The sequence below is a fragment of the Acinetobacter sp. AB03 genome (assembly GCF_058107045.1).
Genome location: NZ_JBUEBA010000002.1, coordinates 2835455 through 2893125 on the forward strand (window position 1 = coordinate 2835455; position 57671 = coordinate 2893125).

A 57671-nucleotide genomic window follows, 5' to 3' on the forward strand; every position below is an offset into this window, starting at 1 on the left:
CTTGAATTCTGTTCAAATGAGCAGAGTGTTATCTTTTAAATCTTTGTGCAACAAAGCCATGTAAACAACAAAATGCTCCGAGCAACTGCGGAGCATTTTTATGGAAAATAGGATTTAACCCTTTTTAACTAAATAATGAAATTCTTTATTGCCGTTTTCGTCTAAGCGCTCTTCTTGCAGCAAAAGTTCATGCCCAAGATGCATACAAAATTTCGGAATATCCCATGAAGTTGAATTATCCGTTGCAAACACCTCCACTACATCTCCCGATTTAGACTTGCGAATGGCTTGATGCAACATCATCACAGGCTCTGGACAGCGTAAACCACGGGTGTTTAATTGGATGCTTGGGCTCACTTCCAAATCAGACATATACAAACTCAAAAATTTAAAAACTTGCCCAATTTTAACACAACTGCCCATTTCGCATATCTGTTTGCATAGTTTGATGGTAGATGAACCTCATATTTAAAAGTATTGATCTAATCATTCATGCAATCCTTGCTTAATTACAATAGACAACTGTGTTTTCTACGGTATGATAAAATTAAGTTTTTTAGATATTAAGAGTCTTTAGGAAAGATCATGCACGAGGAATCAGGCCCGTCGTGGGGAATGCGTGGCTTACGCAAATGGTTAGGTACCGCGCCAGAAACTCGCGATGAACTGTTAAAGTTAGTTCAAGATTCACGTCGTTTTTTAGAACCCGACACTGTTGCGATGTTAGAAGGCGTATTAGATCTTCCAGCAACCAAAGTCCGCGAGGTCATGACACCGCGTACATCGATGATCAGCCTACAAGAAGATGATGAGTTACTCGACATTTTGCATACTCTGGTTGAGTCAGCACATTCACGTTTCCCTGTCTTTTCATCAGATCAACCAGACAATGTCGTTGGCATTTTATTGGCCAAAGACTTATTGCCTTTTTTGACTGAACCAAACAATAAAGTGGATATACGTGCGCTGATGCGTCAACCTTTATATGTACCTGAAAGCGCACGCTCAGACCAAGTGCTTCGCATGTTGAAAAATACCCAAACGCACATTGCGGTGGTGATTGATGAATATGGCACGACCTCAGGTTTAGTGACGTTAGAAGATATTTTGGAAGAAATTGTCGGTGAAATTGAAGATGAACACGACAAGATCGATGAGGAAGCTGAATATATTATTCCCGACAATGACCCAACGACCGCAAATACGTGGCTGGTTCAAGCACTTACACCAATCGAACACTTTAACAATCTTTTAGATGCAGACTTTTCTGATGATGAGGTTGAAACTGTGGGCGGTTTATTGCTTCAAGAAATTGGTTTAGTGAGTGATTTACAAGGTCAGGTGATTGATCTTGAAAATTGGGAATTTACCATTGTAGAAGCAGATGCACGTTCTATTCATCTGATTCGAGCCGTTCGTAAATGAGAGCTTACTTTGACAAACTGTTAACCCCCAATCCACAACAAAAACAGTTACCTTTAATTTATCCGCTTTTAATTGCCTTATTTTCAGGGGCGGTCTTTAGTTTTGCACTCGCCCCTTATCATTATTGGTGGTTGGCAATCTTATCCCCTGCACTGCTCTATGCCACTTTACGCAGTCGCAGTGCAAAACAAGCCTTTGGTATTGGTTGGGCCTATGGTTTTGGCCTCTGGTTCGTGGGGGCTTTTTGGCTCTACACTTCCATCCATGTCTATGGCGATACCAATAGTGCCTTAAGTGTGGGCATGATCGGCATTATGGCCTTGGTCATGGGCTTATTCACGGCTGTCCAAAGCTTTATTTACCGCCGCTTTTTCCCTGAAACACCCCTAACCTTCGCCCCGCTTTGGGTGCTTTTTGAATGGGCGAAAACTTGGGTTTTCACAGGCTTCCCATGGCTGTTTGCAGGCTATGCCTTTACCGAACGCTTACTGGATGGGTATGCACCATTATTTGGTATCTTCGGGGTATCATTTGTGGTCTTGGTCTTAGCCTGCGCACTGGTCGAAGTTTTAAACCGCCGCGTCTTTTGGGTCATTCCTTCTGCCTTATTGGTACTTGGTGCATGGGGCGCATCAAAAATTGAATTCGTCTCCGCAAAAAATACGCCGCCATTATCGGTTTCTTTAATTCAAGGCAATATCCCACAAGACTTAAAATGGCTCACTGAGTATCAACTAAAAACACTTGGAATCTATGCTGATTTAACCAAAACAGAATGGGGACGAGACCTCATTGTTTGGCCTGAATCCTCTATTCCGATGTTCCAAAGTGATATCGAACCCTTTTTAGCTGCAATGACAGCACAGGCCAAGAAAACCAACACGGCGTGGGTCACCGGTATTCCATACTGGGATATTTCAGGCTCTGAAACGGCAGGTCGACCACTGTACTACAATAGCATTATGGCCAATGGTACTGAAGCCGAAGGACTCTATAAAAAGCAACGTTTAGTGCCTTTTGGTGAATATATTCCACTATCTGGTTTACTGAAATGGGTGTTGCCTGCCATGCAGAATGATCCGTCGATGAGTGGTTTTTCACGTGGTGAACAACAGCAACAACCGCTTTCTATTCATCAGCAGCATTTAGGCGCAGCCATTTGCTATGAAGTGGCTTATCCGAACTTGACACGTCGTAATGCCAGCCAAAGTGATTTCTTGGTGACAGTTTCCAACGATGCATGGTTTACAGGAACCGCAGGCCCTTTACAGCATTTACAGATGGTACAAATGCGTGCCAAAGAAAATGGACGCTGGTTTATCCGTGCCACTAATACAGGCGTGACGGCGTTTATTGACCATCAAGGGCATATCGTAAAACGTGCTCCGCAAGATCTGGCAACCGTGCTTCGCGGCGAACTGCCTGCTATGCAAGGTCAAACGCTATATACCCGTTTAAGTGATTGGCCAATTTTAGGTTTTTCAGTCTTTTTACTGATCTTGGGCTGGATCTATCGTCCACGTAAAGTCGATGTATCGTTTAAGTCTCGTCGATAATTGCTATTGTTAAATCATAATTTTCCAAAGAAAAACCCAAGCTGAGCTTGGGTTTTTCTTTTTCAATTATAGTAGCTTGGTACCTACTGGAACATCTGTATCAGGCACACACAGCACCACACCTGCGTCTGAATCATGAAAGCCAGTCACTAAGCACTCAGACTGGATAGGACTGTTTGTTTGGAAAGTTAACCACTGCCACCACCAATTTACCCAATAACAGTTCAGGTTGATAACGCTCAGTAATCTGCGCACTCGATTTCTTAATGCCAATTTCATGGCCAAAGTCGACATGTAAAATATAAGCGGGCTTACGTGCTTGCTCAAAGACTTCGGCCTGAATAATACGCCCGACTCGAAGCTCGACTTTTAAAAAATCTGCCCAATCAATCTGTTCCATACTTCACTCTATATTTATATTTTCTACAGTATAGGTAGCGAACACTAGCATCATATACAACGAAACAGACAAGCGATCTTATCTTTCCGCCATTCTTCATGACGCAATAAAAAACCGAGCGTATGTGCTCAGTTTTTATCACAACTATAAATGTCAGAATTAAATTTGACTGACCAAATAGGACACCATACCAGCTAAAAAGAGCATCGGGGTATAACGGTAGAACATGACCACTTTTTGTTCTAATGCTGTAATCTGTACTTGATCGAGTGTGAGTACGGTTGCTTTTAACGCAGACCAAAAGCTCAAAACCGCCCATGTGCTGAACAGACTGATTGCAAAGAAACCCACCCTAATTTGGCTGCTGCCTTCAGTCGACTGCCACACACTTAAAACACCTTGAGCAACAGGAAGCATACTCAAAATCAAAAGAACAGATTTGAGCATCGACCAATGGAATTGGCTCATTTCATCCAACAAGGTTAATGCTTTCATTCTATTCTCCTCAGGCAAATCAGTTGCCATTGAGAACATTATGCAAGGATTTAAATAAATAAAAAGCCTATTTTTATCCATAATTTACATTATTTGTAATCAACAAATATGGGAATAATTCTTATTATAAATCTCAGCTGATGCTTATTATATTTAATAATTTAAAATCATAATCTTAGATATTAATTTTAAATTAAGATGTATTATCATTACAGTCCACATTGACATAACCTATGCACTGTAATGATATATTCAATCAAACCCAATATATAATAATTCTCAATTAAGGTTGATACTGAATATCAGCATCGGTTTCTTCACCACCTTGCTGTCCATCTGCGCCAAAAGAATATAAATCAAATGGTCGTCCATCAGTCCCAGGTGCAACATATTGAATGTCATTGTCCCAACTGTCTTTCGGATATCCACCTTTCACATAACCGCCTGGTAACCAATTTTTTGCAGACTCAGGCTTATTCACCAAAGCATCAAGTCCACCCTCTTGCATCGAAGGGTATTTATCATTGTCCAATTTATATTGATCCAATGCCGCAGCAACACCTTTAAGGGTAATGACAGTGGTGTCCACTTTGGCTTTTTCACCGCGTCCCATCACATTGGGTACAATTAAGGCTGCCAACACACCTAAAATAACAATCACCACCATGACTTCAATTAAGGTAAAGCCTGAAGCTTGGCGTCTATAAATTTTTGATTGCATGTGAATTTTCTCTTCCATCTTATATTTTTAAAATTAAATCATGTTGTTCATGTTGACGATCGGCAGCATCACGGCGATCACAATCACCAAGACAATGCTTGCCATCAGAACCAACATCAATGGCTCAAGTAAAGCCAGCAAGGTCGATATGAGCGTTGTCACTTCTCGGTCTTGCATGGTCGATGCGCGCTCCAACATCCGATCCAATTCACCCGACGTTTCACCACTTTTAATCATTTGTACCATCATCGGCGGGAAATAACCACTGCGCTCCAGCTGGGTCGCAAGGTTTCCACCTTCAGTCACTTTTTCTGCGGCATGATTGACCGCATCGCGAATCACCCAGTTATTACTCACCGCTGCGCCAATTTTTAATGCATCCACCAAGGGCACACCTGACTGGGTCAAAATCGACAAGGTACTAGCAAAGCGTGCGGCGTTTATACCACGAGAAAGTTTACCGAATAATGGCAGTTTGAGCGTTAAACGATCAAAGGCATAATGCCCTGCTGTAGTTCTTAAAAATCGCAGTAATAAGCCGATGCCCAGTACACTGCCCACCAATAAAAATGGCCATGCCACTCGAATAAAATCACTGGCTTTCATCAAGGCAACCGTAATCCATGGCAAGACATCTTTGCTTTGGTCAAAGGTTTTGACAATGTCAGGCACTACATAAGTCATAAGCCCCATCACGATGGCAAAAGACATCAGCATTAAAATAATCGGGTAAATCATTGCGCCTTGGATTTTCTTTTGCATTGCAAAACGATTTTCGGTGTAGTCTGCCAGCTGATCTAGAATTAAGTCCAAATGTCCTGAACGCTCACCAGCGGCAATCGTAGCAATGTACAACTCTGGAAAACGTCCAGATTGCTGTAAACCCTGCGCCAATGAATGACCTTCCAGTACTTTAGAACGCACTGACATCAATAAATTTTGTACATGTGCTTTTTCTGACTGCTTTCCAACCGCACGAATGGCTTCTTCCAACGGAATGGCCGCCGCCACAAGTACAGAAAGTTGACGTGTCAATAAAGCCAAATCATAGGCGGTAATTTGTTTTTGAAACCATGTTTTACTGCTGTGCTTATCTTTTTGTTCAACAGGATCAACTGAGACTGGAATCAGTGCTTTATCACGAAGTTGTTGCCTAATTTGACGCGCTGAATCCCCTTCGAGCACGCCTTTTTGCTGCTTTCCTGCGGCATCGAGTGCGGTAAATTGATATGCTGGCATGTTTACGCTTTCTAATTGTCCATTTAGTCATTTGGCGCTGTTGCATGTCGGCACCAAAATCATTCATATTCTAAGTTATAAATTATGTCATCACTCTAACACAACTCATTCATCGCACAACGACAATTTCATCAGGACATTTTGAGCTTTTTATGCCAGAAAATACACTTTCCACAACACCAAGCTACCGTATTCGTGTGGCTGTTCCCGTTTATCTATATGACTGTTTTGACTATAGTTTAACGGCTGAACAATACCACCAAGCTGAAGTGGGTGCACGTGTGGCTGTCTCATTTGGTCGCCAAAATGTGGTCGGTGTCATTGTTGAGAAACTCACTGATGAGAAACCACTCGATTTAGGCTTTAAACTTAAAGCCATAACTGAGTTGCTCGATGACAACGCTATTCTAGATGCTAAAGTTTTAAGTTTATTGACATGGTCAGCGCAATATTACCAATTTCCGATTGGTGAAGTGATGCATGCTGCTTTGCCCAGCTTTTTACGCCAAGGCAAACCTTATAACCTATTGGCGCGGATGTGGAAGCTGATTGATGATCATGCCGAAGACAAATTAAAGCGTTCTGAAAAACAACAAGATGCCTATAAAATTTTAAAGCTGCATCCCACAGGAACGTCTGAAAATATTTTAAATTTGGCTGGCATTGAAACTGCGACCTTAAAGGCCTTAGAAAAAAAGCAAATCACCCAGTGCATACTTGAAGCTCAAGACTTTAAACCACAAGCCATGACACTGGCGCAAATGCCTCTCACGCCCAATGATGAACAAAAGCGTGCCATTCAAAACATTCTCAAAGCTCGTCATAGCTATCACGCTTTCTTACTGGATGGTTTAACCGGTAGTGGCAAAACTGAAGTCTATTTGCAAGTCATGCAAGAGGTTTTAAAACAAGGCAAACAAGTCTTGGTATTAGTGCCTGAAATTGGTCTCACCCCACAAACAGTGAGCCGTTTTCAGTCACGTTTTCACTGTCATATTACGCTACTACATTCAGGTTTAAATGATTCTAAGCGCCTGCAAGCTTGGCAAAGTGCACAAACGGGAAAAGCTTCGATTGTGATTGGCACACGTTCTGCCATCTATACGCCCCTTCCGCATTTGGGTTTGATTGTCTTAGATGAAGAACATGACTTATCTTTCAAGCAACAAGAAGGCTTCCGCTACCACGCTCGTGATGTGGCTTTATACCGTGCGCACTTAGAAAACTGTCCGATTATCCTCGGTTCTGCAACGCCAAGTATCGACAGTTATGCATTGGTTGAACAAGGTAAAATGACCCGTTTGGAGTTGGACCAACGTGCAGGTGTGGCCGTGATGCCGAAAATGCATGTGATCGATCTGAAAGTGGCACAAAAACAAAATGGCATCAGCCAACAGCTGATTCATGAAGTACAAAAGCGCTTAGACAAAAAAGAACAGGTGCTGATTTTTTTAAACCGTCGCGGCTATGCGCCTGTGTTGATTTGTGAAAGTTGTGGCTGGCAGGCCAAGTGCCCCCACTGCGATGCCAATTTTACCGTGCATCGACAGCCCTATCAGCATTTGCACTGTCACCACTGCGGCACCATCCACCGCATGCCTGAACACTGCCCGCAATGTCAGCATAGCGAACTAAAACCAATTGGTTTAGGCACCGCAAAAGTTGAAGAAAACCTACAAGAACTGTTTCCAAATTTTGACGTAATTCGGGTGGATCGTGACTCGACCAGTCGGGTCGGTAGTTGGCAAAAAATCTATAACAAGATTCAGAAAAGTGAACCCATCATTTTGCTCGGTACTCAAATGCTGGCCAAAGGACATCACTTTCCTTATGTGACTTTGGTGGCGATTTTAGACATTGACTCAGGCTTACTCAGTGTTGACTTTCGTGCCACAGAACGTACTGCACAGCTCATCATCCAAGTTGCGGGACGTGCTGGGCGCGGTGAGAAAAAAGGCGAAGTGTATTTACAAACTTTACGTCCAGACCATCCTTTGCTGAATACCCTGCTAGAATCGGGCTATCGCAGCTTTGCCAAGCAAACGTTGAAAGAACGTAAAGCTGCATGGATGCCACCTTATCGCTATGCGGCTTTATTGCGCTGTGAATCCAAAGACCAAGAACTGAACCAAAGCTTTTTACAAGAGCATGCACAAGCACTGCGCCAAGCCTCCGAAAACAGTATTGATATTTGGGGACCGATTCCTGCGCCGATGGAGCGTAAAGCGGGCCGCTATCAAGCGCATATGGTACTCCTGTCCAAAGACCGTGCAAGGATGCATTTTTACATTCGTCAGTGGTGGCAAAATGTCTGGCACAACAAACCGCATGGTATGAAATTGAGCCTTGATATTGATCCACAAGAGTTAAGTTAAGACTTGACATGAATAAGGTTTAGACCTGAGTCGCGTTCTCCCTTAAACTTCCAACATAAAGAAAAAAATTTAGGACAGGGCAATGTCTCTACTGCTTCAAATCACCCTCTTTTTGGCTGCGGCACTGATGATCGTTCCGTTGGCCAAACGGCTGGGGATTGCCACGGTACTCGGCTATTTATTTACAGGCATCTTACTCGGTCCCAGTGTATTCAATGTCATCCATGACCCTGAAGACATCCATAAACTCGCTGAGTACGGCGTGATTTTCTTGATGTTCATTATTGGACTCGAACTTCGCCCGCAACGTTTATGGGAAATGCGTAAATCCATTTTTGTGATGGGCAGTTTACAAGTGACGCTCTGCGGCGTGCTACTGGCGTGCATCGTCTTTTTTGCCCTGCAACAGCAGATTGCAGCCAGTGTTGTGATTGGTTTTGCCCTTGCCCTCTCCTCCACCGCATTTGTGTTGCAACTGCTCAGCGAAAAACAGCAACTTAATACCACTTTTGGTCAGCAGTCCTTTTCCATTTTACTCTTTCAAGATATTGCCGCGATTCCGCTGATTGCAGTCATTCCACTCCTTGCAGGGACAAACTCAACCCATCATGGTGTGGCCTACTTTGCAGCGATTGTTGCTACCTTTACAGGCTTGTTTTTATTTAGCCGCTATCTCATGCGCCCTTTTTTCCGCTTTGTGGCTAAAAGTGGCGCGCACGAACTGATTACCGCAGTCGGTTTGTTTATTGTCTTAGGCGTAGTCGCGCTGATGGATGTCTTAGGTATCAGTACCACCTTGGGCGCATTTTTAACTGGAGTGTTACTTGCTGACTCTGAATTCCGTCATGAACTGGAAGCCAGTATTGCACCATTTAAAGGTCTACTTCTCGGTCTATTTTTCATGACCGTCGGGATGAGCACGCAAGTTTCGCTGCTGTGGGAAAGCCCAAGCCTGATTATTGGCGGTGCGTTATTGCTGATGTTGGTCAAACTGTTGGCGTTAACGGCCATCGCTCGCTACTTCGAGTTTTCATGGCGCAATAGTTTGATGCTGGCAACCTGTTTGGCACAAGGCGGTGAATTTGCTTTTGTGGTGCTCAATGTTGCCATGAGTGAACACGTGATCACACAGGCCATTTTAGAGCCGATCAATTTAATCGTGACGTTGTCGATGATTCTGACGCCTATTCTATACTGGCTGATGAGTTCGTGGGTGGTGCCTCTATTCGAGAAAGAGGCTACACCTATCTATGATGATATTCCTGAACAGCATAACCCGATGATCATTGCTGGCTTTGGCCGTGTCGGACAAATTGTGGCACGGCTGGTTCACTTACAGCACCAAACCTTCACGGCGATTGACAGCAATATCGACAAGGTTGATTTCGTTCGCAACTATGGCGGTAAACTCTACTATGGTGATGCCACTCAACCCGATATCCTGCGTGCAGCTGGTATCGAGCATGCCAAAGTGTTTGTGCTAGCCATTGATGATATTGAAGACTCGATGAATGTGGCACGCCATATCCGGCTCAATTATCCAGATTTAAACTTGCTGGTCCGTGCCCGTGATCGACATCATGTGCATTTGTTGCGTGACTTGGGGGTGGAGCATATTTGGCGTGAAACCTATTTATCGTCTTTAGGGATGGCCTATTTTGCCCTGCGTAATTTAGGCATTGCCGAACAAGATGCTTATAAGAGCATTGAGTTATTTCGCGATTATGATGAAAAACTGCTCGCGCAGCAGCAAAGTATTTATAACGATGAACAGAAAGTGTATGAAACACATCGTAATGCTCTGGCCGAATTAGAACACTTATTTGAAAGTGATACGCAGCTCCGTCAAAGTCCTGTCGGCGTTGACCTACAACGTGAGTTACAACATGACCGAATAGATGTCACACGGGATGAAGTAAAATGACTTGTGTTTTACAATATCGTCACCATTAAGACAGGATATTGGAGAAATTTATGTCTGATTTGCGTCAACGCTTTTATATTGAAGATAGTCCTGTTCGTGGTGAAGTGGTTCATCTAGAAGAAACCCTACAAACCATCTTGGCGCAGCGTGATTATGCACCTGCAGTCCAAGTGCTGTTAGGTGAAATGCTTAGTGCCACGGCATTACTTGCCAGTACTTTAAAAATTAAAGGCCGTATTAGTTTACAAATTCAGGCTTCAGGTAGTTTCAAATGGGCCATGGCTGAATGTAACCACCTTGGTGAAGTACGTGCCTTGGCGGATTATGAAGCAGATCCACGCTTTAATGCTGCCGACAGCAGCAGTACAGTATTGAGCACCCTCATTAGCCCTGTACTATTTATTAATATTGAGCCAGAATTTGGTGAGCGTTATCAAGGGATTGTGGCTTTAGACAAGCCAAATCTTGCGGGTTGTTTAATGCAGTACTATGACCTGTCTGCCCAAATTCCAACGCGTATCGTTTTGGCCAGTTCAGCCCAACGTGCTGGCGGTTTACTCATTCAGCTGTTACCACGTAACAGTGAAGAGGAACAAGAACGTGTCGACCAAGACTTATGGCCACGTCTGACCATGTTAACTGAAACGCTCAAAATCGAAGAGTTAACCGATTTAGAATCCAGTGAAATTCTTTACCGTTTATACAACGAAGAAGAAGTACGCTTGCCTGAAGTTGAAATACTAAAATTTGGCTGTACCTGTTCTAAAGAACGTTGTGCTCAAGCGCTTGAACAAATTGGCGCCGAAGCCGTTCGTGAAACGCTAGAACATCAAAACCCGATTACCATGGATTGCCAGTTCTGTAACACGCAATACAGCTTTAGTGCAGAAGAAGCCTTGGGTTTATTTGGTGAACACTTAAGTTAAGCGCGTCATGTGCAATAAAAAAAGAGCAGCTGAACTGCTCTTTTTTTATGCCTTTGTTCTCATAAAAATAAGATAATTCAAATGATTCATCACTTTTATTCATAGATATTTCACTGGTCACACCGCTTAAATTTCGTTATAAATAAACCCATAATTTTTATATGTCTTTATTTTTCTCTTCCATTGGGGTTTTATCATCATGAAATTTTCTTGCAGTCTTTTCGTACTCAGCAGTTTATGCGCCTTCTCCAGTTTTGCAGCCACCGATCCCTTGGTCGGCAAATGGAAAACCATCGATGATAAAACAGGATACTCTCTCAGTGACGTTATAATTGAAAAAGACAAAAACAATAGCTATAAAGCAGTCATCGTAAGTACGCGCGAAATTCCAGGTGCGGTAAAAATAGAAAACTGTAGCAAGTGTGATGGGGTCAATAAAAATCAGCCCATCGTCGGCATGACAACGCTCAGCCATTTGCAGTTAGACAATGCCAATGATTCGACCTATAACCATGGACAGCTCCTCGACCCTTTCACAGGGCTACGTTATGATGCATATGCACGACTCAGCAACAATGGTAAGCACTTACGAATTCGAGGAACGTCGACCGAAAATGGCGGTGGGCGCAACATCACATGGGTCAAATATTAAGTATTCCTCATCCATCAAAGCCCCTTTTATCGGGGGCTTTTTTCTTGTCATGTTTTGAAACAATAAGGAACATATCTTTACTGTTGAAATCTGCTGAAAGGCTGAATAATGATTAAAACTTAATCAATTTATTTAATCTTATTTATGCCGAAGAACCATTATGAAATACTCGGTTTAACGCGAGATGCGACCGCCGAACAAATTAAAAAAGCCTATCGAAAATTGGCACGTAAGTATCATCCCGATGTCAGTAAGGAGCCTGATGCTGAAGCACGGATGCAAGAATTAAATGTCGCCTACGACACCTTAAGTGATGAAACGAAAAAAGCAGAATATGACTTTGAACTCGATCATCCGCAAGGCTCACAGCAATTCAACCCCAATGCAGGCTTTGGCGGTTTTGAAGATGCATTTCGGAATGCCCAAGGTGGGCAACAGGCACATGATTTTTCAGGGTTTGAAGACTTATTTGGCCGTTTTGGTTCAGGTTTTGGAGGATCAAACTATCAATATCAACGCCAAAATAGCACACGCCATAAAGGCGAAGACCAACATGCGCGTTTAGAGGTCGATCTTGAGGTTGGATTCCACGGTACCACCCAAACTATTACCTTACAAATTCCTACTTTAAATGCCTATGGTGAAGCGGAAATTCAGCGCAAAACGCTGGAAGTTAAAATTCCCAAAGGCATGAAAGAAGGGCAACAAATTCGCTTAAGTGGTCAAGGACAGTCAGGTATTCAGGGTGGTGAAAATGGCGACCTGTATATCGAAATTTATTACAAAGATACGGAGACCACACGCGTTGAAGGAGTTGATGTCTATCACCAACTGAATATCAGTCCTTGGGAAGCCGCTTTGGGGCAAAGCATCACCGCCGCCCTACCCAATGGTCGGACATTACAAATTCAAATTCCGAAAAATGCCAAAACGGGGCAGCAACTCCGTTTAAAAGATCAGGGGATTCCAGCCAAAAAGGCAGGACATTTATATTTAATTTTAAACATTGTTCAACCTCCTGCGCAGAGTGAGCAAGAACAGAAAGCTTACCAAGCCTTTTCTGAAGCATTCCCTCACTTTAAGCCGCGTCAGTCTTAAGGAGAAAATTATGACGACTATTCAATATCGTGAAATTATTTTAGACGGATGTCGACACGCTGAAATTGTTGATGAACAACATAGCTTTGATTTAAAGCATTTTGCTGAAGCCTGCGGACAAAGTCCTGAATGGGTTTTACAGCTGTTGGAATATGACATTCTGCCGAACCGACCCGATAACCGCATTCACCAATTTTTTGGTGATGATGTCTCACGTGCACGGCGAGCCTATCGCTTACAACGTGACTTTGATGCCAGCTTTACTGCAGTCGCAATGATGCTGGATTTGATTGAGGAAGTTCAAAAACTTCGTCGTGAAGTAAAACATTTACATCTCACTGACCCAGTTCAAACAACTCAACACTAGTTCTATAAAGAAAGATTGGCGCATGCTTTTCTTTCTTTTTTTATTTTTGAATAAGAGGATTAGACGGCAACCATGAAACTCAAAGTTTGTAATAAAAAGACTAAGCTCATGTTTCCTGAATACCGAGACATGATTCAACAGCTTAGAGAAGACAATCCGCATTTTTCTAAAATGTTTGACGACCATGAAGCTCTCGATCAGGAAATTTGTTTACTCGAACAAGACCCTGTCAGGATTCATCGTGGAGAGATTGAGCCCCTCAAACGGAAAAAGTTGTTCATTAAAGATCAGCTTTATCGGATTTTAAAAGGAGCCCAGTTAAAAACCTCTTAAATTAAATCTCCCTGCGACGCCCATATATCCGAATAATAAATTGAACAAGGATAGCGTCAGCATGTAAAGAAACACCTTAAAGCCCATTTGCTTTAATGGTCTATGTGGAAAATCACCGAATTATTTTAATTTGGTGATTTTCTCTAAATCTTTGATGGTGCCCTTCACGGTTTGCTTGATCGGCTCATAATCGATGAACCAAAATAAATTCATATGTTGATCCGCATGCTGCTGTGCCAACATATCAATGACACTTTTTTCGCCACGCCCGACCAAATGACGTCGATAAAAATAATACAGCAGAATCAATGTCGTCATTAACATGATGCCCAACATGATCCAAAACCCTGTTGGAGACTTCAGCCCCGGAATAAACTCGAAGTTCATACCATACACCCCTGTCAGCAAGGTCAGTGGCGCAAAAATCGCGGTAATAATGGCTAAAATCCGCATATTTTCATTGGTTTGATTGGCAATGGCTGAAAAATGTAGATCGATAGCTGCTTGCACTGCATTTCTCAAGCGAATGGTATGCTTTTGAATACGTTCAATATGACTGATCAAATCATCGACACGTACCAACATGATGTCTTGTTTTTCGCTACGTTTTTTCCCTTTCAAGTGCGAATAATTATCGACAATTTCATCGCGTAATTCCTGCAAAGTTTCGATTTGCTCTTCGCACAAGTTTTCCACTTGTTGGAAAGCCATATTCTCTTGCAACAATTGATGCCACTTGGTAAAACGACGATGGCCTTGTAAAAGCTCTTGCTGCCAAAACTCTACTCGACGTGTCAGCGGAACACGTAAATCAAGATAACCATCCACCATGTTATTGAGCAGTCTCAAGGTCAAATCTAAAGGCGTTGCAGGTAATTTTCGTGGCTTATTATGTTCCTCAATCGGACGGCTCAACACCGTTTCCATACGCTGAATATAGCTTTCAACTTCTTTATTGCCCTGCTCTCTAACCGTAATCAGAACTTGCGGCGTGAGCATAAAGCTAATCGGGGTCGTCGCCAGACCAAAAACCCGTTCATGTTTTTCAGCCGCTTGAGTATCAAGCTTGATTTGATCATCAGGTGTGATCAGCTTACGAAAGATCAGCAAGTCATAATCTTCCAAAGTGTCAAAGGCACAAGGGTGTTCTAAATTGAGAATATCGCGCAGATGATATTCATTCATCCATAGTCCCGTTGCCGCATAAATGTCCTGCTGCCAATGTTCTGCCCGATTAACCACATCGTCACGGCTACACTCCACCCAAATAAACTCGGCTTCCTGCTCTGCAATTGGCTGTTTCTGCACATAGGTATGCTGTGCGGTGGGATGTTGATAGAAATAATAGCTTTGCATATCTCATTTATTATTGTCTGTCTTAGCCAGCATGATGCCATAAAAAAAGCCCTGAGCAAGCCAAAGTTTAAATTGGCCAAGCTCAAGGCTTTTCTAAGACAACTCAATTCACATGGCAAATACCATGTGAATTGACAAGAGATTAAACTTGTTCGATGTCTTTCATTGTCAATTTGATACGACCACGGTTGTCTACATCCGCAACTTGTACCTTAATTTCTTGACCTTCTTTCAACACATCTGCCACGTTTGCAATACGCTCGTTCGAGATTTGTGAAATGTGAAGTAAGCCATCAGTACCTGGAAGGATGTTTACAAACGCACCGAATTCAACGATACGAATGACTTTACCGACGTAAATCGTACCTGGTTCAATTTCAGCAGTAAGTGCTTGGATTTTTGCAACCGCAGCAGCAGCAGCAGCTTTGGTTTCACCAAATACACGAACGGTACCGTTGTCTTCAATATCAATTGCAGCTTTGGTTTCTTCAGTAATAGCACGGATGGTCGCGCCACCTTTACCAATCACGTCACGGATCTTGTCTGGGTTGATGTTGATCACTTGGAATGTCGGTGCATGCATTGAAATTTCAGGGCGAGCACGTGAAATCACTTGGTTCATTTCATTCAAGATATGCATACGGCCTGCATACGCTTGGTTCAATGCCGCTTCCATGATCTCTTCAGTGATACCTTCAATTTTGATATCCATTTGAAGCGCGGTAATACCGTTCGCAGAACCAGCTACTTTAAAGTCCATGTCACCTAAGTGATCTTCGTCACCTAAGATGTCAGAAAGAACTGCGAAACGCTCGCCTTCTTTCACTAGACCCATTGCAATACCTGCAACTGGCGCTTTCAATGGAACACCTGCATCCATAAGTGATAATGAAGCACCACATACAGAAGCCATTGAAGATGAACCGTTTGATTCAGTAATGTCCGATACGATACGAATAACGTACGGGAAGCGGTCAGCTGCAGGAAGAACCGCTTGAACACCACGACGCGCCAAACGACCGTGACCGATTTCACGACGCTTAGGACCAGATTCACGACCTGTTTCACCGACAGAGTATGCAGGGAAGTTGTAGTGCAACATGAAGTTGTCAGTTTTAGTACCAGCTAGGGTATCAACCATCAACGCATCACGGGTATTACCTAAAGTGGTAGTTACCAATGCTTGAGTTTCACCACGTGTGAATAATGCAGAACCGTGTGCACGGCCTAATACGCCCACTTGAACATCAATGGCACGAACAGTTTTCGTGTCACGACCATCAATACGTGGTTTACCAGACAAGATGTTGTCACGTACCGTACGGTATTTCAAATCTTCGAATAATTCGTCAACTTCAGCAGCAATGCCAGTTTCATCATTTTCAGGAACGAACTGAGCAACAGCTTCTACATGAAGTGCATCTAATGCTGCGTAACGGTCTTGCTTAACAGCAATTGTATACGCTTCAGAGATTTTCGCTTCAAATGCATCTTTCAATTTGCCAAGAAGTTCTTCGTTTTTAACTGGCGCAACCCAAGTTGATTCAACCGCACCCGCAGCAGCAGCAAATTCTTTAATCGCTTGAATTGCGATTTGCATTTCGTCATGACCGAAAAGTACAGCGCCTAACATTTGGTCTTCAGAAAGCTCTTTCGCTTCAGATTCAACCATCAATACAGCAGCTTCAGTACCTGCAACCACAAGGTCAAGATCAGATTCTTTAAGCTGTTCTAACGTTGGGTTAAGGATGTATTCACCGTTGATTAAACCAACACGTGCGCCTGCGATTGGGCCTGCAAATGGAACACCAGCAATAGACATCGCAGCTGAAGCACCCAACATTGCAGCGATATCGCCTTCCATGGTTTTATCAGAAGAAATAACAGTCGCTGTTACTTGGATTTCGTTGTAGAAACCTTCTGGGAACAAAGGACGGATTGGACGGTCAATAAGACGTGAAATTAAAGTTTCAGCTTCAGACTGACGACCTTCACGCTTACCGTAACCACCTGGGATACGACCTGCAGCATATTGTTTTTCTTGGTAGTTAACAGTCAACGGGAAGAAGTCTTGGCCTGCTTTTGCTTTTGGTTGAGCAACGATTGCAACAAGAACCTGTACACCACCCATGGTGATCACAACAGTGTTTGCTTGACGAGCAACACGACCAGTTTCTAAAACAACCGTGTGTTGACCATATTGGAATTCTTTACGAATAATATTAAACATAGACATGTATTTTTCTTTCCTGATTTTTATTCTAGTGGAGACCCCTAAGGTTTGGCATTCACATCGCCATTTCAGGCAACTGTATAAATGACAAAGCTTAGAAGCCGACCTCACCAGAGACTAAAAATATGATTTTAAGACACAAAGAAGGAGCGAAACATTCGCCCCTTCCCCATTACCTCACAGAAGCAAGGTAGACTTTCTTTTTCAGTAATAAAGCATTCAAAATGCGATAGTCCGAAAATAAAAGTTTAATCGAATTAACGACGTAAACCTAAAGCAGCAATCAAGTCGCTGTAACGAGTAGCGTCTTTACCTTTAAGGTAATCAAGAAGCTTACGACGTTGGTTAACCATACGGATAAGACCGCGACGGCTATGGTGGTCGTGTTTGTGCTCTTTGAAGTGACCTTGTAAATCATTGATTTGAGCAGTTAAAAGAGCTACTTGAACTTCTGGTGAACCAGTGTCGTTTTCAGCGCGAGCAAATTTAGCAATGATCTCTGCGCGATCTGCGTTTGTTAAAGCCATTCGATTTCTCCGAGATGCTTATAAGTTACATTTGATACAAATCAAATTGATTCTTCAAAACCAAGTTGACTGCCGTGCATCACTACAGCAAGGCATTATTTTAAGGGATCTAGCGCTATATTGCAAAAATGTTTTATGTTCGCAGTCAATTCGGCAACTGACGGCTTTGCACAAATCATGCACAATCATGACAATCCTGATTTTCAATATCAGACTCAGACCCAATAAAAACGAAAAATAGAGAGAAATTTGTGAAAATTTTATCTGCCAATACCTGTTATGTCCCGCATGACCTCAACCACGTGATTCGTTCTAAAGATGAGGTCTCCGCTACCTTGGGTGGCATGAATGACGCACAAATTCAAAGCATTTGGGCCAGTGTAGAGTCCCTATATAAAACAGGAAACTACCCTTTCATCAGCCTCTGTTTACGTCGTCAGGGACAAATATTGTTAAACCGCAGCATTGGTTATGCGCAAGGCAACTCAGCCGATGGTTTAGCGGCAGATGCGAAAATTGGCACACCCGACACCCCAGTTTGCTTATTTTCCGCCTCTAAAATCGTTACAGCCATGCTGATTCATATGTTGGATGAACGTGGTGATCTGAATTTACTCGATCCGATTAGCCACTATATTCCCGAATATGGCGTAAACGGTAAACGTCGTGCCACCATTTTCCATTTGCTCGCTCATCGTGGTGGCATTCCTCGCATTGACAGCAAAGTCACGCCTGAACTGTTGTTTAATCAAGATCAAATTTTAGAACGTCTTTATGCGGCACAACCCGGTTCAGCCTCAGGCACACATCTGGCGTATCACGCCGTGACGTCAGGTTATATTTTAGGGGAAATTATCAAGCGGGTAACAGGTCAAACGGCCCGTGTATTTCTTGCCGAAAATATCGAAAAACCCATGGGCTTAGATTACTTTAACTATGGCCTAAAACCTGAGTATCGAGCGGATGTCGCTTTAAACTATGCCACAGGTCTACATCCACGTTTAGGCACAGACCATTATCTTAATCGGGTACTGGGCGGTGGTTTACAGTTGGCGGTCGATGTGACCAATGATGCGCGCTTTATGGACACGATTTGCCCAGCGGGCAACATTTATACCAGTGCCGAACAAGCTGGACGTTTCTTTGAAATGCTCTTGAGTGGTGGCGAATACCAAGGCAAACAAATCATGAGTGCCCAAACGGTATTTCGCTCGACATTGGCCACGTCAGGGGGCAGTTTAGATCGGACATTATTAGTCCCGATGCGTTATGCCTTAGGCCCAATGTTAGGGAGTAATCCTATTGGATTATTTGGACCCATGACTGGGCAAGCCTTTGGACATCTCGGGTTTTCCAATATTCTCTGCTGGGCCGATCCAGAACGTGATATTAGTGTATCGCTATTAACCACAGGAAAATCTGTCGTCGGGACCCACTTACCGGCTTTAGCGAAAACGCTTTATCAAATCTCAAAACATTGTCCCAAAATCTTAAAGCACCAACGTCGCTCCTTATTTGCAACGGATCGAAGCCAAACAGATTTAGTCTGAGCATAAAAAAAAGCCCAAGTAAACTTGGGCTTTTTTGCGCTGTAGTGTTCTTTTATTTTTGTTCTTGTTGTTTTGGTTATCATTATAATAATGCGCTTTTCCGCGTCTTGTATTAAACATTCCATGTTTAATTATTTACGTCCTTATGTGACACATTTTGCCACATCACACAGAAGAAAAAAGTCGTATTTCACTCATCTTCATGTAAGCGATTGCTTACATTAAACTCTCAATTTCTCCACAATTTAACCTAAAGCACATTCTAAAATTCAATAAATTACATTAAAATTAATAAAAAACAAATATTTAATAAATTAATTAAAAGTTACAAACCACATTATATTGCACCAATATCTACCCAACCGTTCATATATTAATGTATTTGTGTTCCGATAAATGATTGGCTATTTTTTGTCATATTATGCCAATTCAGCAGATATAAAAAAGCCTTGTAGTCTCTCCCAAAACTACAAGGCTTAGCGGCTGTAAGTTTCCTCTTTCACCTACTTCACTGTAAGTTCGCTGTCTACTGACGTTATTATTATCTTTTTGCGATTATACTCAACATTCCGTGTTGAGCTCTTTATGTGAAGCCATCTTCTCAAAATCCTCAGCAAAGCTCTATGCGCAAATCTCTTGAATCCCTGTAAGCCATTTCGTACAAAATTCCTATTTGTTTATTAAATCTTCACAATTGAATTTGTTGATTAATTTTTCTTGATAGACCACTTTCTCGGGTGGTTCGAGTCACCATAGCATGTACGAATGCATCGGCATCGACCAGCAAACTGACCACTTTTTTCGCCCGCGTAATTGCGGTATAAATCAACTCTTTACTGAGTAATTTTTCAGCCTGCCGATCTACCACTACCGCGGTATGGGTGAACTCAGAGCCTTGAGATTTGTGAATAGTCAGCGCAAAAGCCGTTTCAATATTTTTGGGTAATCGTGTCGCAGCTACCCATTTATCCAAGCTGGGGAAATATACCTCAAACTGCAACTTCCCTTGTTGAACGCGCTGTAAACACAGTCCAATATCGCCATTCGACAAGCCCAACTGATAGTCGTTATAGGTCATCATCACAGGACGGCCCAAGTACCACTCACCCTGCTTGATTTGTTTTGATTGTTCTAATAAGCGCTGCTCGATTTGCAGATTGAGCTGTTTTAAGCCGAAATGGCCGTGACGTATGGCGGCTAAAATACGGTAATCATCAAAATGTTGAATCACTTTGGGTACGAGAGACTCATTAGGATTTTGCTGATATTGCTTTAAAGCCTCGACATAGCCCTGAAAGCCGAGCATCAGCAGATCATAATAATGTTGTAACTGCTCTGCAGATAAAGCCTGCTCAGGCAACAATTCGAGTTGTAGATAATCGACCTTGACCTGATCCAACTCAACAACCTTCAACGTCGTGGCATTTACTACTTGCTGTTGAAAAGTGTGCAATACGGTCTGTTTTTCGGCAGGATGCGTCATTAAATCAAAACAAGATTGCTGTTGAATAAATTGTGCCAACTTTCCAATTCGTGCATCTGATTTGAAACGACGGCTATTGACCAAATTGACTCTATTTTCAGCCAAAGCTGGAACCTGTTGTAGATCGGCGAGTACAGAACCTACATCGACCGAAGCCAACTGATCAGCATCTCCCAATAAAATCAAACGGGCTTGATTCGGCATGGCAGCAAAGAGCATCTGCGCCAAATTTAAATCTAGCATTGACGCTTCATCAACGACAATCACATCATAGGGTAAAGGTTGTCTGCTATGAAACCGCGGTTGCTGCGTATTCCCTAAGCCCAAAAGTCGATGTAGCGTCACAGGGTTTAAGTTTTTCAAATCTGGGGTAATGAAGTTTTGTAACTTTTCATCTTGAAAAGAGTTCTGAAGGGCTTCTTTCATCCGCTGCGCCGCCTTACCTGTCGGTGCAGCCATCGCAATACGAATATCAGGCCGACTTTGTTTGAGCACCGCAATAATACGCGCCAAAGTATACGTTTTCCCTGTGCCCGGACCACCTGTAATGATCGCGAGCGCCTGCTCAGCCACCATAGCCAAAGCCTGTTTTTGGTGTGGATCTTCTAGTAAATGAGCATAAGGTGAAATATCCACTTGCGTTAAGTCTTGCAGTTTTAACCGCGCCACTTGCTGGGCTAAGGACTGCTCTAAAGCCCAATAACGATACAGATATAATTGCTGCTGATCGTAAACAAACGGGGCTTTTTGTTGCTGTGCCTGCTGTTCATCCATCACCAAATCATCTAAGACTGTGACGGCTTGAGCTGCAACCGAGATACAACTCTCACCGCGTAGCATGGCTTCAAGGACCTGTTGAATCATTTCACTTCGGGTTTCGGTGAACCCTGTTTTACTCAGTGGTGACTGTTGAATAAACTGACTCCAACGCGTTAACCATGTGTCTACCACGGCAGCCTGATCAATACTGGCTTTATGAACATTTTCCACACGGTTATCCTCAAAGTTATCCACAACTTAATTCTTTGTTTATGAGTGACTAATTTCACTTAATTCAGAAGTTTTGCCTACATGATTTTCAGTAGAAGTATCCTCAGCAAAATGACCCAAGATGGCATCCAATCTTAAAATAAACTCTGGGCTGGCACGCCAACTTAAAACCCCTTGATTGGGCTGCCCATTCATCCCTCTCAAATAAAGATAACTCGCCTGACCCAGATGTTTTTCAATGTCATAGTCCAGCAAATTCACTTTTAAATAGCGATGCAAAGCCACCAAATACAAACCCGCCTGCAACCAATAACTGGCATGTGACATATTCAATTGGATTGCGTCATAATTGTAGCTCTGCTGATCCGCCCCTAAGAAGTTACTTTTATAATCGGCGATGTGATAACGCTGACCATCAAAATAAACCAAGTCTATCGAACCTGTCAGATAACGAGCAGAATTGGCTTCATTTAAGTCGAGTAGATCAATCCCGTATTCTTGAAACAATGCCTGTATGCGTTTAATCGCCAGCACATGATCGGACAATGACAAATAAAATGGAAACTCGGCCAAGTGTTCATCGGCTTTGAGTTGCTTCAACTGAAAACCTGCATGCAAAGGCGTTTCTAGCACATCTGCTAACCACGCTTGCATCCACTGCACCAATTGAGTTTCATCATCCTGTCCAAACTCGTGTTGATATTTGCCCAATAACTCTTGCCACAGTAAGGGACTATCATTTTTAAAACGACGATGAATTTCCAGTCCCCAATCACGTGAGTCCTGAAAATCAATATGCTCGAAAATTTCGTGCAGGAAGGTTCCCGCAGTCGTCCTCATTGGAAACTGCCGTTTAATCCAAGCCAAAGGCTGACTCAGCTCCACATCCTCAAGCACAGGATGATTCATCTCGTCATCCGCACTGCCCACTTTCTCGCTCAAAACTGCTAAGGCATCCATTGCCTCTTTGCGACTCAAATGCTGTGCCAATGCACTAAAACTGGTTTTGGAACGTGGATAAAAACGCTGTTCAGGAAAAGCCAAAGCTTGTAACTGAATGATCTCTTGCTGCTCCGCTGGCTGTAAACGGATCGGCTTTTCAGTCAGCAGCACCTCATTACCACTGGCAGGATGTTCAAACAGATTACCTGCTTGGCCACGCCAAAATGCCAATGCCGTATTTGATTTATATTCCTGATCTTGCAGTAAGGCATACACGCGGTGGCTGGCGCGGGTCAGTGCGACGTACCATAAGCGATGCTGTTCTGCTTCGGCTCGCTCATTGTGTTGATCAATCGCGGCTGGGTCTAACAGGTTGGCATCATTTACCGCTACGATGCGCTGTAACTCGCTCTGCCCTGTCGTCGGATTGATCTGTTCCAGTGTTGAAAAGTTTAAGGTTTTATTCATTTCCTTAAAGTCTTTGTCGGCACCCAGCAAGAACACCATTTTAAACTCTAGACCTTTGGACTGATGAATGGTCATCAGCTGTACGCCTGTGGCATTGGAAAGTTTGCGTTCCAGCTCCCACTCACGTTCCGCAGGCAAATGTAGCTGTTTGAGATACCAATGATACAATTTCTGCGCGCCTTGGAACTGCTCACTATGTTGGCTCAACAACTCAGTCAAATGCCGTAGATTGACCACAGTCCGTTCGTTGTCTCGGCTTTGGTAAGCCACCAAGTTTTTCCACACTTTAAACAGGTTTAAAGCGTACTGCCATGCACTTAAAAAGCCTTTGTTGATCCACATGTCGCGGATGTCATCAAAATCCGCCATAAACTGGCTCAGACCGTTGGCTTGCTTTTCCAGTTCCAGTAACTTTTTTAAATTAATCGCCAACAGCCGGCTCAAAAGCGCACGGCGAACCTTGGCTTCATCAAAAGGATGCATCATTGCGGTCAATAACGCACCGACATCTTTCGCGACCTGACTTTCAAACACACTACGTTTAGACGGACGATTGACCAAAATTCCCAAACGCTCTAGTTCAAACTGAACTTTGTCCAAGCCATCATGGTTTTTCGACAACACCGCGATATCATTTGCCCCCATAAACTGTGGCGGATCATCTGCCACATACAGTTGCTGTTGAATGCCTTGGTTGATTAAATCACGAATTTTCCATGCCACTTGTTGAGCTTCATTTTTTTTGTCTTCAAGTAACAGCCAGCGCAGCGGTACATGGTTTTCACCTTGTGCATCGACCAAAGCGGGATGGGGACGAGTCCCTGCTTCTACAGGCTGGTAATAGACCTGCTCACCAAAGTCCTGTTGGCGTTGAAATAAAGCATCCACCACCTGTACCAGCTTTTGCACAGAGCGATGGTTATATTTCAAACTATACTGCCGACCTTGCTTTGCCAAAACATCTAAATGTGCCTTGTTATAGGTCAGCATGTCACCACCACGAAAGCCATAAATAGCTTGTTTCGGGTCACCGACCATAATCATACAGCCTTGATGATAACGCTGTGCATCACGCCAAATCCGCGCCAACATATCATCTTGGTCTTGGTTGGTGTCTTGAAACTCATCCACTAAAATGAGCGGATAGCGTGCCTGTACAAACTGAGCAAAGCGCCTGCCTTGTTCACCCTGTAAGGCTTCTGACAAGGTACGAATTTGCTGAGAAAAAGTAGTTTCACTCTTTTGCTGCAAGACTTGTGGTAATCGCTTTTTCACCTCGGAGCTTAAGTGATATTTTAAATACGCATCCAACACATCCAAATTGAGCTCTAGCTCTGCCAACGCCTCTAAGAAACTGCGGACCTGCCGCCATACAGGATGCTGCTCAAACTGTTCCAGTACATCTACAGCACATTTGTTTAAGACCTTTTTCGTTGCGAGGTCAGTCAGGTGTTTTAAGGTTTTTTCAAAATGTGGCGCGAATAAAGCATAAGCTCGTTGCTCTTTCAGGGCGGTCAAAAAAGCAGGTAAGTCCTGACATAAAATACGCTCCATCAAAGCATCGGTGCGCCACTTCTTCCCCAACACCGCATGGTATTGGCCCTCAGGGGCATAATAGTCTTTCAAGCCTTCAATCTGCACCACATCCAGCGTGGTAAATTGATCAATGGCCTGTTCAAATTGTGTCAAATCAAGTGTAGGTTTTTCTACCTGTTGAAACTGTGCTGATGCAAAGTTCAAACTATTTTCAACAATCGGTACATAAGCTTGTTCGGTTTTTAATTTTTGTTTTAACAGTAAATAATTCACCACAGGCTGCGGCTGTGCTTGAATCCACTCGCGTAATACGTCATGAATAAGCTGTTGAGTATAACTCTGCGCATCATCGGTAATATCCGCACGCTCAATCTTGCCACTTTCAAAAGAAAACTCACGCAGTAACTTTTGACTAAAACTGTCCAATGTCCCGACAAATAACTCATCTAACTGATCAATCACCAACTTCAAACGCTCTTGGGCAAAACCGACCCGCTGTGCATAATCTGTGAGCACCTTGATAAAAAGCGGATCTTGTTCGACAGCTATTTTGGCCTGTATTTCTCGCTCGGTCAGACTCTGACAACCTTCAAAATAACGTAAAGTTTCAATCAAACGTGCCCGAACGCGACTTTTCAGCTCCGCAGCGGCTGCACGGGTGAAGGTGGTTGCAATGACCTGATTCGGCAAATAGGCCCCAAGAAAAATACGCACCATCAAACTGGACAAAGTAAAAGTCTTGCCTGTGCCTGCTGAAGCTTCAATCCAATGCAAGCCCTGAAAGCTCATATCGGCAATGGGTTGATAAGACATGTTCGATGTAGAGACCTGAGACTGTGCTGTCATGACTTAGTCCTCAAGGCTTTGCTGATGCAAAAAAATCGGATGATATAGTTCATAGGAAAACTGCTCACAGGCATGGGCAAGTAATGCTTTGGCATCCTGCTCTTGTAGAATAAACTGCCAGTCGCGGTGTGCTTTATTGGCTTCATTTTCAGTCATTGAAAAACCACTAAAGCGACCATCTTCTTCCCACACTTTATAAATGGCGTCCATGTCCGCAATCACCATCTGTTCCTGATCATTCAGTTGCCATTCATGCGTTTTATCTTTCTCTGCAATTTTCAACAACAAGGCCGCAGGTAAAACCAAAGGCTGAGTTTGTGCATACTCCCATGCTTTCAACCAAGGTTTAAGCCATTCACGCGCCTGATTTGAACTCACACCAGTGCATAAAATGGTTCGGTCACTAAACACCACGATACGTTGATATTGCTGTCCACCCTCACCCAAATTGACATAAGCCAGCCACAGTAAATACTCCAACCAAACTTTGGCACGGCGCTTTGCCCGCGCACTAGACGCTTCTACACTGACCCATTTTTCAGCACTGTATTTGGCTAGGGTGACATTGATTTGCAAATGTTCACTCACCTTCCAGACTTGTTGGGTCGTGGCTGTGGCCTCGGGTGCATAACGTTGTAACCGTGCTAGCAAGCGCTGCTGTTCAAGCACGCTCATTTGCCAGACCCCATCTTGGACTTTACCAATCGGCAGTTGATCCATCAGAAGATTGGCATCTGCCGCTGCCTCATGTTGTTGTAAAAAATGACGGATGGCATAACGTCCTAAACCATCGAGCAGTAAAGGTTCTTGCGTTGCAGGAATCTCTTCTGGTTTTAAGTTTTCCACGCCTAAAGTCTTGAGATACAGCCTTGCAGGGAAAGTGATGTCTTGAATCCACTGCTGACTGTCGAGCACTTGAATGTCTTGCTCTAATTTTGGATAAGGCGTGTTGACCCAACTACTCCGTTGTCCTGATGCATGTTGCAATTGTTTCGCGACCTGAAACCATTGATCTTGAAAACGAATACTGTGCTCAGACTCAAAACCACGCGGATCAAAAGGCAATAAAGGATGGACATGATACAGCGATGCCAACTGTGCAGGGACAGCCACGCCATGCTGATCAACCGTTGCGTTGGCACTCTTGGTCTGTGTGTCAGGCTGCACAATAAAAGCCATATGCTGAATCAGTTCTTGCAACACTGTAGACGGATCACGGACTTCACCATCGTTGATATCAAAGCCATTATAAAATAGCCATAAGTTCTCTTGTGCCAACAACAAGGCATCTAGAAAAGCCCCTTGATCATCTTCCAAACGGGAACGATCCCCCAGTTGTGGCTTCAGCAAGTCCATCAGGTCAAAAGACAAATGCGCACTGCGGTTGGGAAACTTGCCACTGTCCAAGCCCAACATCACGATCAACTTATACGGCACAGGTCGAATCTGGCCAATTTGACTAAACGTGATCTGCCCCGTGGGTTCTGCATAGTCCAGTTGCGCTTCTAAGGTCTTTTGGATTTCTTCTAATACATAAGGCAAAGGTAAACTTAAACTGCGCAGTGCATGATGGTCGTGTTCGTCATAGAAACTCGCCAAGGTCAGCATACGTTCTTGTTTTTTGACCATCTTATACACTGTGGCCAAAGACTCGACACCTGCGGCTTCAAACTCGCGAATATCTTCCATCAAACGATTCAGCCAAGTTTCAGCAGTTGTCCGTTGTCCAGTTTCATGCGCGATCATCCACTCGGAACGGTGTTTAAAATCTTGATAAATTTCAATCAAAACACCAATCAGCTCAAAATCACTCGACTGTACTTGGGCATAGCTCAAGGTCTCGTGAAACAGCACATGTTCTGGTACAGCGACACCTAAAGCCAAACGATCTAAGGCAAACTTCAGACTATAACGATAGTCTTCATCCCCTGCGGCCAAACTGCGTTTTAAATGTTCAGCATCCAACCCACGTTTAAAGCCCGCGTTGATCAATAGCTCCGCCATCCGCTCAATCATATTCATGTCTAAGCCATAACGTTGCTGCGTTGCATTTAAACTGAGCCAATCGGCAAAGTCCTCAATACTGAAACGCCCCCGTACCAAGACCATCCGTCCCAACACAGCACGCCATGCATTTAAGGCATCGAGCTGAGTCACGCCAGCTAGCTTAATCGGCAAATAAATACTGTCTTTACTCAGTTGATGGCCCTTTTGCAAAGCCTCACGCTCATGGGGAGGAGGTGCAAAAACACTGCGAATAAAAGGCTCTAGCTCAGTCAAACTAGGTGTCAACACTAAAATATCACTTGGACGTCGCGGTGCATCAGCCGTGCCCTGAGCCAACCAATGCGTCAGTTGATCTTTGAGGACTTCAAGCTGTCTGAGGCTGGAGTGACAGACATGAATCTGTATCGAATCATCTTGTTTAGCCAAGGCATACTGATGCTGCGTAGGTTCTACCAAATACAGTACATCAGACTGAATTTTACCGAGTAAAGTTTCTGGGTATTCATCAACAAAGATATCGGCCCATACGCCATCTTCACCTGAAGAAAGGCTGGAAAGTAAAGAGAAATGGTCGCGTGCTTGTTTACCAAATCGAGTCAGTAAAGGATGGCGAGACTCTCGGGTTTCTGCATTAAAATTGAGGGTAAACTCATCAAAAAACTGCTGAATCTCTGCATCATTGGCATTTGGATTTTTTTCAATAAAACGCTGCTTTACCCGTGCGTCATAACGCGCTTTCCAATTGGGATCGACACTGTCCGCCCAGTACTCTTGTGATGGGTTATAGTGAAAAATAAAGATATCGAGGTATTGCCCCAATCGATGCAAAAACTCCAATTGCTTTGGCGGTAAATCTAAAACAGTAAACACCACCAACTGCGCAGGCAACTTTTTCAGTGCAGCGTCTCGGGTCTCTGCTTGATCGAGTAAGTTCCAAAATGCAGTATCAATACGCTGAATTTGTTCAAAGTCAGCATGGAATACCACTTGCCAGAGCCAACGCTGCCATGCTTCCAATTCATGCGCTTGATTAAGCTGAAAAGCACTGAGTTCTTGCTGAGTTTTAAAAAACATCTGCTCCAAATCGAGCGGCTGGTTTTTACCCCATGCTTGCAACCAATTGGTCTGGCAACGGCAATTTTGCGGTGGACAACCTTTGGTGCAATGCCCACGATAGTCCATATAAAAACTAAATAACCGTGAAACCTGCTCCGCGACCCAATACAGCATGCTTTGCTTTTTGAGCTGTTTATCGATGCCTTGTTGCAAACGGTCAGCACTGGCATAGATCCGCTGAATGATCGGATACAACGGATGAGTAACCTCTAAAGGATTCAGCTCAGCTTGTATAAATTCTTTTAAGGCTTGAAAGACACGCCATTTAATAATCAGTCGCGGAATATTGGCTTTACGGACCTCATCTTTTTGATCGACCAAAACCCACTGATAAGCCGACCATTGAAAACCACGAATACGATGATGAAACTGCGTGTTGGCACTGATGCCCTGCTGCTCAGCCAACTTTTGTGTTAGCCAGGCCTCAACCGCAGGCGAAGGTACAATAAAGTGCTGTGCTTGCAACACTTGAAAGGCATTTTTGGCCGGTTTAAAGACGGTTTTTTGCATGGCTTGCAACAGAACATCAATACGCTGACTTTGTATTACGTGTATTGCCATGTTTCCCCTCAAATGACCGTCTTATAAAAAATCTACAAAAGCACACAGATTATTGACTATACTTCTGGTTCTGTCTATGTCACTTTGATGACATATTTCTATTTAAAATTTGCTTTAAAATACGCACTTTAAGCAAAACTAGAATCAATGTGAATCAGGATATTTTAGGGTTTAGAAGATGAAATTAGAGCATATTCCAGAAAAAATTGATCCCTCTTTAAATTTAGAACAAATCCGCGAAGAATGTTTGGACTTAGTCAAAAAGCGCGCCTATTTTTCCGCAGGTGCTGCGGTTATTCCAGTCCCTTTCCTTGATGTGGTGATTGATGTGGGCATATTGTCGCAGTTGATTCCCGAAATTAACGCCCGCTTTGGTTTAACCCCAGAGCAAGTCAGTGTCTACGACCCAGAAACCAAGCAAATACATTGGTCAGAACTTCGTAAACGTGGCGTGGAGTTCTCTGGACTGGTGGTGGCACGTACAGCCGTGAAGAAATCACTCAACAACATGGCAGCCAAATACATCACCAAACAAGTCACCAAATTCATCCCCTTAGGTGGACAAATGATTGCGGCCAGCTTGGGTTATGTCGTGATGAAAAAAATTGCGGAAACCCATGTGGAGGAGTCGTATAAGCTCGCCAAAGGCATTCAACTGAAACAAGCCGCTGAACAAGGTGTGCCTGTTGCAGCGCCAGTGACCCAAATTCCCTTAAGTTAAAGAACTAAATCTGCCTCTATAAAAAACGGTCAAATGACCGTTTTTTTAAGTTTTTTAATCCGTGTCGCGATCCGCTTTGAGCTGTTTTAAAATTGCCCTTAAGACTTCAATTCGGGCCTGTTGTTTATCATTGGTGGAAATAATATACCAAGGCGCATAGCTGGTGTCGGTATGCGCAAACATATCCGCGGCTGCCTTTAAATAGTCATCCCATTTGTCGCGATTGCGCCAATCTTCTTCGGTAATTTTAAAACGTTTATGCGGAGTACTTTCGCGGGCTTTAAACCGCGCTGCTTGTTCATCTTTATCAATCGCCAGCCAAAACTTAATCAGCACGGTTTGGCTGTTGCTAAGGTTTTTTTCAAAACGATTGATTTCCGCATAAGCGCGTTGCCACTCTACCTCGGTTGCGAAGCCTTCTATCCTCTCTACCAAAACGCGTCCATACCACGTCCGATCAAAAATAGTGATGTCATCCGACTGCAATTTGCTCCAAAAACGCCACAGATAAGGACGGCGTAACTCATATTTTTCAGGTGCTGCAATGGTATGAATTTCATATTCTCGCGGGTCGAGCTTTTTCACAATACGCTTAATCGCCCCCCCTTTACCCGCAGCATCCATACCTTCAAAAGCGATCACCACTTTACGGTCATCACAGCGCATGGCATCGGCCACTTGTTTGGTGAGTTTTTTTAACTCTGCTTTATAGTTTGCATCCTCAGCTTGAGGGACTTCAAACTGAGTCAGAATATCTGGTATTGGTGCTTGCTGCCATTTTAGCGCGGCCTTTTTTTCATGCTCTGGACAGTGTCGCAGCGCTGTTAAAATTGCTTGTGCAAAATTGTGATTACGCAAATCTTCATCTTCACCATCAATGATTTGCCAGTCATCGGTGAAGCGCGTACGTAGCTTTTGTAAGGTGTCATATTGTTTTTTATTGCGCCAGTCTAGCCCATGCAACTTATGCCAATGCACTTCGCTCGGGTCCATATCATCCAGACGCTTTTGCAGAGACTTCCACGACAAATCGAACCAAACTTTTAAGACATCTACGTTGTTGTTTTTTAAGTCCTGTTCAAAAGCCCGCATATTGCTGACGTATTCATCAAACAAAGTGTCGTCCAAAGGCTTTGAAGCATGCATGGCCGTAGCCAACAAGTCCCCATACCAGTTACCAAACCACACCATAATTTGCCCTTCGGCAGGTACAAATCGAGTATAGGGCTGCCAAAAAGGCTGTTTTAGATTAAACAGGTGCGGTGGATCGGCTTTGACATATAAAAAACGCGGATCGACCCATTCGCGCAGCTGTTTCACCGCTTCGCCTTTACCCGCAAGTTCGATTCCACTGACCAAAATCACCAAACTTTTTGCATTGCTCTGATCACGGGTATTCATCAACGCATATTGCGCTTCAATTAAGTCCAGTGAAAGCTGTTCTTCGTTCAGCACTGTACTGGCGATCGTTTCTGTATCCATTACCCCTCCTTTTTTCTATTTAATCAGATCACTAGATCCTAAAAGATGATGGTCTAGATGATTTTCACACGCATCTTTTGACTACTTCTACATCAAACTGACCACAAATAAATAGTTTTTTTGTCACTTTGTCATAGCGAGTTCCGTCATCACGCACTAAGATTTAGCTATCTTTAAATAGAACTGAGACAGCAAATGTCCAAACTCGCCGCCCTCGATGAGCTTTTAGAACAGTATTACCAATTGCATTATCATCAAGATTCGGTGCTCTTCCAACGTTTACAAGATGTGCAAGTCTGGCAAAAACAACGGATGCAGCGCACGCATAACCGTGCTTTCGCAGAAAAACAGAACCTCTTGATGGCCGAGTATTTTATCAACCGTTTATATGGTGGCCCAGATTTTGACGCTTTGGCAGGACAAATTGCGCGCTTGAGCAAATATGCGCACAAAGCGGAGAAATTAATTCCTGAAAATGCTATTAAAACAGGCACATCGGGCGTTGAATTGGCGATTTTGGCCGTACGACTGGATGAACAAGTGGCGATACAGCTCCTCAAGGAACATCATCCTAACGAGCCTTTAACCGACGACTTAATGCGCCAAGCCTATTTAAAACTGGAACAAGGCGAAGAACGCTTGAAACAGCTGTATTTACTTGACCAACTCGGTAAAAATCTCGATAAATACATGCGCTCTTTTATGGTCTATACCGCTTTTAAGATGTGTAAAGGGACGGCCAACAAATATAACTTCAATGTCATGTATGAATTTATGCAGGATGGCTTTTTGGCCATGAAACCGCTAAAGTCAGCAGAGAAATTTGTGAAAGACTTTACTGCAGTGGAACGTCAAATTATTGACAAAGTCCATGCAGGGCATTTGTATCCTTTTCAGTAAATTTCAACAAATGACTTGATAAAAATAAGCCAACAGCAGCTTTGCTCTGCTGTTTTTCTGTATATTATTCAGCACAATTGCATGATGGTTACTGTACAACGTCCTAGAATCTGTCATCATGCATGCACTGCAACATTTACCCTATTGCTATGTTAGGAGTGACTCCCATGTCGAATGAAAATCAAACGCCTACCGCTACTCAAGAGTCGGCACAAAATACAGACAAAGTGAGTCCATTTTTAACTGAACCATTACCCCAAGGCACAGCGCAAGGTCAGCAAAAATCATTACAACAACAGTTGACTGATACCCCAGTGACGGGTTCTGTACCCAAATACAATCTTCCTCGTGGTGCCAACACAGGTAACGTCGGCAGTACCACACACTTTGGTTACCAGACAGTGAGCAGTGAAGATAAAGCGCAAAAAGTGGCGGAAGTTTTCCACTCGGTTGCCAGTAAATACGACATTATGAATGACTTGATGTCTTTTGGTATTCACCGTCTATGGAAACGTTTTGCGATCAATATGTCAGGGGTTCGTCGTGGTCAACGCGTATTAGATATTGCTGGCGGGACAGGCGACTTGGCTAAAGTGTTTAGCCGCGAAGTTGGCCCTACAGGTCATGTAGTACTTTCAGACATTAATGAATCGATGTTGAATGTGGGTCGAGATCGTTTAATCGATGCAGGCTGCACCAATGTTGACTTCGTATTAGCCAATGCTGAAACCCTCGATCCATTTGAAGACAACAGCTTTGACCTACTCACGATCTCGTTTGGTCTACGTAATGTGACCGATAAAGATGCAGCACTTGCAGCGATGTACCGCGTGCTTAAACCAGGTGGTCGCCTACTGGTATTAGAGTTCTCTAAACCTGTGTTTGAACCATTTTCAAAACTGTACGATCTATATTCGTTCACTGCACTGCCGATCATGGGCAAAATTATTGCCAATGACTCAGAAAGCTATAAATATTTAGCCGAGTCCATTCGTATGCACCCAGACCAACGCACGCTAAAAGGCATGATGGAAAATGCAGGCTTCCAAAACTGTGACTATCACAACCTGACAGGCGGTATCGTTGCTGTACACCGTGGTTTTAAACTTTAAAATTAAACGTTTAAGGGCAAATTATGTGGTCGATTCTGGCACTCGGTGCAATTGAACGATTAATTCATCATGTGATTAATTTGGATGCGATCACTCGCATCCAGCTCAATGAACTACAAGGCAAGATGTTACGTGTGGTGATCGCGTCCCCGCAACTGTCTGTAGATGTGTTCTTTGACCAAGCCAAAGTGCGCTTAGAACCTACCGTTACAGGGCATAGTGAAACAGCGTCCATTTTCGAACAACGCCCTTTTGACCAAGCTCAATCTCACACCCCAGCAACCGCAACTTTAACGGTAGCCAATGTGGTTGAGCTGCTCAAGCTATTACTGGCAGATGATGTCGGTACTATCCCACTCCAAGGTGATTATCACCTTCTACAGGATATTCAACGGATTATGCAACACGCTGAGCCGGACTTGGCTGCGTATTTAAGCCCGTGGATTGGCCCAAGTTTGGCGCATGAATTGGCCAAAATTCAGCTGACACCAAAACACATCAAACAGGCCTTACAAAGTCATTTGTTTTTTGCTGAAGATGCCTTGAAAGAAGACAGTGGTCTATTTGCCCCGCGTTGGCAAATGGATGATCTGCATCAAGATACCCGCATTTTTAATCAAAACTTAGATCGTGCCGAAGCCAAAATTCAACAACTTCAAGCACAGATTGACACTCAAGACTCAACTCAAAACTAGGTATTTACATATATGATTCCGCACGTTTCACGTTTACTCGAACTTTGGCGCATTGCCGCGCACTATAGACTCGACACGTTGTTTCCTGCGGAAGAATTGCCTGAAAAAGCGCGCCATGCGCTGGGTGTAATTCGTATGCACCCTGCGGCATGGTCCAGTCGTGAACGAAAAAACCCACTGAAGCTCAAACAAGCTTTAGAGGAAATGGGACCACTGGCGATTAAAATGGGACAACTGCTGTCTACTCGTCGTGACCTGATTCCACCTGAAGTGCTACAACAACTGGTTCTACTCCAAGACCGTGTCAAACCCTTTGGTTCTGATGTCGCGAAAATGCGCATTCAAGACTCACTGAAAGCAGATGTAAATACGCTGTTTGCACGCTTCGACGAACAACCTTTGGCAGCAGCCTCGATTGCTCAAGTACATACAGCCGCTTTACATGATGGGCGCGAAGTGGTGGTGAAAGTCACCCGTCCCGCTATTCGTAGTCAAATTTTACAAGACTTTGAAATTTTAGAATGGTTGGGCGATTTTCTTGAAAAACGCCTAGAAGCCGCGCGTGCACTACACTTATCTGAAATTATTCAGGACTATCGTCAGGTCATCTTAAATGAACTGGATTTGACCTTAGAAGCCGACAATACCCGTCGTATGCGCCATTACTTTACAGGCTCAAGCATGATGTATGTGCCTGAAGTCTATATGGATAGCAAAGACGTGATGGTGGCTGAACGCATTACGGGCGTTCCCATTTCAGACATTGAAACCTTTGAAAAGCTGGGGATGGATCGTAAAGATCTGGCGGAAAAAGGCTTAACCATTTTCTTTACCCAAGTCTTCCGTGACAACTTTTTCCATGCCGACATGCATCCGGGCAATGTCTTCGTTGAAACACTAAACCCAAGCCAACCACGCTATATTGCACTAGACTGTGCCATTATGGGTGAGTTGTCGAAGCACGACCAAATGACCGTGGCACGTATGCTGCTTGCGGTCATGAACAGCGACTTTATGCAACTGATTCAAATCGTGCATCAAGCTGGTTGGATTCCACCGGGCACAGACCAAGATGCACTAGCACGTGAAATGCGTCGCACGGTCGGGCCAATGGTGTCCAAACCTATGCATGAATTGGACTTCGCGGGCATTTTGATTCAAGTGATGGATATTGCACGACGCTTCCATTTGGAAATTCCACCACAGCTGATGCTGCTGCTTAAAACCCTCGTGCATGTTGAGGGTTTAGGTACAGACCTTTACCCAGAGCTGGACATTTGGAGTTTGGCAAAGCCAATCCTGACCGATTGGATCAAAGCGCAAATGAATCCACAGAAGAACCTAAAAGAGCTGGGACAAAAAATTCCGGACTTACTTTTAGGGGCACAAGACTTCCCGACGCTGTTGGTCGATAGCTTAAATGGTCTCAAAAACCAATCAGTTTGGCATGCTAAACAGCTCAATGAACTACAAAGCATGCGCCTGCAAATGGAACATCAGCAAAAGCGCAGTTGGATTTTTGGCAGTCTCATGGCCATTTTGCTGTCGATTGCGATTATCTCGCCTTGGTTTATTTCAGTGATTTTAATTGTACTCACCAGCTTACTGGCGGTGTGGCGCGTGTTTAAATAGACGCTTTCTGCTGTATTAAAAGCCTGAGTCTCTCAGGCTTTTTTATGTTTAACTTTTAAGTATAAAGTGACCTCAAAGTCATTATTGGATCACTTTTGCCAATGCGCTCATTCTCTCGCCAGTTAAAATGACAATATATATTGTCTCTTTGAATGATAACGATGACTCAAATCCTGCATAAACACCCTCCAGCTTTAAGCATTCGTGCAGGTAAATTAGCACGTCAACTCATTCAAAGCGAAGGCTTACAAGCTGAGCAGGTCGATATTGTGCCTGGCGCCGCAGGTGGGCCCAAAGGTATCGGGATTCAAGGTTTAGACCAAGCCATTTTTGGTGAATTCTTTGCTCGTGCACCGCAAAGACGGACTTTGATTGGTTCGTCCATTGGCAGTTGGCGCTTTGCCAGCATCTTAGCGCACGGTGCAAAAGCAGGTACCGAACGTTTAGGTGAACTCTATACCAACCTCTATTTTGACAAAAAAATGCAGCGTCAAGAAGTCAGTGATATTTGCCGTGGCATGCTGCTTGACTTGGTGCAAGGCAAAGAAGCGGAATTGGTCAATCATCCCGATTACCACCTCGCGGTACTGTCAATTAAGGCTCAACACATCTTCCAAAGTGACCAAGTTCTCCCGCTCTTGGCCTCTGTGGCAGGTATCATCGGCACAACCGCTGTTGCGCGAAAGCATAGTCGCCACTTTATGCAACGGGTGATTAGTCAGCCCAGTAATGGTAAACAATTTAAAGTGGAAGATGATTTTCCCACTCATTACCACAGTCTCACCGCTGCAAACGTTCTGCCTTGGCTGATTGCCTCAGCTTCTATTCCAGGTGTGATGGCCGCAATTCGCGATATTCCAGATGCACCACAAGGTAGTTATCGTGATGGTGGTCTGATTGATTATCACATCGATCTGCCTTTTGAGAGTCAAGGCATTGTGCTTTATCCACACTTTACGGACAGCATTACGCCGGGGTGGTTTGATAAGCTGTTTAAACGTCACGCCAATCCTGAAAATCAAGCCCGTACGCTACTCTTGTCTCCGTCCCAAGACTATTTACAGAGCTTACCTTTAGGACGCCTGCCCGATCGTAAAGATTTCACACTCAAAGGGCTCGACCAAAAACAGCGCATTCAAATGTGGAACCAATGTATTTCTGAAAGTCAGCGCTTAGGTGATGAATTCTTGGAAATGTTGGAAAAACAGCATTTTGCACAGGTCATACAAGATTTATAAACAAAATTTGCGCATGAATGTAATCTTGTTTAATCTGACCAAATAAAGAAAAATCGAGATTACATTTTTTCTATGCTAACAATAATTTTAAGTGAACAAAAAAAATATGGTCAAGTCATTGAATTACAAAATGAATCGTGGAAAAAATGTGATTGCAAGCTCGTTAGAAGATTTCATTCAAATCAACATCGACCAATTAAAAAAATCTGATGATATTCGTTACGCATTCATTTTAGACAATGGTTAAATCATTCGATCTATGATTTCTAATCACCCGCCCCACTTCGCCATCATCGGTGCTGGAACCGCAGGGTTAGCCACTGCGATTTTACTGGCTCGACAAAATATTCAAGTCAGTATTTTAGAGAAAGCCTCAGAACTCGAACCTGTCGGCGCAGGACTGTTACTACAGCCTTCTGGTTTAGCTGTTTTTGAGCATTTAGGCCTTTTAGATGAGGTTTTAAGACTGGGTGCAAAAGTCACTGGGCTCAAAGGTCAGTTACCGAGTGGAAATTTACTGGTCAATAGTCATTATCAACAAGCGCATCCTGATTTTTATGGTGTAGGGATTCATCGAGCAACGTTATGTCATGTTTTAGAAAATAAATGCCGTGAATATCCAGAACTCATTACGTGGTATATGAATACCGACATTCAAACATTAGAAGAAACATCTAATCAAGTCCGAGTTTTGGGTACAAAAGGTGGTGAATCATTTGATCAAGCTTTTGATGCTGTGATCATTGCCAATGGCGCACGTAGCCTTTTAAGACCGAAAGAATGGGTAAAGGTTGATCAAGCTTATCCTTGGGGAGCTAAATGGACAATTGTTCCCGAATGTCTTGAATTAGATACAGAAATTTTACATCAGTTTCATGACCGCTCTAAAATGATGATGGGCATCTTACCGACAGGTACAGTGCCACATGAACCCAAGCAAAGACTGTCGAGTGTATTTTGGAGTCTTCCAAGCCATCAGCTAAATAACTTTCTACACAATTCACAAGCGCATTCCGACTGGTTAAACCAAGTGTCTAAACGGTGGAAACCAGCTGCGGATTGGTTAGAACAAGTCATTGCCCAGCCTGAACAAAAATCACAATGGTTGACTGCAAATTATCGTGATGTGGTGCTGTCTAAGTTTGGTGAGGGTCGTATTGGTGTGATTGGTGATGCAGCACATGCGATGAGTCCACAACTGGGGCAAGGTGCAAATATGGCCCTTTTAGATGCATGGGCTTTGGGACAAGCGGTTCAAAGCGCAAGAAAAAATGAAGCCCTTGATTATGTCCAACTCTGGCAAACGTATCATCAACACCGTCAAAGTTCGACGGCGTTCTATCAATTTTTAAGTCGTTTACTCACACCACTTTACCAATCTGACCTCTGGTGGGCAGGTGGTTTACGTGATTTTAGCTTTGCTTGGATGTATCGAATTCCCTATTTCCGTAAAGAAATGGCGGTGACGATTTCAGGTCTAAAATTAGGCATGTTTAGTCAAATGAACTATCGGGATATTGCAAAACAAAACAATCATTCTGTGTAGAATGCGATGACCATCATCGTCATCCGCTTTGGATGGGTGACTGATGGTTGAATTTCTAAAATATATCAATTAAGCCGCTGTGAGATAACTGTAGAAAGTTTCTCCTCTATTCTGTTTAAATCACGTAGACTATAGCGCGCTACGTTAACATCGTAACACTCTCAATATTTATTCGCTTGGTGAAATCTTATGAACAATTTGCAATGGCTCGATGAAGTAAAATTTAACGAACAAGGTTTAGTCCCTGCCATTGCACAGCATCACCAAACGGGACGTGTCTTGATGGTTGCATGGATGAACCGTGAAGCTTTGGCTTTGACGGCTGAGAAAAACCAAGCCGTATATTTCTCTCGTTCACGCAACAAGTTATGGCACAAAGGCGAAGAATCTGGGCATTTTCAAACCGTACATGAAATTCGTCTCGACTGCGATGCCGATGTAATTGTGCTGCAAATTGAACAGCACGGCGGAATTGCCTGTCACACAGGGCGTGAATCATGCTTCTACCGTAAACTCACGCCAAATGGCTGGGAAATTGTGGATGCACAGCTCAAAGACCCGAACGCGATTTATGGCGAAAAATCGAAAAATCCACATACATTGGCAATGAATGCCTCAACGGCTCAGTCTGAGCAAGTTGAAGTTTTATCCTACCTCGGTCAAATGATGGCTGAGCGCAAAGCGGCGGATCCAGACTCATCTTATGTCGCAAAGCTGTACCACAAAGGTCTCAACAAAATTTTAGAAAAAGTCGGTGAAGAAGCGGTTGAAACCATTATCGCGGCTAAAGATTTTAAATCTGAAGCCAATGAAGACCATAAAAATGATTTGATCTATGAAGTGGCAGATCTTTGGTTCCATACGATTGTGGTTTTAGGCTATTTCGACTTAGACCCTCAAGTGGTTCTTAATGAATTGGCACGTCGTCAAGGGCTTTCTGGTTTGCTTGAAAAAGCCAACCGCAGCCACTAAGTTTATTGCCTGTGTCGAATATCATCAAACCGAGCGCGACTTATGAGCAAGCCATTGCCATTGATAACGCGCGTCTGGGCAAATCGTTTAAAGTAATTGCTTATGCAGGCACAGGTAAAACCACCACACTGCAAATGATTAGCGATGCCATGCCACAAAGACGTGGCATGTATTTAGCGTTCAACAAAGCCATTGCCAGCGAAGCGCAAACGAAGTTTCATGGCAATGTCGACTGCCGAACCTTCCACTCGCTTGCTTTTCGCAGTGTTCCACGTGGAGTGACGGACAAACTTCGTCTGCCTCGTTTAAGTCCGAGTTTTATCGCCAAAGAATACCGCCTTGAACCCATCACCTTAAGACGGATGATGGGCGGACGTTATGAAAAATATGTATTGATGCCGTCACGCTTGGCCAGCCTTGTGGCGAATGCAGTGAGTCACTTCTGTTCAACCAGTTCTCAGTACCCAGCACCGCGACATTTACAAACACCGAGCTGGTTACACCCTGATGATATCGATTCACTACAAAAACACCTCTACCCTGCCATTGAACGTCGTTGGTTAGAGTCTATCGATCCAAACCATCAGGCTGGGATTGGTCACGATATTTATTTAAAACTGTGGGCGCTGTCTGAACCCAATATCCCAAGTGACTATGTGTTGTTTGATGAGGCACAAGACGCTGATCCACTGATGTTGGGCATCTTACTGAAGCAGCGTAATACACAAGTGATCTATGTCGGAGATGCACACCAACAAATTTATGCATGGCGCGGCGCAGTCAATGCCATGCAACAACTGCCTTTGCCTGAGTCCCGTCTCACCACCTCGTTCCGTTTTGGTGAAGAGATTGCATTGCATGCCAATGCCATTTTAGGCGCCTTGAATGAAACCGTGCCGCTCATGGGCAACCCTCTGCTCAACTCCAAAGTGGTCAACAAACCTCATACCAAAATGCGCGATGCGATTTTATGTCGCACCAATGCGCGCGCTATGGAACTGTTGCTCTCAGGATTGGTCCATGGCGACAAAGTCAGCTTACAAGCCGACCATGTCAAACTGAACCGCTTTGTCGATGCCGCAGCGATGCTTAAACAAGGTAAGCGCGTCACCGATGTGCCGGAACTGGCCTGGTTTAATTCTTGGCATGATGTACATGAATATTGCGAAACCAATGACGGCAGTGACATCAAGCCTTTAGTAAAATTGGTAGATGATCATGGCACCGATCCACTCAAAAAAGCCCTCGCGAAGATTACGCCGATTGAACAAGCCGATTATATTATTTCCACCGCACACAAAGCCAAAGGCTTAGAGTGGAACCGCGTTCACATCGAAGATGATTATCAGTTTAAGGTCTACGACAAAGACCATAAAATTAGTGATGAAGAGTTAAGACTGCTTTACGTGGCCTGTACACGTGCTAAAGTAAGTTTAAATATCCATCACATTTACGATCTGATGCAACAGCTGAAAAAACAAATGCCAAGCTCATTACGTAAAGTTGCTGGATAGTCGAATGTAAAAATAGTCACAACCGCTGCGGGTGTTCTATGAAAATTCAATCGATTCACCTGAAACACATCCTGCATTTTGCTGACATTAAAGTCGATTTTTCTTATCACGATAAACCCGTCACTTTAATTTTAGGCGATCAAGCCTCAGGCAAGACCTCAATCTTACGTTTTAGCTATCAGGCTCTGACTTGGTTTGCGGCCCGTTATAAAGATTTACGCTCTGCAGGTGTGGTGATGTTAGATCACGACATTATGCTGAACCGCCTACAGTCCAAAATTGATATTCAAGTTGCTGTGCCCGCTGAGTTGTATGCTCTCAAACCTACGGCAGCCGACACTGCGACCGAACCCTATACATGGCAACTCTACAAAACCTTAAACCAACAAGGTATTGGCATCAGTCGAGTTGAAACATTGGAACTCGAACAACTGGTCAATCTATATCAGCAGGCAACATTACAAGATCCGCTGCAAGGTTTACCGTTGATTGCGTATTATCCTGCGGAACGTTTTGTCAATGAGATGAATATTCTCAGCAAGAACAATCCCCTGATTTTCCAACATGCACATGCCTATGAAATTTCAGCTATTCCCTATACCACCTTTGCACGCTTCTTTGAGTGGTTTCGTGAAATCAGCGATATTGAAAATGCGCAAACTGCACAGTTTTTACAAACGATATTGCATCAGCCTAAAAGCATGCCACCCGATATCCCCTTAAGCTATAAACTGGCTCAGGCTCAAGCACACATCCAGTCACCCAGCCTACAAGCGCTTAAGCAAGCGTTAGCAACCGTTCTGCCCGAAATAGAAGATCTTTATCTGCAATATCATCCCAAGTTACAACTGATGGTGCGCTACCATGGCAACAGCATGCTCTATCAACAGCTGTCCAATAGTATTCGTAACTGGGTAGCGCTTGTTGGCGATATTGTGCGACGTTTATGCCTACTCAACCCTGAAAGCCTGTTCCCGTGTTTAGAAGGTGACGGCGTACTGTTGATTGATGCGATTGATCATCAATTGGATCAAAATATGGCGCAAGTCATTTTAAAACGTTTAAATCAGGCTTTTCCTCGACTACAAATTATCGCCTCAGGCAACCGAAGTGAGTTGCTGGAACAAGCCAGCGAGTTTCAATGCCTTAAACTGGAAAATAAGCAATTAAGTCCGATCCAACTCGAACCACTGCAACATCAGTTCGATGTGATTTACCAAAACCTTGCCAATCATGAAGCGACGAGTGGAAGCACCGAACCAATTGCGGCTGAACCCCAAGATTTAAGTGTGGCTGAATTATTCACACAGATTCAACAGCAACTTTCGCCCGAACAGCAACAGCATTTGATCACTTTACTCAGTGCTGAGGATGATACCTCATCGGCAAATCCATTAACTTAGCCTGCTTCATCAGCATCACTCTTTCAACCCTCAAAAGCAGGCGACCAATGGTCGCTTTTTTACATTTATTGCACTGAGAAAGTACCTGTCATCCACCAAGAAATGACCATCACGCGTATAATGTTTTGCGTCAGCGCAAAAAAGATTGATGTTGTTTTAGTCATGTTATATGATCGGTTTTACTTGCAAATTTCTAACTGAAATCGGATTTTGCTATAACGTTTCATGAGTTGCGCAACACAACTTCATTATTTTTAAATTTCACATTGGCTTTCAAGATTGAGACTCTTGGGCTGCTCTTTGCAGTCCTGTAATCCTTGAAAGATGAGATTCACCAATAGGTTTTGACCTATTCACGACAATGGAAACGAGTGTGCTACCGATTATTATATTGTTACCGTTAATACTTGGCACAACCCTTGTCTCATTACTGAAGCAGAGCTCACGCAGGTTAACCGCCTTCGCAGCTGTTGGGGTCAGTATGACAAGTTTAGGCTTATTACTGACCCAAGCACGAGAGGTGTTTAATGGCGCTGTCATTACGCAGTCATGGTCGTGGTTGCCGCAGCTTGGAATTGACTTCAGCTTCCGTCTAGACGCATTAGGCCTCCTCTTTGCCTTACTGATTAGCGGCATCGGAACGCTCATTTATATTTATGCCTATTTTTATTTAGGCCCAAAAAATTCTCTCAATAAACTCTATCTACTGCTCATGTTGTTCATGGCAGCCATGCTCGGGATTTCACTCTCCAATAATTTAATTTTACTCCTCGTTTTTTGGGAGTTGACCAGTATCTCATCTTTTCTGTTGGTCGGTTATTGGAGCAATTACGACGCGGCGCAACGTGGCTCACGAATGGCATTGACCATTACGGGTATGGGCGGATTAGCCATGCTAGGTGGTTTCATCTTGCTCGGCCAAATCACAGGCACCTACGAGATTGATCAAATCTTGACGATGACAGCACAAATTCAAAGTCATGCTTTATTTGTTCCTACGTTGCTGCTGATTTTACTCGGTGCTTTTACCAAAAGTGCGCAATTTCCATTCCATTTTTGGTTACCCAACGCGATGGCAGCTCCGACCCCCGTGTCTGCTTATTTGCACTCAGCAACCATGGTAAAAGCGGGCATTTTCTTGGTGGCACGACTGTTACCCATTTTTGCAGGTGCGGCACTGTTCCACAATTTGGTCATCCTTATTGGTCTGTTTACCCTCTGTATGGCTGCATTTTTCGCCATCTTTAAAGAAGACCTGAAAGGTTTATTGGCCTATTCAACCATTAGCCATCTCGGCTTGATCATGTGTCTCTTGGGGATCGGATCACCATTGGCTGTGGCTGCGGCTATTTTCCATATTATTAACCATGCCACCTTTAAAGCAGCGCTGTTCATGATCGCAGGTATTATCGATCATGAGTCAGGCACACGTGATTTACGTAAGCTTAGTGGGTTATGGCAACTGCTACCTTATACTGCGACTTTGACGATGGTCACTGCAGCGTCGATGGCCGGCGTGCCCTTGACCAACGGTTTCTTATCTAAGGAAATGTTCTTTACTGAGCTACTCAGCAACCTATCTGGCCCTGTGCTCATCTGCTCCGCGATTGTCGCGACACTGGCGGGGATTTTTGCAGTGGCTTACTCTGTGCGTTTGGTGCATGGGGTTTTCTTCGATGGCCCAGTGGGCAAACAAGTTCCGAACAAGGATGCACATGAGCCGCCGTTTGGCATGCGTGCACCAGCCACTTTACTGGCGATTCTGTGTATTTTAGTTGGCTTATTCCCTGCCCTATTGGTTGAAAAGATAGTCAACAGTACAGCACGTGCCAGCACCCAAGTGATGAATTTTGAAGGCACACATCTTGCTCTATGGCATGGTTTTAACATGCCATTGTTGATGAGTGCTATTGCCTTGGTTGGCGGTCTGATTTTCTATTTTAGTCTGGCTAAAGGTGGAAAAATTCGAGAAATTGATCTTGATCCATATTTAGGTCGTCTACAAGGTCGAGTTGCCTTTGACTTATTCCTTAAGTCACTCCTGCTCAACTCGCGCAAATTTAAACGATTGACTGAAAACGGCAAATTACAAAGTTATATTCTTTGGATTGTGATCTTCAGTATTGCCGTAGTCGCACTTCCGTTTTTAGGACAAGGGCTGACCACAGGTACCCGTGAGCTCACCCATGCCCCTGCTTTAGCGATTGTACTGTGGCTACTGTTATTCTCTTCTTGCTGGATGATGTTGTGGTTCCACCACGAACGGATTAAAGCAGTATTGATCAGCGGTGCGATTGGTTTAGTCGTGACTATGGTCTTTATCTGCTTCTCTGCGCCTGATTTGGCTTTGACACAAATCACCGTAGATGTGGTCACCACCGTACTGTTATTGATGAGTTTATCGCTTTTACCACAACTCACTCCCTATGAGTCGAGTGTATCACGCCGTTGGCGAGATGCCCTGATTGCGATTGGCGGCGGGCTTGGCATTGCATGGATCACATGGCTTATCTTGACCCGTGATCACAACTCCATTTCATGGTTCTTCATGCAGCAGTCGATTCCATTAGGCGGCGGTACCAACGTGGTCAACGTAATTTTAGTCGATTTCCGTGGTTTCGATACTTTCGGTGAAATTACAGTCCTCGGCATTGCAGGCATTGGTGCGCTATGCCTAATGGATGGTATGCGTACCCACGGCACCACCATGACCAAAGGTCTTAGTTACCGTTTTAATCCATCGCCGTTGATGCTTCGTATCACTGCATCTTGGATATTACCGATTGCCTTGGTGGTTAGCCTGTATATCTTCTTACGTGGACATAATCTGCCTGGGGGCGGGTTTATCGCGGGTTTGATTACCGCTTTGGCCTTGATTATTCAGTACATGGCACTCGGTCAAGATCATGCAGAACAGCTGCTCAAAGCCAAGTCTGGTCGTTTGTATGAAATCTGGATTGGAACAGGTCTGGTCATTGCAGGATTAACAGGCTTAGGCGCATGGTTCTGGGGACGCCCCTTCCTCACCAGTGCACACTTTTATGTGTCGCCACCGATCTTAGGAGAAATGCACCTAGCGACAGCTGCACTGTTCGATGTCGGGGTTTATATCACGGTCGTAGGTGCAACCATGCTACTTATTTCAGTACTTGGGGACTCACGTCACTCTAGTATGTCTGGTCCAGTACCAAAGGGGGATTAATATGATTAGTTTAGAACTGTTACTTGCCTCCGCTATTGGTCTGTTGACTGCCACAGGCATCTATCTGATTTTGCGTGCCCGTACCTTCCCTGTGGTACTTGGCTTGGCCATGATTGGTTATGCCGTCAATTTATTTTTATTTGCCATGGGGCGACTTCAACTTAATGCACCCGCGGTACTCACGGAAGCCAGCAAAGCCACTGACCCTTTGCCACAAGCCTTGGTGTTAACCGCGATTGTGATTGGCTTTGCTACCACGGCGTTTATTGTACAACTGGCTTTACGCAGTCGTTATGAAACAGGAACCGACCACGTTGACTCTAAAGAAGAAATACCACAAATTGACCCACGTGAGGATGAGCCATAATGAATGACCTCATCCAATTTTGGACCGAACACACTCCAATTTTTAGTATTTTAATTCCTGCCATTACCGCCTTTATTTTGGTGTTATTGGGCAATCCTGGATCAGGTTCTTTAGCACAAGACTGGCGACAACCGTGGCGTCGAGGCATCAGTTATACCTCTGGCCTGTTGGGTTTATTTACAGCGGTCAACTATCTGATCTTTGCCAGCTCAGGGCAAATCAGTGTTTATAACCTTGGTGAATGGGCAGCACCATTTGGTATTGTTTTAGTCCTCGACCAACTGTCTGCCCTGATGTTGGTTTTAACCTACGGCTTGGCTGTTCCAGTGATGTGGTTTGCCAGCAAAGAATGGGATGAACGTGGCCGTTATTTCCATGCCATGTGCCATTTCCTACTGATGGGTTTAACCGGTGCCTTCCTGACAGGCGACTTATTTAACCTGTTTGTATTCTTTGAAATTTTATTAATGGCCTCCTATGTCCTGTTACTGCATGGCCAAGGCAAAGCGCGTTTTCAACTCGGCATTCACTATGTCACTATTAACTTGTTGGCATCAGCTCTGTTTCTGATTGGTCTGGGCATGATTTACGGCAGCGTCGGCAGCCTCAATATGGCGGATGTTGCACGTTTGATGCCTCTATTAGAAGGCGATCAACATCGTATTGCTGTTGCTGGCGGGCTGTTGTTGTTTACAGTCTTTGGCATTAAAGCAGCCATGCTACCTGTCGGTTTTTGGCTACCAAAAACCTATGCGGTCGCGACCACTCCTGTGGCGGCACTGTTCACCATCATGACCAAAGTCGGTATTTATGCCATTTTACGTGTTAATGGCACCGTATTTGACGATGCCATTAGCCGTGAAATCCTGCAATACATTCTATTGCCGATTGGTTTAATTACCTCAGTCTATGGTGTGATTGGCGCGATGGGCGCAGAACGCTTACGTCGTTTCATTGGCTTTATGCTTTTGTCTTCTGTGGGCACGATTTTAATCGCCATTTCCCTATTCAATACCTTGGCATGGGCAGCGGCACTGTATTATTTGGTACACAGCACCATTATTGCGGCAGCTTTCTACATTTTAAGTGGTTGGATTACCTCTCAACGTGGTGAGTTTAAAGACCACTTTAAAATTGCCCCGCAAATGAAACAGCATAAGGTGGTGGCGTTAACCTATTTCACCATTGCCTTGATGATGGCAGGTTTACCGCCCTTTAGTGGCTTCTTAGGCAAAGTGTTTATTCTTCAAGCCACCGCACACTCACCGTATCAATTGCTGATTATTGTGACCATTTTAGTGGTGAGCTTGTTGAGTATTATTGCGTTTACACGTGTAGGTTTCGTGATTTTTTGGCGCGCAACTAAACCAGAAGACAACCCGAATGAAGCTGCTTATGCAGTGTACCAAGCTTTGCCTGAACAAGCACCGAAGCGCAATGACAAAACCATTTATCTCTTGTTGGTCGGTTTAATGGCTTATATGGTGTTTGCAGGTCCAATTCAAAAGTACACTTACCAAACGGCTGAGCAAATCCAAAATAATGTACTCTATGAACAAACTTTACTGAAAACTGATGAGCATGGGCAAACCATTAGCGTACAACCTTTCGACAGCGAAAATTTACCTGAAACCAAATATGGTGGCGAACGCGTAGATCCGAATGCACATTTGATTCCATATTTAATTTCAGAAGAAACATTGGAAGGCGAACATATTTCCGAATACAAAAAACGCCAAATGCAACAGCAACAACAGGCTGAAGTGAATCCCGATGCTGAAAGCCTACAACCGATGGTGGAGCCTTAAACATGAAAAAAACGTCGTTTTTGGAGCGTTGGTTACCCCACCCTTTTGTCTCGGTGATTGTTGCGCTGAGCTGGGTGATGTTGGCACATAGTGTCGATGCAGCCAGCTTAGTGATGGCATTTTTACTGGCTATTTTTATTCCGCGTCTGATCAGACCATTCATTACTTACACTCCAAATATTGAATGGAAAGCGGCGCTGAAACTATTTTTTGTGGTGTTATACGACATTGTGGTGTCGAATATTCAAGTGGCTAAATTGGTCCTCGGCCCAATTGATCGTCTACAACCCAAATGGTTTCGCGTTCCGCTGGAAACACAACATGAGGAAGTAAACACCTTACTGGCGATGATTATTACCACCACACCAGGTACTGTTTCAGCAGGCATCGATCAAGATCGTGGGGACATTTTAGTTCACGCCCTCAGCACCGATGATGAAAATGCCGAGATTGAAAATATCAAAGCGCGTTATGAAAAACCGTTGATGCAAATTTTTGGTGTCGAAGCAGGAGACAAAGCATGACTATTTTGCCTTATGCCCTCGGGATTTGTTTAATCGCCGTCACCATTTCAATGTTGTTGTGCTTAATTCGCTTAATCATCGGTCCATCGATTGTAGACCGACTCTTAGCACTCGACACTCTCTTTTTAAATGCAATCTGCCTCATTATTATTTTAGGCATTTACTGGGCCAGCACTTCATTATTTGAAGGTGCTCTTTTGGTTGCGATGCTCGGCTTTGTCTCTACAGCCGCTTTAGCACGCTACTTCACCTCAGGTCATGTGATTGACTAGGAGCAAGATCGATGCAACTTACGATGGAAATTTTAGTCTCCATTTTTCTCATGATCGGCACTTTCTTCATGCTGGTCGGAGGGATTGGAATGGTGCGCCTGCCCGACTTATTCATGCGCCTACATGCCCCAACCAAGTCCAGTACCTTAGGCTTAGGGAGCTTCTTGATCGCGGCAATGATCTATTCTGCATTCCAAGGACGCTTTGGTTTTGCTGAGCTGTTATTAACGCTGTTTGCCTTTTTAACCGCACCCGTATCGGCGAATTTGATGGCGCAAGCGGCGCTACATTTACGCTTACGCTCACTGAGTGGTGACGTTCCAGAAGCACTCAATCGTCCACTGCCTTGGCAACGTACTCGTCGCAGAGCTTTTAGCAATAAGCATGAAGACACTGAACATCGTCTTTAAATGCTTGTGGTGTTAAGAAAATAAAATAAATACATTCTAGCGCTTCAGCATTGACATGGTGCTGTTGCGCTAATTCATGCATCTGTATATTGTACTGATTATAGTGTTCAAACTTATTGGATGGTGTCACATCCAGTACATTGACCAACACAGATAATCTACTCAAAAATTAAAATAATCAAAGCGCCCCCGTGGTAAATCATTGCCCATATTAATCCAGTCCACAGCAACTTGATGGTCAAAATAATCCCTAAAAGTTCAACCCTCTATCCCCCACCATAATCCTGTGCAAAATCCCTAAAAGTCTTGATCTAGCTTCAGCCATTACTCCGCATAAAAAAAGCCACCCGAAGGTGGCTTTTTGATTCAGTTAGACTGAATTATTCATCATCTTTGTTTGCTTCGTCAGCAGGTAAATCCTTTACTGCTTCAGCAATCAGGCCAAACATATAGTTACCATATGCATTGGTTTTATCGTAATGGAAACGCAAACGCGGTGTAATACGTGTCTTAATACGACGGCCGAGTTCGTGACGCAAGAAACCAGATGCTTTGTTCAGCACATCTAGCGTTTCTTTATTGGCTGCTTCACTTTGCTCATCGCCAAGCTCGCGGCCCATCACAGTCACATATACTTCAGCATAACCTAAGTCTGGACTAACCTTCACCGCAGAGATGGTCACGAGACCACCTAAGCGTGGATCTTTCAACTCTTGGCGAATTAGTTCAGACAACTCACGTTGCACTGTATCCGCCATGCGCTTAAGACGTTGACTACCCGCCATTAAAGACTCCGTTTGATCAATTGAACATCATAGACTTCGATCTTGTCTTTTTCTTTGATGTCTTTATAACCTTTAACCGCAAGACCACATTCCATACCTGCGCGAACTTCTTCAACCACTTCTTTATAGCGACGAAGTGACTCAAGTTCACCTTGGAACACAACCACGTCATCACGAAGGACACGAATTGGTTTATTACGGTGTAACATACCTTCAAGTACCATACAGCCTGCTGCTGCACCAAACTTACTTGAGTGGAACACTTCACGTACTTCAGCCACACCCAGAATTGTTTCACGGTGTTCAGGCGCAAGTTTACCGCTCATCGCTGCTTTCACATCATCAATCAATTGATAGATGATTGAGTAGTAACGAATATCGATACCGTCAGCATCCGCTTTTTGACGCGCTGCGTTATCCGCACGTACGTTAAAGCCAAGAAGTACCGCTTCAGAAGATTCAGCTAGTGTTACGTCAGATTCAGTGATCGCACCAACACCTGAGCCAATAACACGGACTTTAACTTCGTCTGTTGCAAGGTCAGCAAGAGCAACGTGTAATGCTTCCAATGTACCACGTACATCAGTTTTCAATACCACATTGACGATAGGCACATCTTTCTTGCCCATAGACGCCATGATATTTTCAAGACGCATTGCGCTTTGACGCTCAAGACGTTTTTGACGTTCACGATCCATACGCGCATCGGCAACTTCACGTGCTTTTTTCTCGTCATTCACAACAAGAACTTCATCACCCGCCATTGGCGCTTCAGGTAGACCTAAAATTTCAACCGGAATTGAAGGACCTGCAGACTGAATACGTTTACCGTTTTCATCTGTCATCGCACGTACGCGACCGTAAGATGCACCGGCAAGAACAAGGTCACCTACTTTCAATGTACCGTTTTGAACAAGGATAGACGTTACCGCACCACGGCTGTTGTCTACACGTGCTTCAATCACGACACCTTGAGCAGCACCTTCTTCAGATGCTTTCAACTCAAGTAATTCAGCTTGAATTGAAATAATATCTAGAAGCTCATCAATACCTTGACCTGTATGTGCTGAAACCATTGCAACAGGAACATCACCGCCCCATTGTTCAGGCACGATTTCTTTCACAGTCAATTCATTCAATACGCGATCTGGATCAGCAGATTCTTTATCCATCTTGTTAATGGCAACAATAATCGGCGTACCTGCAGCACGTGCGTGATCAATCGCTTCAGCTGTTTGTGGCATTACACCATCATCCGCTGCAACAACCAACACCACGATGTCTGTTGCTTTCGCACCACGTGAACGCATTGCAGTAAATGCTGCGTGTCCCGGAGTATCTAGGAAAGTAATGATACCTTTGTCCGTTGTAACGTGGTAAGCACCGATATGCTGTGTAATACCACCTGCTTCGCCTTGTGCCACTTTAGCACGACGAATGCGGTCAAGTAATGATGTCTTACCATGGTCAACGTGGCCCATGATAGTCACAACAGGAGGACGAGTCGTTTGAGCGCCACGTGCTTCTTCTGCTGCTTCAAGTAAGTTATCTTCAGCTTGCGTATCCGATACAAGAACTGGGTTATGGCCCATTTCTTCTACGATTAATGCTGCAATTTCTTGGTCAATCGCTTGGTTCTGAGTAACAAGCTCACCCATTTTCATGAGTGACTTAATTACTTCACGTACCTTAACTGCCATTTTTGCAGCCAAGTCAGCAACCACAATGGTTGAACCAATTTCAACATCATAAACTTGCTTTTTAACCGGTTTTTCAAAGCCATGCTTGTTTGCAGAGCTTGTTTTCAAACCACGTTTATGCGAGTTATCACGGAAAGACTGCTCTTCACCACGACGACCGCCTTTCTTCGGTGCGCGTGTAGCTGGCGTATTGGTACCACGTTTGATTTCGCGGTCTTCTTTCGCAAATGAGTCTTCATATGCTTGGCCAACTAGACCCGCAGCAAGTGGAGAATCATCCACTACACGAATGGTCGCAGTTGCATCTTCGTTTGAATACTTAGATGCCATTTGACGCATTTGTTCAAGTGTACGTTGCTGCGCTTCTTCAGCTGCCTTACGACGTGCTGCCTCTTCAGTCGCTTTTAATTGAGCGGCTTGAGCTTCACGTGCTTTTTTCTGTTCAGGTGTTTCAACAACTTTAACTTGTGCTTTAACCACAGGCTTATTGTTTGATTTACGCTTCACAACTACCGCAGCTTTTGCTACTTCTTGCTTCGTCGTTTCTTGCTTTGCAGCAGCACGCATCGCTTCAAAGTTTGCAGCCGCTTTATTTACTACTGGAGTTTCAGCTTTTGGTTCAACCATAGCTTGAACGTTCGCACGAGCTTGTTGCTCCGCTTGCGCTTTTGCCAAAGCTTCCGCTTTAATTTGTTCTGGATCTGGCTTGGTAAATGTATGTTTCTTGCGAACTTCTACATTAATCGTTTTTGCCTTACCTGAGGTACTCGCTACTTTAGCGGTACTGGTCGTTTTACGTTTCAACGTGATTTTTCCTGCCTGACCATCGTCTTGACCATGAATTTTCTTCAAATGGTGCACGAGGGCATCTTGTTGTTCAGTAGAGATTATATCGTCCGATTTACGCTGTGGTAAACCAGCATCACGAACCTGCTCTAGGAGCTTCTCAACAGGGCGGTTCACACTGAGAGCTAACTCTTGTATCGTCTTATCCGTCATGTAGATCTCCTAGTTAAACCATGATTCGCGCGCTTTCATAATAAGTTGACCCGCTTTCTCTGTACCCAGACCTTCAATATCAGCAATATCGTCAGTCGCTTGGTCAGCCAAGTCATCAATTGTGATGACACCACGTGCTGCAAGTGCATAAGCAATCTCTTGCGTCATCCCTTCCATTGCAACGAGTTCCGCGCTTGGATCTTGGATGTTTTCTTGCTGCTGTAATGCATCAGCCAATGCAACTTCTTTGGCACGACTTTGAAGTAATTCAACAACTTCAGCATCTAGCTCGATTTCGTCAAATGTTTCAGCTGGAACATAAGCAATCTCTTCTAAAGAAGTAAAGCCCATTTCAACCAATGCCATTGCCAAATCTTCTTCAATATCTAGACGCGATACAAATAGGTCTAAGTATTGTTGTGCTTCATTTTGCTGACGAGCATGATACTCATCTTCAAGCATCATGTTGAGTTTATAGCCTGTAAGTTCAGAGGCTAAACGTACGTTTTGACCTTGTGAACCAATCGCACGCGCTAATTGATCGCTAGTTGCGAAAATAATGTCCGCTGTACGTTCTTCTTCATCAATCACAATACCCGATACATCTGCTGGCTCTAAAGCACTCGCAATGTACTGTGCAGGATCATCAGACCATACAACAACATCAATACGCTCACCGTTCAATTCTTGCTGAACTGCTTGGATACGTGTACCACGCATACCAATACATGCACCCACTGGATCAATACGATGATCATTGGTTTTCACAGCAATTTTAGCACGAACACCAGGTTGACGCGCTGCCGCTTTAATCTCAATAATTTCTTCAGAAATTTCAGGAATTTCTTTCTTCATCAAAGCGATGAGCATTTCAGGCTTGGCACGTGACAATTGTAGTTGTGCACCACGACCTTCACGGTTCACATTAAACAAAATCGCATTTACACGTTGCTTCGGACGCAAAATTTCTTTTGCAATCATTTCTTCACGTGCAAGATACGCTTCGGCATTGTCACCTAAGTCAATGATAAAGCCATCTTTGGTTTGCTTTTTCACTTCACCGTAGATCAACTCACCCACTTTAGACTCGTAGGCATCTGCAATCAGCGCGCGTTCAGCTTCGCGAATCTTTTGAACAATCACTTGTTTTGCAATTTGCGCCGCAATACGACCAAAGTCAATTGAAGGCACTTCAAGCTCACGAATATCACCAATCGACCATTGTGCAGGATCAACATCTGAAATCGCATCTTGACATGCTGGCATTTCATGATCTTCATCCGCAACCACTTCCCATTGACGGAAAGTGCTGTATTCACCCGTTTTACGATCAATCTCTACACGAAGCTGAGCTTCTTCAGAGTTTGTTCCTTCGTAAAATTTCTTTTTAGTCGCAGCAACAAGCGCTTGTTCTAAGGCTTCGAAAATCGCTTCACGAGGTACACCTTTTTCATTACTAACCGTTTCAACTACGGTAAGAATTTCACGTGCCATAAGCCACCTATTCGTTCAGATTCTTATTTATTAAATGAATTAATCTTGATAGACCAAATTGGCTTTATCAATATTATTACTATCGATTTCAAGCACCTGTTGCTTTTCCACTTCGACTTGAATCATTTCAGCTTCAAGATCTACAGCAACCAATTTAGCTTGGAATTTACGACGGTTATCGACTGCACTGATCAAACGGAAAGCGATCTGTTGACCAATATATGCAGGTAATTGTTCAAGTTGGAAAAATGGACGATCCCAACCTGGAGATGACACTTCAAGTGCATATTCACCTGAAATTGGATCATGGACATCCATCATTGCGCCGACTTGCTGAGTCACGCGTACACAGTCTTGTACGCCGATGCCACGGCCCTGCTCTTCTTCACCATCTTCATTGATGATGGGTTCTGCATTTTCGTCGACAGCTTTGTCGATATAAATGCGCAATAAAGAACGTTTTCCTTGAGGAAGAAATTCAATCCCCCAAAGATCAACACCACAGGCTTGCACTGCAGGAGCAATTAAGTCTTGGAGTGCTTGAGTTTTATTTGATAGCTTCATTTACTCTCGTCATTTTTGTGCGATTCAATGGCCGAAACAGACCACTACAAGCAGATACAAACTATAGTAGTAGTGGAACATGACACTTTGACTTTCACCGTATCCGGCTCACATCGACACTACACGATAGCCAATAAAAAAGGGCGTAATCGCCCCAATTATTGCACAGAAAATTAATATCCACTGTGCAAAAAGGCCCACCTTGTTGTGAGCCTCTTTTTAGAAACTTGGTAGCGGGAGCTGGATTTGAACCAACGACCTTCGGGTTATGAGCCCGACGAGCTACCAGACTGCTCCATCCCGCATCAACGTGCAAAAATTATATACAAATATGAACTATTTTTCAATCTAAATACTTCGTACTTGCTCTGATTTAGTTGCACCTAAATCAAATTGGTAGCGGGAGCTGGATTTGAACCAACGACCTTCGGGTTATGAGCCCGACGAGCTACCAGACTGCTCCATCCCGCAACAAAACGCAAAAATTATTCAATTTAATCACTTAAACTGCTTATTTTAGTTTGCATCTAAAATAAGATTGGTAGCGGGAGCTGGATTTGAACCAACGACCTTCGGGTTATGAGCCCGACGAGCTACCAGACTGCTCCATCCCGCAACAAAACGCAAAAAATATTCTTAACTTAATCACTTAAGCTACTCACTTTAGTTTGCTTCTAAAATAAGATTGATTGGTAGCGGGAGCTGGATTTGAACCAACGACCTTCGGGTTATGAGCCCGACGAGCTACCAGACTGCTCCATCCCGCATCAACAGAATTTGCTGCATACACCAACTTAATCTTCTGGATTCATAAGTTGGTGCGGAAGGGGGGACTTGAACCCCCACGCCCGAAAGCACTACCACCTCAAGGTAGCGTGTCTACCAATTCCACCACCACCGCAGCTGTGACGCATTCTAGTAGCATCGTCACAAAAAAGAAAGGACTAATTCCAATTATTCGCTTGTTTTAGGTGCAGCTGGCGAAGTTTCAGTCGATTGTGCAGGTGCAGAACTTGTCGTTTGCACTGACTTTAAGCTATAGGCATCTGTGGTTTGCTTTTTGGCAAACACAGCAAGTGACAAACTGGTGATAAAAAACAAGGCTGTCAAAACCGCAGTCAATCGCGTCAAGAAATTACCTGAACCCGATGCACCAAATACAGTTGCAGCACCGCCACCACCAAACGAAGCACCAGCATCTGCACCTTTACCATGCTGGACCAAAATCAGCACGATCATCAACACAGCTAAGATAATATGTACTACCAGCACAAAAGTTTGCATGCTGAACTCCTAATTATTTTGTATTTGCAAATGCTTCGACAATTTTATAAAACGACGTTGCATTTAATGATGCCCCACCGACGAGTGCACCATTGATATCTGGACAGGCCGCTAACTCTACTGCATTTTCAGCTTTTACACTACCACCATATAAAATGGCCATGTTCGCGCCATAACTGGTAATTTGCGTGAGGCCTTCACGGATTTTAGCATGCATGGTTTGCGCGTCTTCTGGTGAAGCAGTTTTTCCTGTACCAATGGCCCAAATTGGCTCATAGGCAATCACAATATGAGGCCACTGCTCTGCCGTTACCACACTGGCTAAGTCGCAAATTTGTTGTAAAACGACCACTTCTGCCTGACCAGATTCGCGCTGCTCTAAGCTTTCACCCACACAGTAAATAACGCTTAAACCCGCATTTAAGGCATTTTGAGCTTTCGCATTTAAAATTGCCGCACTTTCAGCAAAATATTCGCGACGTTCTGAGTGACCAATTAAAACATATTCAATTTGACTATCTTTAAGCAGCTCTGCACTCACCTCACCCGTATATGCACCTATGTTGCCAAAACGCGAAACATCTTGCGCCACAGTAAAAACTGAACGTGCAGCATTCGCCAATTCAGCCTGCGTTGACGTCAAAGCCAGCGTCACAGGCGCAAGCCCAATATTACATTTTTCTTCTGCTATTTCATTCTCTTGCAAGAGCTGTTTAAATTCTTGAAGCAATTGCTTGGCATCTGCCTGCATTGGGTTCATCTTCCAATTGCCGACAACCCATGGCTTAATCGTCGAACCCGACATACAGCACCCTATTCAAAACAGTTCATTAAAACGGCCTCATTCTACACGGTATTTATTTTTCAAAGATAGTTTTCTTCTAGAATTTCTTCGGCAATCAAAATAATACGAGTGAAAATAAAGACATCTTTTTGTAAAAAAACCGCCTGCTATCACGACCAGTTCATGCTTTTAATCGATATTAAGGTGGTGACAACACTTTCAGATATGGTATTTTTGTGCAACAAAAGTATAATTTTACGATACCAATTATAAACAATTGAGAAGTTAAGGATCTGGGGAATGTCAGTATCAAATGGTTTGCCTAAGTTCACAGGCTTCATTCGACGCTTAGTCGAAGACGGACGCATGACTGCTGAAAATATGCAGCAGGCAATGCTCTCTGCAAAAAAGGCTCAGCAAGACATCGTTCCTTATCTGATTGAAAATCATAAACTCTCCCCACAAATGATCGCTGAGACGATTTCTTTGGAGTTTGGAGAGCCTGTTTTTGACTTAAGTGTCTATGATTCTGTACAAATTCTACGGGATCTGGTCGAAGACAAACTTATCACCAAGCATCGTGTGTTGCCGATTTACCGTCGTGGCAATATCCTCTATATCGCCACCAGCAATCCAACCAACATGGATGCGATGGACGCGATTCGTTTCAATTCTAAAATGAACATTGAAGCGATTATTGTTGAACATCCCCAGCTTGAAAAACTAATCGAACAAAATTTCGCGCAAGCCGATAGCTTTGAATTTTCTGATGAAGATATTGATTTAGACTTAGAGCAAGACCATCAGAACTCAAATGATAAAGAGGACGATGACTCACCTCAAGGCGATGAAGCACCGATCGTCAAATACATCAATAAATTACTGATCGATGCGATTCGTATGGGCGCATCAGACTTGCACTTTGAACCTTATGAAAAATCTTACCGTGTCCGTTATCGAGTAGATGGGGTTCTGCGTCATATTGCCAGTCCGCCATTACAACTGGCGACTCGCCTCGCCTCTCGTTTGAAAGTCATGTCACAAATGGACATTTCTGAAAAGCGCGTGCCACAAGATGGCCGGATTAAATTAAAGCTGTCGAAAAGTAAAGCCATTGACTTTCGTGTCAACTCACTT

The 57671-nt window shown here is 43.8% G+C and carries 44 protein-coding genes, 5 tRNA genes and 1 pseudogene (1 of these 50 cut by a window edge); 27 read left to right on the forward strand and 23 right to left on the reverse strand.

From position 1 onward, the window contains the following. Positions 1 to 114: 114 nt before the first annotated feature. Positions 115 to 372 carry a sulfurtransferase TusA gene (tusA, locus tag ACY3FQ_RS14290; RefSeq protein ID WP_004692640.1) on the reverse strand — a complete coding sequence of 86 codons (258 nt, stop codon included), beginning with the start codon at positions 370 to 372 and terminating at the stop codon, positions 115 to 117. Positions 373 to 585: 213 nt separating this feature from the next. On the opposite strand from tusA, the gene ACY3FQ_RS14295 reads away from it, so the two are divergent. Both ACY3FQ_RS14295 and lnt read left to right on the forward strand, forming a co-directional pair. After that, positions 586 to 1425, forward strand: a complete 840-nt coding sequence (locus ACY3FQ_RS14295; protein ID WP_004978829.1) for a CorC family transporter — start codon at positions 586 to 588, stop codon at positions 1423 to 1425. Continuing rightward, positions 1422 to 2981, forward strand: a complete 1560-nt coding sequence (gene lnt / locus ACY3FQ_RS14300; RefSeq protein WP_489774236.1) for an apolipoprotein N-acyltransferase — start codon at positions 1422 to 1424, stop codon at positions 2979 to 2981. The genes ACY3FQ_RS14295 and lnt overlap by 4 nt, the downstream gene beginning before the upstream one ends. Positions 2982 to 3047: 66 nt before the next feature. Here the strand turns inward: lnt and ACY3FQ_RS14305 are convergent. From ACY3FQ_RS14305 to gspF, 4 genes and pseudogenes are all read right to left on the reverse strand, one after another. After that, positions 3048 to 3381, reverse strand: a pseudogene (locus ACY3FQ_RS14305) (tRNA-binding protein). 159 nt (positions 3382 to 3540) lie between these two features. After that, positions 3541 to 3876 carry a hypothetical protein gene (locus ACY3FQ_RS14310; RefSeq protein WP_489774238.1) on the reverse strand — a complete coding sequence of 112 codons (336 nt, stop codon included), beginning with the start codon at positions 3874 to 3876 and terminating at the stop codon, positions 3541 to 3543. A gap of 283 nt (positions 3877 to 4159) precedes the next feature. Further along, positions 4160 to 4597 (reverse strand): type II secretion system major pseudopilin GspG, encoded by a 438-nt coding sequence (gene gspG / locus ACY3FQ_RS14315; RefSeq protein WP_058868821.1) that lies wholly within the window; start codon positions 4595 to 4597, stop codon positions 4160 to 4162. A 33-nt stretch (positions 4598 to 4630) separates the two neighbouring features. Next, positions 4631 to 5836: a type II secretion system inner membrane protein GspF gene (gspF, locus tag ACY3FQ_RS14320; protein ID WP_489774239.1), complete on the reverse strand. Its 1206-nt coding sequence runs from the start codon at positions 5834 to 5836 to the stop codon at positions 4631 to 4633. 152 nt (positions 5837 to 5988) lie between these two features. Here gspF and ACY3FQ_RS14325 point away from each other — a divergent pair, with 152 nt between their 5' ends. The 7 genes from ACY3FQ_RS14325 (at position 5989) to ACY3FQ_RS14355 (ending at position 13511) form a co-directional block, all read left to right on the forward strand. Beyond that, positions 5989 to 8211 (forward strand): primosomal protein N', encoded by a 2223-nt coding sequence (locus ACY3FQ_RS14325; RefSeq protein ID WP_489774241.1) that lies wholly within the window; start codon positions 5989 to 5991, stop codon positions 8209 to 8211. Positions 8212 to 8293: 82 nt separating this feature from the next. Next, on the forward strand, positions 8294 to 10135 hold the full coding sequence (locus ACY3FQ_RS14330) for a monovalent cation:proton antiporter-2 (CPA2) family protein (protein WP_489774242.1): 1842 nt from the start codon (positions 8294 to 8296) through the stop codon (positions 10133 to 10135). Positions 10136 to 10185: 50 nt separating this feature from the next. Then, on the forward strand, positions 10186 to 11061 hold the full coding sequence (hslO, locus tag ACY3FQ_RS14335) for an Hsp33 family molecular chaperone HslO (protein WP_087011236.1): 876 nt from the start codon (positions 10186 to 10188) through the stop codon (positions 11059 to 11061). Between the two features lie 199 nt (positions 11062 to 11260). Continuing rightward, the gene (locus tag ACY3FQ_RS14340) at positions 11261 to 11713 is read left to right on the forward strand and encodes a DUF2147 domain-containing protein (RefSeq protein ID WP_201953395.1); all 453 of its coding nucleotides are present in this window, start codon (positions 11261 to 11263) and stop codon (positions 11711 to 11713) included. Positions 11714 to 11857: 144 nt separating this feature from the next. After that, positions 11858 to 12811 (forward strand): DnaJ C-terminal domain-containing protein, encoded by a 954-nt coding sequence (locus ACY3FQ_RS14345; protein WP_489774243.1) that lies wholly within the window; start codon positions 11858 to 11860, stop codon positions 12809 to 12811. 10 nt (positions 12812 to 12821) lie between these two features. Beyond that, positions 12822 to 13178: a chaperone modulator CbpM gene (locus ACY3FQ_RS14350; RefSeq protein WP_004978810.1), complete on the forward strand. Its 357-nt coding sequence runs from the start codon at positions 12822 to 12824 to the stop codon at positions 13176 to 13178. Between the two features lie 72 nt (positions 13179 to 13250). Beyond that, entirely contained in the window at positions 13251 to 13511 is a 261-nt protein-coding gene (locus ACY3FQ_RS14355) for an HP1242/YdcH family protein (RefSeq protein ID WP_004692664.1), read from the forward strand. 120 nt (positions 13512 to 13631) lie between these two features. On the opposite strand, the gene ACY3FQ_RS14360 is transcribed toward ACY3FQ_RS14355, so the two are convergent. The 3 genes from ACY3FQ_RS14360 to rpsO all read right to left on the reverse strand — a co-directional run bounded on the left by ACY3FQ_RS14360 (position 13632) and on the right by rpsO (position 17627). After that, positions 13632 to 14867: a magnesium transporter CorA family protein gene (locus ACY3FQ_RS14360; protein WP_205667261.1), complete on the reverse strand. Its 1236-nt coding sequence runs from the start codon at positions 14865 to 14867 to the stop codon at positions 13632 to 13634. A gap of 142 nt (positions 14868 to 15009) precedes the next feature. Then, positions 15010 to 17097: a polyribonucleotide nucleotidyltransferase gene (gene pnp, locus ACY3FQ_RS14365; protein ID WP_171054252.1), complete on the reverse strand. Its 2088-nt coding sequence runs from the start codon at positions 17095 to 17097 to the stop codon at positions 15010 to 15012. 260 nt (positions 17098 to 17357) lie between these two features. Next, on the reverse strand, positions 17358 to 17627 hold the full coding sequence (gene rpsO / locus ACY3FQ_RS14370; RefSeq protein WP_004692669.1) for a 30S ribosomal protein S15: 270 nt from the start codon (positions 17625 to 17627) through the stop codon (positions 17358 to 17360). 251 nt (positions 17628 to 17878) lie between these two features. Between rpsO and ACY3FQ_RS14375 the strand changes: the two genes are divergently transcribed. Next, complete coding sequence (locus ACY3FQ_RS14375) at positions 17879 to 19177, forward strand: serine hydrolase domain-containing protein (RefSeq protein ID WP_489774244.1); 1299 nt, start codon at positions 17879 to 17881, stop codon at positions 19175 to 19177. 688 nt (positions 19178 to 19865) lie between these two features. Here the strand turns inward: ACY3FQ_RS14375 and recD are convergent. Genes recD through ACY3FQ_RS14390 form a run of 3 tightly spaced genes read right to left on the reverse strand, consistent with a single transcriptional unit; the run spans position 19866 to position 29126 of the window. After that, entirely contained in the window at positions 19866 to 21650 is a 1785-nt protein-coding gene (recD, locus tag ACY3FQ_RS14380) for an exodeoxyribonuclease V subunit alpha (RefSeq protein ID WP_489774246.1), read from the reverse strand. A gap of 39 nt (positions 21651 to 21689) precedes the next feature. Next, positions 21690 to 25442: a UvrD-helicase domain-containing protein gene (locus ACY3FQ_RS14385; RefSeq protein ID WP_489774247.1), complete on the reverse strand. Its 3753-nt coding sequence runs from the start codon at positions 25440 to 25442 to the stop codon at positions 21690 to 21692. 3 nt (positions 25443 to 25445) lie between these two features. Continuing rightward, a complete protein-coding gene (locus tag ACY3FQ_RS14390; RefSeq protein WP_489774248.1) occupies positions 25446 to 29126 on the reverse strand; it encodes an exodeoxyribonuclease V subunit gamma in 3681 nt (1226 codons plus the stop codon). Positions 29127 to 29304: 178 nt separating this feature from the next. On the opposite strand from ACY3FQ_RS14390, the gene ACY3FQ_RS14395 reads away from it, so the two are divergent. Beyond that, complete coding sequence (locus ACY3FQ_RS14395) at positions 29305 to 29847, forward strand: hypothetical protein (protein WP_004692676.1); 543 nt, start codon at positions 29305 to 29307, stop codon at positions 29845 to 29847. 54 nt (positions 29848 to 29901) lie between these two features. Here ACY3FQ_RS14395 and pap read toward each other — a convergent pair whose 3' ends face one another. Then, positions 29902 to 31329 carry a polyphosphate:AMP phosphotransferase gene (pap, locus tag ACY3FQ_RS14400; protein WP_489774250.1) on the reverse strand — a complete coding sequence of 476 codons (1428 nt, stop codon included), beginning with the start codon at positions 31327 to 31329 and terminating at the stop codon, positions 29902 to 29904. Positions 31330 to 31524: 195 nt separating this feature from the next. Between pap and ACY3FQ_RS14405 the strand changes: the two genes are divergently transcribed. From ACY3FQ_RS14405 to ACY3FQ_RS14475, 15 genes are all read left to right on the forward strand, one after another. Then, on the forward strand, positions 31525 to 32229 hold the full coding sequence (locus tag ACY3FQ_RS14405) for a DUF8198 family protein (protein ID WP_419274826.1): 705 nt from the start codon (positions 31525 to 31527) through the stop codon (positions 32227 to 32229). 167 nt (positions 32230 to 32396) lie between these two features. Beyond that, a complete protein-coding gene (gene ubiE / locus ACY3FQ_RS14410) occupies positions 32397 to 33341 on the forward strand; it encodes a bifunctional demethylmenaquinone methyltransferase/2-methoxy-6-polyprenyl-1,4-benzoquinol methylase UbiE (RefSeq protein WP_489774252.1) in 945 nt (314 codons plus the stop codon). A gap of 23 nt (positions 33342 to 33364) precedes the next feature. Beyond that, positions 33365 to 34036, forward strand: a complete 672-nt coding sequence (locus ACY3FQ_RS14415) for a ubiquinone biosynthesis accessory factor UbiJ (RefSeq protein ID WP_489774253.1) — start codon at positions 33365 to 33367, stop codon at positions 34034 to 34036. Positions 34037 to 34048: 12 nt separating this feature from the next. Beyond that, on the forward strand, positions 34049 to 35668 hold the full coding sequence (locus ACY3FQ_RS14420) for an ABC1 kinase family protein (protein ID WP_489774254.1): 1620 nt from the start codon (positions 34049 to 34051) through the stop codon (positions 35666 to 35668). A gap of 161 nt (positions 35669 to 35829) precedes the next feature. After that, on the forward strand, positions 35830 to 36906 hold the full coding sequence (locus ACY3FQ_RS14425) for a patatin-like phospholipase family protein (protein WP_489774256.1): 1077 nt from the start codon (positions 35830 to 35832) through the stop codon (positions 36904 to 36906). A 259-nt stretch (positions 36907 to 37165) separates the two neighbouring features. Beyond that, the gene (locus ACY3FQ_RS14430; protein WP_489774258.1) at positions 37166 to 38452 is read left to right on the forward strand and encodes an FAD-dependent oxidoreductase; all 1287 of its coding nucleotides are present in this window, start codon (positions 37166 to 37168) and stop codon (positions 38450 to 38452) included. 189 nt (positions 38453 to 38641) lie between these two features. Further along, positions 38642 to 39424, forward strand: coding sequence for a bifunctional phosphoribosyl-AMP cyclohydrolase/phosphoribosyl-ATP diphosphatase HisIE (gene hisIE / locus ACY3FQ_RS14435; protein WP_004978775.1), 783 nt, complete (start codon positions 38642 to 38644; stop codon positions 39422 to 39424). Between the two features lie 11 nt (positions 39425 to 39435). Continuing rightward, a complete protein-coding gene (locus ACY3FQ_RS14440) occupies positions 39436 to 40938 on the forward strand; it encodes an AAA family ATPase (protein WP_489774259.1) in 1503 nt (500 codons plus the stop codon). A gap of 38 nt (positions 40939 to 40976) precedes the next feature. Then, the gene (locus ACY3FQ_RS14445) at positions 40977 to 42341 is read left to right on the forward strand and encodes an ATP-binding protein (RefSeq protein WP_489774261.1); all 1365 of its coding nucleotides are present in this window, start codon (positions 40977 to 40979) and stop codon (positions 42339 to 42341) included. 361 nt (positions 42342 to 42702) lie between these two features. After that, positions 42703 to 45543 (forward strand): monovalent cation/H+ antiporter subunit A, encoded by a 2841-nt coding sequence (locus ACY3FQ_RS14450; RefSeq protein WP_489774263.1) that lies wholly within the window; start codon positions 42703 to 42705, stop codon positions 45541 to 45543. A gap of 1 nt (position 45544) precedes the next feature. Then, complete coding sequence (locus tag ACY3FQ_RS14455; RefSeq protein ID WP_004692695.1) at positions 45545 to 45910, forward strand: Na+/H+ antiporter subunit C; 366 nt, start codon at positions 45545 to 45547, stop codon at positions 45908 to 45910. Continuing rightward, the gene (locus ACY3FQ_RS14460; protein WP_489774265.1) at positions 45910 to 47718 is read left to right on the forward strand and encodes a monovalent cation/H+ antiporter subunit D; all 1809 of its coding nucleotides are present in this window, start codon (positions 45910 to 45912) and stop codon (positions 47716 to 47718) included. Before ACY3FQ_RS14455 ends, ACY3FQ_RS14460 begins: the two co-directional genes overlap by 1 nt. Before the next feature lie 2 nt (positions 47719 to 47720). Further along, positions 47721 to 48242 (forward strand): Na+/H+ antiporter subunit E, encoded by a 522-nt coding sequence (locus ACY3FQ_RS14465; protein WP_004978767.1) that lies wholly within the window; start codon positions 47721 to 47723, stop codon positions 48240 to 48242. Next, on the forward strand, positions 48239 to 48514 hold the full coding sequence (locus ACY3FQ_RS14470; protein ID WP_004692700.1) for a monovalent cation/H+ antiporter subunit F: 276 nt from the start codon (positions 48239 to 48241) through the stop codon (positions 48512 to 48514). The genes ACY3FQ_RS14465 and ACY3FQ_RS14470 overlap by 4 nt, the downstream gene beginning before the upstream one ends. 11 nt (positions 48515 to 48525) lie before the next feature. Beyond that, positions 48526 to 48924, forward strand: coding sequence for a Na+/H+ antiporter subunit G (locus ACY3FQ_RS14475; protein WP_004692702.1), 399 nt, complete (start codon positions 48526 to 48528; stop codon positions 48922 to 48924). A 380-nt stretch (positions 48925 to 49304) separates the two neighbouring features. Here ACY3FQ_RS14475 and ACY3FQ_RS14480 read toward each other — a convergent pair whose 3' ends face one another. From ACY3FQ_RS14480 to tpiA, 11 genes are all read right to left on the reverse strand, one after another. Further along, on the reverse strand, positions 49305 to 49709 hold the full coding sequence (locus tag ACY3FQ_RS14480) for a ribosome-binding factor A (protein WP_004978763.1): 405 nt from the start codon (positions 49707 to 49709) through the stop codon (positions 49305 to 49307). After that, positions 49709 to 52408 carry a translation initiation factor IF-2 gene (gene infB / locus ACY3FQ_RS14485; protein WP_005400936.1) on the reverse strand — a complete coding sequence of 900 codons (2700 nt, stop codon included), beginning with the start codon at positions 52406 to 52408 and terminating at the stop codon, positions 49709 to 49711. The genes ACY3FQ_RS14480 and infB overlap by 1 nt, the downstream gene beginning before the upstream one ends. Before the next feature lie 9 nt (positions 52409 to 52417). After that, positions 52418 to 53902, reverse strand: coding sequence for a transcription termination factor NusA (nusA, locus tag ACY3FQ_RS14490; RefSeq protein WP_004692706.1), 1485 nt, complete (start codon positions 53900 to 53902; stop codon positions 52418 to 52420). Positions 53903 to 53941: 39 nt separating this feature from the next. Continuing rightward, entirely contained in the window at positions 53942 to 54466 is a 525-nt protein-coding gene (gene rimP, locus ACY3FQ_RS14495; RefSeq protein ID WP_004692708.1) for a ribosome maturation factor RimP, read from the reverse strand. A 228-nt stretch (positions 54467 to 54694) separates the two neighbouring features. Beyond that, a tRNA-Met gene (locus tag ACY3FQ_RS14500) sits at positions 54695 to 54771 on the reverse strand. An 89-nt stretch (positions 54772 to 54860) separates the two neighbouring features. Next, positions 54861 to 54937 (reverse strand) — tRNA-Met (locus tag ACY3FQ_RS14505). Positions 54938 to 55005: 68 nt separating this feature from the next. Beyond that, positions 55006 to 55082 (reverse strand) — tRNA-Met (locus ACY3FQ_RS14510). A 74-nt stretch (positions 55083 to 55156) separates the two neighbouring features. After that, positions 55157 to 55233 (reverse strand) — tRNA-Met (locus ACY3FQ_RS14515). A gap of 49 nt (positions 55234 to 55282) precedes the next feature. Continuing rightward, positions 55283 to 55367: transfer RNA gene (locus tag ACY3FQ_RS14520), tRNA-Leu, on the reverse strand. A 53-nt stretch (positions 55368 to 55420) separates the two neighbouring features. Then, a complete protein-coding gene (secG, locus tag ACY3FQ_RS14525; RefSeq protein ID WP_004692710.1) occupies positions 55421 to 55750 on the reverse strand; it encodes a preprotein translocase subunit SecG in 330 nt (109 codons plus the stop codon). 13 nt (positions 55751 to 55763) lie between these two features. Next, the gene (gene tpiA, locus ACY3FQ_RS14530) at positions 55764 to 56555 is read right to left on the reverse strand and encodes a triose-phosphate isomerase (RefSeq protein ID WP_489774267.1); all 792 of its coding nucleotides are present in this window, start codon (positions 56553 to 56555) and stop codon (positions 55764 to 55766) included. 279 nt (positions 56556 to 56834) lie between these two features. Between tpiA and pilB the strand changes: the two genes are divergently transcribed. Then, a protein-coding gene (gene pilB / locus ACY3FQ_RS14535; protein ID WP_489774269.1) for a type IV-A pilus assembly ATPase PilB crosses the window boundary here: on the forward strand, positions 56835 to 57671 show its 5' end (the start). 879 nt of this gene lie beyond the right edge of the window; the window shows 837 of its 1716 coding nt (coding positions 1-837); the start codon lies at positions 56835 to 56837; the stop codon falls past the right edge of the window.

Bases quoted from the DNA above. Each gene is read 5' to 3' on its own strand.
- tusA (WP_004692640.1), bottom strand. From the start codon at position 372: ATGTCTGATTTGGAAGTGAGCCCAAGCATCCAATTAAACACCCGTGGT.
- ACY3FQ_RS14295 (WP_004978829.1), top strand. From the start codon at position 586: ATGCACGAGGAATCAGGCCCGTCGTGGGGAATGCGTGGCTTACGCAAA.
- lnt (WP_489774236.1), top strand. From the start codon at position 1,422: ATGAGAGCTTACTTTGACAAACTGTTAACCCCCAATCCACAACAAAAA.
- ACY3FQ_RS14310 (WP_489774238.1), bottom strand. From the start codon at position 3,876: ATGAAAGCATTAACCTTGTTGGATGAAATGAGCCAATTCCATTGGTCG.
- gspG (WP_058868821.1), bottom strand. From the start codon at position 4,597: ATGCAATCAAAAATTTATAGACGCCAAGCTTCAGGCTTTACCTTAATT.
- gspF (WP_489774239.1), bottom strand. From the start codon at position 5,836: ATGCCAGCATATCAATTTACCGCACTCGATGCCGCAGGAAAGCAGCAA.
- ACY3FQ_RS14325 (WP_489774241.1), top strand. From the start codon at position 5,989: ATGCCAGAAAATACACTTTCCACAACACCAAGCTACCGTATTCGTGTG.
- ACY3FQ_RS14330 (WP_489774242.1), top strand. From the start codon at position 8,294: ATGTCTCTACTGCTTCAAATCACCCTCTTTTTGGCTGCGGCACTGATG.
- hslO (WP_087011236.1), top strand. From the start codon at position 10,186: ATGTCTGATTTGCGTCAACGCTTTTATATTGAAGATAGTCCTGTTCGT.
- ACY3FQ_RS14340 (WP_201953395.1), top strand. From the start codon at position 11,261: ATGAAATTTTCTTGCAGTCTTTTCGTACTCAGCAGTTTATGCGCCTTC.
- ACY3FQ_RS14345 (WP_489774243.1), top strand. From the start codon at position 11,858: ATGCCGAAGAACCATTATGAAATACTCGGTTTAACGCGAGATGCGACC.
- ACY3FQ_RS14350 (WP_004978810.1), top strand. From the start codon at position 12,822: ATGACGACTATTCAATATCGTGAAATTATTTTAGACGGATGTCGACAC.
- ACY3FQ_RS14355 (WP_004692664.1), top strand. From the start codon at position 13,251: ATGAAACTCAAAGTTTGTAATAAAAAGACTAAGCTCATGTTTCCTGAA.
- ACY3FQ_RS14360 (WP_205667261.1), bottom strand. From the start codon at position 14,867: ATGCAAAGCTATTATTTCTATCAACATCCCACCGCACAGCATACCTAT.
- pnp (WP_171054252.1), bottom strand. From the start codon at position 17,097: ATGTTTAATATTATTCGTAAAGAATTCCAATATGGTCAACACACGGTT.
- rpsO (WP_004692669.1), bottom strand. From the start codon at position 17,627: ATGGCTTTAACAAACGCAGATCGCGCAGAGATCATTGCTAAATTTGCT.
- ACY3FQ_RS14385 (WP_489774247.1), bottom strand. From the start codon at position 25,442: ATGACAGCACAGTCTCAGGTCTCTACATCGAACATGTCTTATCAACCC.
- ACY3FQ_RS14390 (WP_489774248.1), bottom strand. From the start codon at position 29,126: ATGGCAATACACGTAATACAAAGTCAGCGTATTGATGTTCTGTTGCAA.
- ACY3FQ_RS14395 (WP_004692676.1), top strand. From the start codon at position 29,305: ATGAAATTAGAGCATATTCCAGAAAAAATTGATCCCTCTTTAAATTTA.
- pap (WP_489774250.1), bottom strand. From the start codon at position 31,329: ATGGATACAGAAACGATCGCCAGTACAGTGCTGAACGAAGAACAGCTT.
- ACY3FQ_RS14405 (WP_419274826.1), top strand. From the start codon at position 31,525: ATGTCCAAACTCGCCGCCCTCGATGAGCTTTTAGAACAGTATTACCAA.
- ubiE (WP_489774252.1), top strand. From the start codon at position 32,397: ATGTCGAATGAAAATCAAACGCCTACCGCTACTCAAGAGTCGGCACAA.
- ACY3FQ_RS14415 (WP_489774253.1), top strand. From the start codon at position 33,365: ATGTGGTCGATTCTGGCACTCGGTGCAATTGAACGATTAATTCATCAT.
- ACY3FQ_RS14420 (WP_489774254.1), top strand. From the start codon at position 34,049: ATGATTCCGCACGTTTCACGTTTACTCGAACTTTGGCGCATTGCCGCG.
- ACY3FQ_RS14425 (WP_489774256.1), top strand. From the start codon at position 35,830: ATGACTCAAATCCTGCATAAACACCCTCCAGCTTTAAGCATTCGTGCA.
- ACY3FQ_RS14430 (WP_489774258.1), top strand. From the start codon at position 37,166: ATGATTTCTAATCACCCGCCCCACTTCGCCATCATCGGTGCTGGAACC.
- hisIE (WP_004978775.1), top strand. From the start codon at position 38,642: ATGAACAATTTGCAATGGCTCGATGAAGTAAAATTTAACGAACAAGGT.
- ACY3FQ_RS14445 (WP_489774261.1), top strand. From the start codon at position 40,977: ATGAAAATTCAATCGATTCACCTGAAACACATCCTGCATTTTGCTGAC.
- ACY3FQ_RS14450 (WP_489774263.1), top strand. From the start codon at position 42,703: ATGGAAACGAGTGTGCTACCGATTATTATATTGTTACCGTTAATACTT.
- ACY3FQ_RS14455 (WP_004692695.1), top strand. From the start codon at position 45,545: ATGATTAGTTTAGAACTGTTACTTGCCTCCGCTATTGGTCTGTTGACT.
- ACY3FQ_RS14460 (WP_489774265.1), top strand. From the start codon at position 45,910: ATGAATGACCTCATCCAATTTTGGACCGAACACACTCCAATTTTTAGT.
- ACY3FQ_RS14465 (WP_004978767.1), top strand. From the start codon at position 47,721: ATGAAAAAAACGTCGTTTTTGGAGCGTTGGTTACCCCACCCTTTTGTC.
- ACY3FQ_RS14470 (WP_004692700.1), top strand. From the start codon at position 48,239: ATGACTATTTTGCCTTATGCCCTCGGGATTTGTTTAATCGCCGTCACC.
- ACY3FQ_RS14475 (WP_004692702.1), top strand. From the start codon at position 48,526: ATGCAACTTACGATGGAAATTTTAGTCTCCATTTTTCTCATGATCGGC.
- ACY3FQ_RS14480 (WP_004978763.1), bottom strand. From the start codon at position 49,709: ATGGCGGGTAGTCAACGTCTTAAGCGCATGGCGGATACAGTGCAACGT.
- infB (WP_005400936.1), bottom strand. From the start codon at position 52,408: ATGACGGATAAGACGATACAAGAGTTAGCTCTCAGTGTGAACCGCCCT.
- nusA (WP_004692706.1), bottom strand. From the start codon at position 53,902: ATGGCACGTGAAATTCTTACCGTAGTTGAAACGGTTAGTAATGAAAAA.
- rimP (WP_004692708.1), bottom strand. From the start codon at position 54,466: ATGAAGCTATCAAATAAAACTCAAGCACTCCAAGACTTAATTGCTCCT.
- secG (WP_004692710.1), bottom strand. From the start codon at position 55,750: ATGCAAACTTTTGTGCTGGTAGTACATATTATCTTAGCTGTGTTGATG.
- tpiA (WP_489774267.1), bottom strand. From the start codon at position 56,555: ATGTCGGGTTCGACGATTAAGCCATGGGTTGTCGGCAATTGGAAGATG.